The sequence below is a fragment of the Rufibacter sp. JT3400010 genome, from assembly GCF_054956755.1.
The window spans coordinates 57,672-104,660 of record NZ_JBUDXA010000022.1 but is presented as its reverse complement, the minus strand read 5'-3'; the positions used below and the strand labels follow the sequence as shown (position 1 = coordinate 104,660).

Annotated in this window: 39 protein-coding genes (1 of these 39 cut by a window edge); 24 read left to right on the top strand and 15 right to left on the bottom strand. The window is 50.3% G+C overall.

Features of this window, described 5'->3' with window-relative positions; all coding sequences use genetic code 11:
- Positions 1–15: 15 nt before the first annotated feature.
- The 4 genes from ACY0JR_RS17475 to ACY0JR_RS17460 all read right to left on the bottom strand — a co-directional run bounded on the left by ACY0JR_RS17475 (position 16) and on the right by ACY0JR_RS17460 (position 2,866).
- Positions 16–312, bottom strand: a complete 297-nt coding sequence (locus ACY0JR_RS17475) for a hypothetical protein (protein WP_462635435.1) — start codon at positions 310–312, stop codon at positions 16–18.
- A 190-nt stretch (positions 313–502) separates the two neighbouring features.
- Complete coding sequence (locus ACY0JR_RS17470; protein WP_462635434.1) at positions 503–901, bottom strand: hypothetical protein; 399 nt, start codon at positions 899–901, stop codon at positions 503–505.
- Positions 902–928: 27 nt separating this feature from the next.
- Positions 929–1,438: a GAF domain-containing protein gene (locus ACY0JR_RS17465; protein ID WP_462635433.1), complete on the bottom strand. Its 510-nt coding sequence runs from the start codon at positions 1,436–1,438 to the stop codon at positions 929–931.
- 384 nt (positions 1,439–1,822) lie between these two features.
- On the bottom strand, positions 1,823–2,866 hold the full coding sequence (locus tag ACY0JR_RS17460) for a chemotaxis protein CheB (RefSeq protein WP_462635432.1): 1,044 nt from the start codon (positions 2,864–2,866) through the stop codon (positions 1,823–1,825).
- A 322-nt stretch (positions 2,867–3,188) separates the two neighbouring features.
- Between ACY0JR_RS17460 and ACY0JR_RS17455 the strand changes: the two genes are divergently transcribed.
- Together ACY0JR_RS17455 and ACY0JR_RS17450 are read left to right on the top strand one after the other, a co-directional pair.
- Complete coding sequence (locus ACY0JR_RS17455; protein WP_462635431.1) at positions 3,189–6,176, top strand: CheR family methyltransferase; 2,988 nt, start codon at positions 3,189–3,191, stop codon at positions 6,174–6,176.
- Positions 6,177–6,220: 44 nt separating this feature from the next.
- Positions 6,221–9,307 carry a PAS domain-containing sensor histidine kinase gene (locus ACY0JR_RS17450; protein WP_462635430.1) on the top strand — a complete coding sequence of 1,029 codons (3,087 nt, stop codon included), beginning with the start codon at positions 6,221–6,223 and terminating at the stop codon, positions 9,305–9,307.
- A 950-nt stretch (positions 9,308–10,257) separates the two neighbouring features.
- Here ACY0JR_RS17450 and ACY0JR_RS17445 read toward each other — a convergent pair.
- Both ACY0JR_RS17445 and ACY0JR_RS17440 read right to left on the bottom strand, forming a co-directional pair.
- A complete protein-coding gene (locus tag ACY0JR_RS17445; protein WP_462635429.1) occupies positions 10,258–10,593 on the bottom strand; it encodes an STAS domain-containing protein in 336 nt (111 codons plus the stop codon).
- Positions 10,594–10,654: 61 nt separating this feature from the next.
- A complete protein-coding gene (locus ACY0JR_RS17440) occupies positions 10,655–11,005 on the bottom strand; it encodes an STAS domain-containing protein (RefSeq protein ID WP_462635428.1) in 351 nt (116 codons plus the stop codon).
- Positions 11,006–11,300: 295 nt separating this feature from the next.
- Between ACY0JR_RS17440 and ACY0JR_RS17435 the strand changes: the two genes are divergently transcribed.
- Positions 11,301–11,951, top strand: a complete 651-nt coding sequence (locus ACY0JR_RS17435) for a response regulator (RefSeq protein WP_462635427.1) — start codon at positions 11,301–11,303, stop codon at positions 11,949–11,951.
- Positions 11,952–13,345: 1,394 nt separating this feature from the next.
- Positions 13,346–14,341 (top strand): cation diffusion facilitator family transporter, encoded by a 996-nt coding sequence (locus ACY0JR_RS17430; protein ID WP_462635426.1) that lies wholly within the window; start codon positions 13,346–13,348, stop codon positions 14,339–14,341.
- A 465-nt stretch (positions 14,342–14,806) separates the two neighbouring features.
- Here the strand turns inward: ACY0JR_RS17430 and ACY0JR_RS17425 are convergent, their stop codons facing one another.
- Positions 14,807–15,901, bottom strand: coding sequence for an endonuclease/exonuclease/phosphatase family protein (locus tag ACY0JR_RS17425; RefSeq protein ID WP_462635425.1), 1,095 nt, complete (start codon positions 15,899–15,901; stop codon positions 14,807–14,809).
- Positions 15,902–16,557: 656 nt separating this feature from the next.
- On the bottom strand, positions 16,558–17,661 hold the full coding sequence (locus ACY0JR_RS17420) for a PA0069 family radical SAM protein (RefSeq protein WP_462635424.1): 1,104 nt from the start codon (positions 17,659–17,661) through the stop codon (positions 16,558–16,560).
- A 297-nt stretch (positions 17,662–17,958) separates the two neighbouring features.
- Here ACY0JR_RS17420 and ACY0JR_RS17415 point away from each other — a divergent pair, with 297 nt between their 5' ends.
- Positions 17,959–18,408, top strand: coding sequence for a hypothetical protein (locus ACY0JR_RS17415; RefSeq protein ID WP_462635423.1), 450 nt, complete (start codon positions 17,959–17,961; stop codon positions 18,406–18,408).
- Between the two features lie 109 nt (positions 18,409–18,517).
- Here the strand turns inward: ACY0JR_RS17415 and ACY0JR_RS17410 are convergent, their stop codons facing one another.
- The 6 genes from ACY0JR_RS17410 to ACY0JR_RS17385 all read right to left on the bottom strand — a co-directional run bounded on the left by ACY0JR_RS17410 (position 18,518) and on the right by ACY0JR_RS17385 (position 22,570).
- Positions 18,518–18,919: a c-type cytochrome gene (locus tag ACY0JR_RS17410; protein ID WP_462635422.1), complete on the bottom strand. Its 402-nt coding sequence runs from the start codon at positions 18,917–18,919 to the stop codon at positions 18,518–18,520.
- Positions 18,920–18,923: 4 nt separating this feature from the next.
- Positions 18,924–19,571 carry an SCO family protein gene (locus ACY0JR_RS17405; protein ID WP_462635421.1) on the bottom strand — a complete coding sequence of 216 codons (648 nt, stop codon included), beginning with the start codon at positions 19,569–19,571 and terminating at the stop codon, positions 18,924–18,926.
- A complete protein-coding gene (locus ACY0JR_RS17400) occupies positions 19,568–19,993 on the bottom strand; it encodes a hypothetical protein (protein WP_462635420.1) in 426 nt (141 codons plus the stop codon). Before ACY0JR_RS17400 ends, ACY0JR_RS17405 begins: the two co-directional genes overlap by 4 nt.
- A gap of 413 nt (positions 19,994–20,406) precedes the next feature.
- Positions 20,407–21,396, bottom strand: coding sequence for a hypothetical protein (locus tag ACY0JR_RS17395; protein WP_462635419.1), 990 nt, complete (start codon positions 21,394–21,396; stop codon positions 20,407–20,409).
- 114 nt (positions 21,397–21,510) lie between these two features.
- Positions 21,511–21,777 carry a hypothetical protein gene (locus ACY0JR_RS17390; protein ID WP_462635418.1) on the bottom strand — a complete coding sequence of 89 codons (267 nt, stop codon included), beginning with the start codon at positions 21,775–21,777 and terminating at the stop codon, positions 21,511–21,513.
- 160 nt (positions 21,778–21,937) lie between these two features.
- Positions 21,938–22,570 carry a hypothetical protein gene (locus ACY0JR_RS17385; protein ID WP_462635417.1) on the bottom strand — a complete coding sequence of 211 codons (633 nt, stop codon included), beginning with the start codon at positions 22,568–22,570 and terminating at the stop codon, positions 21,938–21,940.
- Between the two features lie 738 nt (positions 22,571–23,308).
- Here ACY0JR_RS17385 and ACY0JR_RS17380 point away from each other — a divergent pair.
- The 10 genes from ACY0JR_RS17380 (at position 23,309) to ACY0JR_RS17335 (ending at position 35,710) form a co-directional block, all read left to right on the top strand.
- Positions 23,309–23,458: a hypothetical protein gene (locus ACY0JR_RS17380; RefSeq protein WP_462635416.1), complete on the top strand. Its 150-nt coding sequence runs from the start codon at positions 23,309–23,311 to the stop codon at positions 23,456–23,458.
- A 95-nt stretch (positions 23,459–23,553) separates the two neighbouring features.
- Positions 23,554–28,734, top strand: coding sequence for an Ig-like domain-containing protein (locus tag ACY0JR_RS17375; protein ID WP_462635415.1), 5,181 nt, complete (start codon positions 23,554–23,556; stop codon positions 28,732–28,734).
- 6 nt (positions 28,735–28,740) lie between these two features.
- Positions 28,741–29,760 carry a PorP/SprF family type IX secretion system membrane protein gene (locus ACY0JR_RS17370; RefSeq protein WP_462635414.1) on the top strand — a complete coding sequence of 340 codons (1,020 nt, stop codon included), beginning with the start codon at positions 28,741–28,743 and terminating at the stop codon, positions 29,758–29,760.
- A gap of 506 nt (positions 29,761–30,266) precedes the next feature.
- Positions 30,267–30,665, top strand: a complete 399-nt coding sequence (locus ACY0JR_RS17365; protein WP_462635413.1) for a hypothetical protein — start codon at positions 30,267–30,269, stop codon at positions 30,663–30,665.
- A gap of 597 nt (positions 30,666–31,262) precedes the next feature.
- Positions 31,263–31,490, top strand: coding sequence for a hypothetical protein (locus tag ACY0JR_RS17360; protein ID WP_462635412.1), 228 nt, complete (start codon positions 31,263–31,265; stop codon positions 31,488–31,490).
- Positions 31,491–31,742: 252 nt separating this feature from the next.
- A complete protein-coding gene (locus tag ACY0JR_RS17355) occupies positions 31,743–32,306 on the top strand; it encodes an HD domain-containing protein (protein ID WP_462635411.1) in 564 nt (187 codons plus the stop codon).
- A gap of 80 nt (positions 32,307–32,386) precedes the next feature.
- Positions 32,387–32,968: a hypothetical protein gene (locus ACY0JR_RS17350; RefSeq protein WP_462635410.1), complete on the top strand. Its 582-nt coding sequence runs from the start codon at positions 32,387–32,389 to the stop codon at positions 32,966–32,968.
- Positions 32,969–33,065: 97 nt separating this feature from the next.
- Complete coding sequence (locus ACY0JR_RS17345) at positions 33,066–33,677, top strand: hypothetical protein (RefSeq protein ID WP_462635409.1); 612 nt, start codon at positions 33,066–33,068, stop codon at positions 33,675–33,677.
- A gap of 82 nt (positions 33,678–33,759) precedes the next feature.
- On the top strand, positions 33,760–34,386 hold the full coding sequence (locus ACY0JR_RS17340) for a class I SAM-dependent DNA methyltransferase (protein ID WP_462635408.1): 627 nt from the start codon (positions 33,760–33,762) through the stop codon (positions 34,384–34,386).
- A 340-nt stretch (positions 34,387–34,726) separates the two neighbouring features.
- Entirely contained in the window at positions 34,727–35,710 is a 984-nt protein-coding gene (locus ACY0JR_RS17335) for an ABC transporter ATP-binding protein (RefSeq protein ID WP_462635407.1), read from the top strand.
- A gap of 456 nt (positions 35,711–36,166) precedes the next feature.
- On the opposite strand, the gene ACY0JR_RS17330 is transcribed toward ACY0JR_RS17335, so the two are convergent.
- Positions 36,167–36,457 (bottom strand): YciI family protein, encoded by a 291-nt coding sequence (locus tag ACY0JR_RS17330; RefSeq protein ID WP_462635406.1) that lies wholly within the window; start codon positions 36,455–36,457, stop codon positions 36,167–36,169.
- Positions 36,458–36,704: 247 nt separating this feature from the next.
- On the opposite strand from ACY0JR_RS17330, the gene ACY0JR_RS17325 reads away from it, so the two are divergent.
- From ACY0JR_RS17325 to ACY0JR_RS17285, 9 genes are all read left to right on the top strand, one after another.
- The gene (locus ACY0JR_RS17325; RefSeq protein WP_462635405.1) at positions 36,705–38,555 is read left to right on the top strand and encodes an outer membrane protein assembly factor BamB family protein; all 1,851 of its coding nucleotides are present in this window, start codon (positions 36,705–36,707) and stop codon (positions 38,553–38,555) included.
- Positions 38,556–39,105: 550 nt separating this feature from the next.
- Complete coding sequence (locus ACY0JR_RS17320; protein ID WP_462635404.1) at positions 39,106–41,556, top strand: TonB-dependent receptor; 2,451 nt, start codon at positions 39,106–39,108, stop codon at positions 41,554–41,556.
- 343 nt (positions 41,557–41,899) lie between these two features.
- On the top strand, positions 41,900–42,187 hold the full coding sequence (locus tag ACY0JR_RS17315) for a DUF1456 family protein (RefSeq protein WP_462635403.1): 288 nt from the start codon (positions 41,900–41,902) through the stop codon (positions 42,185–42,187).
- A gap of 130 nt (positions 42,188–42,317) precedes the next feature.
- The gene (locus tag ACY0JR_RS17310; RefSeq protein ID WP_462635402.1) at positions 42,318–42,698 is read left to right on the top strand and encodes a VOC family protein; all 381 of its coding nucleotides are present in this window, start codon (positions 42,318–42,320) and stop codon (positions 42,696–42,698) included.
- 75 nt (positions 42,699–42,773) lie between these two features.
- Entirely contained in the window at positions 42,774–43,874 is a 1,101-nt protein-coding gene (lepB, locus tag ACY0JR_RS17305) for a signal peptidase I (RefSeq protein ID WP_462635401.1), read from the top strand.
- Between the two features lie 109 nt (positions 43,875–43,983).
- A complete protein-coding gene (locus ACY0JR_RS17300; RefSeq protein WP_462635400.1) occupies positions 43,984–44,712 on the top strand; it encodes a tetratricopeptide repeat protein in 729 nt (242 codons plus the stop codon).
- A gap of 220 nt (positions 44,713–44,932) precedes the next feature.
- A complete protein-coding gene (locus ACY0JR_RS17295; protein WP_462635399.1) occupies positions 44,933–45,313 on the top strand; it encodes a BlaI/MecI/CopY family transcriptional regulator in 381 nt (126 codons plus the stop codon).
- Complete coding sequence (locus ACY0JR_RS17290) at positions 45,303–46,664, top strand: M56 family metallopeptidase (RefSeq protein WP_462635398.1); 1,362 nt, start codon at positions 45,303–45,305, stop codon at positions 46,662–46,664. The genes ACY0JR_RS17295 and ACY0JR_RS17290 overlap by 11 nt, the downstream gene beginning before the upstream one ends.
- Before the next feature lie 186 nt (positions 46,665–46,850).
- Positions 46,851–46,989 carry the start of a nucleotidyltransferase domain-containing protein gene (locus ACY0JR_RS17285; RefSeq protein ID WP_462635397.1) on the top strand. The gene runs 644 nt beyond the window's last position, so the window shows 139 of its 783 coding nt (coding positions 1–139); its start codon is at positions 46,851–46,853; the stop codon falls past the right edge of the window.

Sequence of the window (46,989 nt, the reverse complement as noted above, 5' to 3'; positions counted from 1 at the left end):
GAATAATATATGTGTTTAAACTCTTCTTCTGGCCTGTGGTGCTGAGGACGAGGAATAAATGTAAAATGGTAACGTGGGGTTCAGAACTTGGTCAACGCCCATTTTGGTGATGTAGTAGATGGGTTCAGAAATGCCTTTGCTACTGATGAGGCAACCGTGGTTTTCCAGCACGTGGCAACACTTCTGCACCTTTTCTAACGGCAAATCGGCGACCTGGCTCATGACCACCGCAGACACCGGCAAATGAACCGGCGATGGGTCTCCTTTTACCAACCCGTACACAGCTTTCAGCACTTTTTCTTCCTCTACCATACCTTTCCCTGTTATGCTTTATGCGTCTATTAACGGGCATTCTTTCAGCAAGTTGTAGTAATACGCACTTTTTTATAGAGTAAATACGGTATTTTTCAGAAACCAGACAGACACCTGGTACTCCTAAGCACAAAACCAAAATCAAGGAAAATACAGCAGTTCAAGGGGGAAGTCTGAGAAATCGGGACTGTTACACTGCCAGAAGCCATTCCTGGGCGGCGGCTCTTCCTTGAAAGGTAGTGACCATGACTCCTTTCACCCCGAATTCTATGGCTTTGTCAACGGAGAGCTTGGCGTAGATGTCTGGGGAGTACACGTGGGCAATAAACCGGCACCCGGCCTGTACCATTCTGGGTACCCAGTCAAGGGCCACCCACTCGGCAGCGTCTGACCACATGCCGGTTACCAGGGTGTTGTCATTGAGTAATTTGGTGCAGCGGTACGCCGTCAGGAACTTCAGGACCTTTTCGCAGCCGTCCATCACGGTGGCCTCGGTCTGCTCCCCTACCCAGTCAGCAAGCAGAGTGTCATGCATTACGTCATACGTAATGGAGAGATGAGGGTCATTGACCAGTAGTTTCCCGTCCATGTGAAAAGGTGCCTTAGCGTGGTGTGTCTAGTTAGTACCTCGTTCTAGGTTCTCCATTACCACAGAGGCAAGGTTTTCCAGTATCTTCTGGTCAGACGCAGAAAACTCCCGGGGCTCGGTGTCTACAAGGCAGAGCGCGCCTACGTTGTAACCGTCTGTGGTAGTCAACGGTGCCGCCGCGTAAAAACGCAGCCCGAACTCGCCCGTTACCATGGGGTTGGCCAGTAAACAGGGTTCTTCCAGTGCATTCTGGAACACAGTAGCTCCTTCCCTGAGCACAGCCAGCGAGCAAAGGCTGGTGCCTCTGGGCACGGGTTGGGTAACGTCCAGGCCCGCGCTGCCTTTCGTGTGCACGTACGCACTGTCTACAAAGTTTACCAGCGCAATGGGCACGTGGAACATGCGGGCGGCCATGGCGGCAATGTGCTTAAAGGTGCCCTCCTCGCGGTGTGTGTCCAGAAGGTGCAGGCTGTAGAGTCTTTCCAGCCGCTCTTCCTCGTTGTCTGGGATGATAGGAATTCCAAAGGTGTTCTCCATGGTACTTGTATAGGGGGAAATAAAGAGAAGCCTTTTTCATGACCTGTCATTCAGGTGTACCGCTGGCGCTCTTCAAGGGTTACAGGCAGGCAAACAAAGGTAGACGAAGTTTTCGGGATGCGGGCCATAAAACGTCTTCGGCTTGCCGAAGCAGGAATATGCTACATAGTGGTTGCTTTTCATGCTGTCCTTTTGGGCAGGCCTTTCGGTCTGTCAGAGAAGAGACCGAGGAAACGGGGCTGTCAGGAGATAGACCGAAGGGAGAAGATAAGCTGAATCTTACAGGGAAGATTTGCTCAATCAGAACCAGCAGAGCCAGGGTAAGTAAAAAAAAACCTGTTTGAAGCCTGTTTTTGGAAAAACGGGCTTCAAACAGGTTCCCCATCAGCCTACTTCTTTCTCGTCCACGCCATCGTGGCGGTGGCGGGCGTTGGCGTTGGTCATGAGCAGGTGCCGGATGCGGGAAATATGCTGCTTGAGTTCGTTGGCGCGTTCTTCTTGGGCTTCTGACCAGTAGTTTTGGCCTTTGCGGCGGTCCTGGTCGGCCATGGCGCTGAGCATGGTGCGGCGCTCTTCCAGCATGCGCAGGGCAATCCATAGGGTTTCTTCAATAGACTCTACGTTGGCGTTCAGGTAGGCCTCTGGGGTGAAGGCGTGGCCCACGTGGCACCGGTAATGGGTCACGTTGCCTTTGTCCACCTCCCAAAGCGCCCCCCCGCACGAAGGACAAGAGAAATGGGACCGTGGGCCCAACAACTCGGTTTCTTCAATTTCCCCGGAGTCCAGCATGAGGCGCTCGGCAATGTTGGCTTCGTACACAATGTCCTCGGGGGCTTCGGCGTCTGGCGAGGAGGGCACAAACACCAGTTCCTCCAGCAGTTGCCCCATTTCGGCTACGTTGACCACGTAGTCTACTTCTATTTCATTGAGCACGCTCAGGGGCATGTCGGGGTATTCGGCTTCTTCGGGTTTCTGCACAATGGTAATACCGCCGCTGCGCTTGATCATCTCCATGCCCACGGTGCCGTCTTGCAGCATGCCGGTGAGGATAATCCCAATCACCCTTGGGCCATACGCCGCCGCGGCAGACCGGAACAAAGGGTCAATGGCGGGCCTGAACAGGTTCTCGCGCGGGCCTTTGGTCACCAGCATACGGCCTTTCTGCAGCAGCAAGTGGTGGTCCTGGGGCACAAAGTAGACGTTTCCGTTTTCAATGGTTTGTTCGTGCGTGGCTACCTGGCAGGTGAGGTTAGAGGTCTTGTTCAGGCGCTCTACCAGCACATCTGAGTTGGAGTTGCGGGCCAGGTGCTGCACAATGAAAATGGCGGCGGGCAAATCTGCGGGCAGTTGGTCCATTAATTCACAGAGAACGGTCATGCCGCCGGCCGAGGTACCAATCACTATAATGTCGTGATGCGGAAGTTTCATGTTGGTCTGTTTAGTCTGGTTAGGTGAGTATGCGCATACGGTTCATTGCTACTACGTGCAAAAGAGGGAAAACAACCAACCGCCCGCCGGTTTTGGCCTCACTTTGCAAAAAACAGTGCAGAAACGTAGCAGGCCGCACCGTATTAATGCGGTTTCTGCGCCAAACAAGTACGAGTGGTGGAAACGGAGCAAGGGAATTGTTGTACCTTAGAGGATTAAGGAAAGGCGGCAGCGGGTCTTCTGGCAGAGACCAGGGCAATGGCCATCTTCTGAAGCGCCTAACCCACAAGAGACCAGCCCCTTTCTTTTACGTACAACATTTATGGAGAGAACAGAAACAGAAAATCCTTCGCCCGCCCCGCGACCTTCTGATGCGCAGCACAACCGGCTGAAGGAATTTCACAAAGAGATAATTCCAATGGACACCCCTAACCACGATTTCCAGATTGTGGCCCTGGGCGGCTCTGCCGGATCATTGGAGGGGTTTGAGGCGTTCTTCCAGCATCTGCCCTCGGGCACGGGCATGGCCTACGTGGTGGTGCCCCACCTGGACCCCACCCAGAAAGGCATGATGACTGAAATTATTAAGCGGTATACGTCTTTGCCGGTGCTGGAGGTCACAGACGGCCTGAAGGTAGAGCCGGAACACGTGTACGTGGTGCCTTCGCACAAAGAAACCGCGCTGGAGAGAGGCCACTTCAGACTGATAGAGCCTGAGCAGCCCAACGGCCAGCGCATGCCCATTGACTACTTTTTCCAGAGCCTGGCCGTGAACCGCCGCGAGCACGCCATTGGGGCTATCCTCTCCGGCATGGGGGCAGACGGCACGCTGGGCGTGAAAATGATTATGGAGAACTTTGGCATGGTGATGGTGCAGGACCCCAACACCGCCCGCTTTGACGCCATGCCCCGTAACGCCATTAAGACCGAGTTCGTGGACTATGTGCTGCCCGTGGAGGAAATGCCCCAGAAATTGGTGGCCTACGCGCAGATGCCGCCTATCAAGACCAAGAACATGATAGAGGCGCACAAGTCTACCCAAATGCTGCAGAAGATCTTTGAGCTCATTCGTAGCAAAACCGGGCATGACTTTTCGCTGTACAAACGCAATACCATTTTTAGGCGCATTGAGCGGCGCATGAACAGCCACCAGCTCACCCAGTTCTCTGAGTACGTCCAGTTACTGCAGGAAAATCCGCTGGAAGTGGAAAATCTCTTCAAGGAGTTGCTCATTGGCGTAACCAAGTTCTTCAGAGACGCCGAGGCCTTTGCCCTGCTGCAAGACAAATACCTGCCCGAAATGCTGCGCCATAAACAGGACGGCGACAACGTGCGGGTATGGGTGGCGGGTTGCTCTACCGGCGAAGAGGCCTATTCCATTGCCATTCTGCTGCAGGAAGCCATTGAGAAACTGGGAAAGAACCTGACCATACAGGTATTCGCCTCAGACATTGACCCCGAAGCCATTGAACGCGCCCGCGCCGCCATTTACCAGGAAAACATCACCGGAGATGTGTCCCCGGAGCGTCTGTACCGGTTTTTCATTAAGATAGACAACCAGTACCACATCAGGAAAGAACTGCGCGAGAAGGTGGTGTTTGCGGTGCATAATATTAACCGTGACGCGCCGTTTACCAAACTAGACCTGCTCACCTGCCGCAACCTGCTCATCTATCTTTCCTCAGAACTGCAGAAGAAACTGTTTCCGGTTTTCCACTATGCCCTTAACCCCAACGGGTTGCTGTTTTTAGGTTCCTCAGAGACCCTTTCCGGCTTCCCAGACATGTTCACCACCCTTGACACCAAATGGAAAATCTCCCGCCGTGACGAAACCACCCTTCCGCTGGGGCGCCTGTCAGAGTTTCCGTTCACTTATAAATCCATTGAATCCGTGAAACCCAATCCAGAGCCGCAGGCCATTGTGAAGAGAGAATCCAGTTTAAGCCGGGTGGTGCAGCGCGTCATGCTGCAGCAGTTTGCGCCCCCTACCCTTATTGTGAATGCCAACGGAGATATTTTCTACGTGCATGGGCGCACGGGCAAGTACCTGGAGCCCGCCCAGGGCCAGGGCACGCTCAATGTGTTCAACATGGCCCGTGAAGGCCTCGCGTTTGAAATGAACAACCTGGTAAACCGGGCGGCTGTACTGGGGGAACAGGTCATGGCCGAAAACATAGCCGTGAAAACCGACCATGGTACCCAGCACGTGAAACTTACGGTTAGCCCTTTGCAGGAGCCAGACCCCATTAGAGGCATGCTCATGGTTACCTTGGAAGACATGCCCGCACCTAAAACCCGCAAAGGCCGCAAAGACAGCGTGGAAGAGGCTTCTCTGAAAGATGCCCGCATTGCCGAGCTGGAGAAAGAACTGCTCTACACCAAACAGCGCCTGCAGAACACCATTGAAGAAATGAACTCGTCACTGGAAGAACTAAAGTCTACCAATGAAGAACTGCAGTCTGCCAATGAGGAGCTGCAAAGCACCAATGAGGAGGCCATGACCAACAAAGAAGAGATGCAGTCTCTGAACGAGGAACTCATGACCATTAACCTCCAGTACCAGACCAAAACCGAGGAGCTGGTGAATTCCAACAATGACATGAAGAACCTGTTGGACAGCACCGAAGTGGCCACCATCTTCCTGGACAACAACCTCAACATCAAAAACTTCACGCCGCAGGCCACGCAGGTTTTCAACGTCATCCGGACGGATGTGGGGCGCTCCATCACGCATATTGCCTCTAACCTCAAGTACCAGAACATAGAAGAAGACATCAAAGAAGTGCTGGACCGGCTGCGCAGCAAAGAGGTGCATCTGCAAACCAAAGATGAGCAGCACTGGTATTCTATGCGGGTACTCCCCTACCGCACGGCAGACAATTTCATAGACGGCGCGGTGGTCACGTTCACCAACATCACCAACTTCAAAAACCTGGAAGCCAGCGTAGCCGCCACCAGCCTGTACGCCGCCAACATTGTAGACATTATTCAGCAGCCTTTGCTGGTACTGGACGGGCAACTACGGGTAGAATGCGCCAGCAACGCCTTTGCCCAAACGTTCCAGCTTATACCAGAGCAGTTAAAGGGCCAGTGGCTCTACCACTTAGGCAATGGCCAATGGGACATACCGGAGCTAAGAAAGCTTATGACCCAGCTCCTGACGAACGAAGCGGAAATAAGAAATGTAGTGCTGGAGCATGAGTTCCCGGTGATTGGGTACCGCCGAATGGTTTTAAACACCCGGCGGGTAGAGCAAACGGAGAACAAGCCGTTTAAGATCTTGTTGGCGATGGAGGTATTTGAAAAATAAGGGACCGTGCGTGCCTACAGCTTTGGTTTTGAACCTGTTTCTATATGAGTGACGAGAAGAATAGTCCGATTGAAATGGCCCATGATTTCTCTTTGCTGCGGCAACGGGCAGAGAAATTACAGAAGCCCGTGAGCGTCACAGACGTGCAGAACATGACGCCGCATGAGGTGCGCCAGGTTATACAGGAACTCCAGATTCACCAGACAGAGCTGGAGATGCAGAACCACCAGCTGCAACTGGCCACCTATGAACTGGAAATAGCCCGGGCCAAGTACCTTGACTTGTACCAGCACTCACCGTTTGGGTACGTGACCTTAGACGAACACGGGGTTATTGAAGAAGCCAACGCCAAAGGCGTGGAACTCCTGGCCGCTTCCAAAGAACTGCTGGTAGCCCGCCGCTTCAGCCAGTTTGTGCATACTGAGAGTCTGGACGCTTTTTACGGTTTCTTTAAACGGGTCCTACTCTCAGAGAAAATCCAGACGGTAGAGCTACAGGTAGTTTCCCACACGGGCACTATTTTCTACGCCCAGTTGGAAGGCATGCTGCTGCGCCGCGACAACGAAACCGACCAGTGCCGCATCGCCTTTGTAGACGTGACGGAACGCAAAACGGCGCATATTGAACTGGCCAACAAAGAGGCACTGCTTTCTACCATCATCAACTCTTCACTCAACGCTATTCAGGTGTTCAAAGCGGTGCGGGACAGCAACGGCACCCTCATTGATTTTGAATGGTTGCTGCTGAACAGAACCGCCGAGCTTTTCCTGGATCATACCCTGGAGCAACTGCGCCGCCACCGCCTCACCGAGCTGCTGCCCAGTTTCCTGACCGACGGCCACTTTTTCACGTTCATTCATGTGGTGGAAAATGGTCAGCCCGCCACGTTTACAGCCCATTTTAAAGAAAACAAGACCGAACGGTGGCTTAATTGCGTGGCCGTAAAACTGGAAGACGGCTTCGTGCTCACCTTTGAAGACGTCACGCAGCAGCGCATTGCCAATGAAAAACTACAGGAAAGCCAGCTCCTGATCAAGAAAACCGCGGAGGCCATGCCCGATTTCCTGTACGTGGAAGACGTGATCATGGGCCGCAACGTGTACAACAACCGTGACTTTCTCGCTTTTCTGGGCTACACCGCTGCTGACATTAAAGGCCACCCCCGCGAATTACTGGACACCCTCTACCACCCCGAAGATGCGCACCTGCTCCAGAACCGCGAAAGCCGGTTCAGCGAAGTGAAAGACGGCGAGTTCCTGAAATCGCTGGTACGCATCAAAGCCAAAGACGGTACCTGGCGCAACATCCTGTTCCGGGACACCGTGTTCAAACGGGGCAACTCGGGCAGGCCCATCCAGTTGGTAGGCGTGGCCATGGACTTAACGGAGAGCATGAAAAAAGACCGGGAACTGCACCAACTCCATGAAACCATTACCGCCATTCTGCAGAACCTGCCCGTTACGCTCTGGCGCATTGGCCAAGACGGCCACATTCTGGAGTCCAGAGGCGCCGGACTGAAAGCACTGGGTCTGCAGGAACACCAAATGATAGGCAACTCTTTCGCCCAGGTCCATCCTGAATTAGACCAGCAGATTAAACAGGTGCTGCTAGGGCACAAAGTAACTTCATTGGCAGAGTTTGACGTGAACGGGCAAAAAGTGTACAAGCAAGTGTACCTGTTCCATGACACCCAAACCAGCGAGGCCATTGGTTTCTGTTTAGATGTCACTGATCTGAAAAGGGCCGAGGAAGAAGTCCAGTACCGCAACATGCTCATGGAGCAGCTGCTCCAGAACCTGCCGCTGGTATTGGCCGTGGCAGACAAAAATGGTTATTACACCGAATTAAAAGGAAAAGGGCTCAGAAGCCTGGGGCTGGAAGACAATGCCCTGACCGGCCAAAACGTGTACGAAATCTTCCCGCATCTCAAAGAAAACCTAGATGATATTCTGAATGGGCAGGTAACCACCTTTATCTCCTCGTACATGCACCAAGGCAAGGAAGTCCATTTTCAGAACTACGGCTTCTTAGACAAAGAGAAACAGAGCGCCGTTGCCTTCGCCTTTGACATCTCTGAGTTAAAAGAGGTGCAAAACCAACTTCAAGCAGAGAAAGAGTTTTCTGAAAACCTGCTGGAAACGCACATTCACGGCATTATTGCCCTAGATCAACACCTGCAGATTACCGCCTGGAACCAGGCTATTGCGCAAATGACCTCCATTGACCGGCAGCAGGTCATAGGCTCGGCCGTTCCATCCCTTTTTCCGCCCCATTCCAGAACCAGGCTGAAAAAGAAACTGGAGAAGGTCTTGCAGGGCGAGCGGTTATCCCTTGCCCACCTGCCCTTTCTACCCGAAGACCGATCCTTTGAGATCAACCTCATTCCGCTGTACAATACCGCCCAGGTAGTAACCGGCATTTTAGGAGTGGTGCAGGACACCACGCACCAGAAACTGCGCCAGAAAGAAGAAACCCAGTACCGGTTGTCGCAGCAGAAGTTGGTCATGGATGCCATTCTCTCTACCCAGAACGAAGAACGCAAGCGTATTGCCGAGGCCCTGCACAACAGCCTGGCCCAGCTCCTGTACGCCGCCAAACTGAACCTGGAAGAGATTGAGAATGAGCAGCAGCGTACCAATGAACCCACCATGCCGCTCAAAAAGGTATCTGGTTTTCTGGAGGAAGCCATTAAAGAAACCCGTACGCTGGCCCATGAGCTCATACCCCGGGTATTGGTAGACTTCGGGCTGAAATCTGCTCTCAAAGACATGGCTACGCGCCTCTCCACCAATTCCTTTGCCGTCCGCTGCGTGATCACCGGCTTTGACCAACCCACCGATCCTGGCCTGGAAACCCACCTGTTCCGGTTTGTGCAGGAACTCCTCAACAACGTCATGAAACACGCCGAGGCCACCGAGGCCCTGGTACAGGTGGTAGACCGCGGCAAAGCCGTGCGCGTGCGCGTGCAGGACAACGGCAAAGGCATGCCCGAAGACTGCCTGGAGAAAGTCCCCAACCGCGGCATGGGCCTCACCACCATCCAAAACCGCGTCAAGCTCCTGCAAGGCACCATGACCATTGACTCATCACCCAGCGAAGGCGCTTGTATCACCATAGACATTCCCCACTAAGCCGCCAAGGGTAGTTGTTTCACCGCCGTTTTCCATAAAACAACGGTGAAACAACTACCCTTGGCCTCCGCTATTCTTTGCCTGTTCTCAAGAAATCATGCCTTTTTCAGGAACCTAGCGGTAGGTTCTATGCACGCATGGCCTGCTTTTCTCCATAAAGGTTCGTTCCTGGTTCTTTTGTGAAGGGATTTTGTTCCCTGCGGGAAGTGCCTTTAAAGTGAGGAATGCGTGTGATTTGCTGGTGTACACATCCCCCTTCGGCCCCTTCAAAGGGTAGGGCCGTTAAGTTCTAAGAATTGATATGGTTCAAGTTTTCAACTTGGACCTAAAATGAGCTGAAGTTTGCAAATCAGTAAGGCGTTAGCCTCAAATTCTGCAAGAAAGGCAATGGACTTTACCGCAGTTTAAGCCTCCAATGTAGAACTTAACGGCCCTACCCTTTGAAGGGGGGAGTATCTGCTACTCCCGCTACTTTCCCCTTTCCAGTCTTTCCCAAGCGCGCCTCGCTTTTGGCCCTGGAATGGCAAAACTAAGAGAGAAAGACAATACAGGCCGAAAGGGCAGTGCGGGAAGGGAAGACGGGGCCTCGCGGCCGTGAGCGCACGGAGGGGAAACCATGCAACAACCAAGCATAAGGGCACCGCATCCACCACCCGCCACGCCAGCAACAGGCAAACCGCCAGAAAAAGCCTAAACGCTTAACCAGCCTGCAATAAAGAAAACATCAAAAAGTAGAGGAGGAACTGGCAAGAAAACCAGGCTTGAAGGAAAGCAAGAAGTTGCTTCTGTGAGATAGATGAGCCTTTCTATATTACCAATGGAGAAGTACCCCCCCATGACCCGCAAGGAAACGCTCTAAAACAGTACGGAAAAGAAAATGACAAATAAAATTATTTATATCAACCTGTACCATTTACACCTTTGCCGCCAAAGCAAAAACAAAAAAGCGATTACTTTTCCTGCAAAAGAGCGTCCTTTTTGGTAGGGACAATGCACATGATCAAATGAAGGCCCAATAACTCAAACACGTTTTTCACCTGCTCGCTCATGCCGTACAGCACCAGCGGAATGCTTCTGGCTTCCAATGTTCCCATATGAGAGATGAGAACCCCTAATCCTGCCGAAGAAATGTACGAAAGCGCTTCGCAATCAATCCATAACTGCTCCAAAGGCTTGCACAAAGCTATCTCCATTTCCCTGTCCAGTTCCAGACAAGTAGAGGCATCCAGCTCTCCGCTCAGGCGTAAAATATACGCGTAAGCCTCTTCTTCTATGGCTATGTTCATGGCCTTTTTTATTTAAAGTACGCATTTAATTTTTAATTCGCACATTAATAAATTGTTAGTTCTACGCCGAGTTCTTCTTATTTACATACTTGATTGCAGTATCTAAAGAATCTACCACTTTCACCAAAGAGTCAAATCCTGAAGAATTTATAAGACCATGAATAGTGTCTTTCAGGTTAAAAAGAATAAGTTCTTTCTTGTGCTGCTGCACTTGCTGTACATACGGCAGCAAATTGCGCAATCCGGCGGGTGTCACTTCGGTCACGTTGGAGAAATCAAGGAGCAGGTACTTTCTATTAACTTGAAACACAGCCGTTAACTGCTCTTTCACCCTTTCCTCAGAGAGTCCGTCCAATGCACCTCTGAGCGTGACCAGCAAACCTGCATTTGTGAGTTGAGTGTAAATTTCCATTAACTTCTGAACCGTCCTTTCTACTTGCAAAATACAATAGCAGGCATATTTCCCTTCCAAAAGTAGGCATGTGCAATTCCTTAAAAAAGGTCATTAATACCCCATTTTATTAATAGTATAAGTACTATGTTTTGGGCATTAACAACAAATCTCCAGACGGGGCAGAGACTAATGTAAATTGATTACGTATTAATACTAGATATTGCCTCTTTTCAGGAAGGAAACCCGTAATTATTAGATATAATTAAAATTTCTTAATTTCTTTAACCTCTCAGTCTTATAACATAAACAGGTGATGATAAAAGTAATCTTAGTAGATGATCATACGTTGATCAGAGATGGGTTGAAGTCTTTACTTAAATCTGAAAGAACCATACAAATAGTAGGGGAAGCAGAAAATGGGCAGCAGCTGTTAAACCTTTTGGAAACCACCACCCCAGATGTAATCATGTTAGACTTGAACATGCCGGTAATGGATGGTTTTGAAACCCTGCAACATCTGCAGCAAAAGCACCCCAATATCAAAGTCCTGATCTTAACCATGCTGGACCAGGAAAGCTATGTGCACAAAGTAAGGTCTGCCGGAGCAATGGGTTATGTGCTGAAAACCGCCGGTAGAGACGAGCTGGTTCACGCCATTAAAACGGTGGCCAATGATAACTCCTTTATTTCTTCTGAGGTGGCGCTGAACCTCCTCAACAAAGCCAACCAGCCGGAAGGAGCCGCCCAAAGCACCAACTCCAAGAATAATCCTGACCTTTCTAAACGGGAGATGGAAGTATTGAAACTCATTGCCGAAGGATACACCAACGCTGAGATTGCCGACAAGCTCTTCGCCAGCAAACGGACCATTGAGTCTCACCGCCAGCACCTGATTGAGAAAACCAAGGCCCGTAACACGGCCACCTTAATCAAGTACGCCATTCAGGAAGGCCTCATAGACTAAGTTCACCGCCTTCACCCATCATAAACGGTTGTTCCGGTTTCAAGGCAGCTTTCCCAAAAGAAGCCATAAAACGGGAACAACCGTTTTTATGTACGCTGTTTACAGCATAGATTGCAAAGCCGAGCCTGTAAGATGATCTGATCTTTTAAAGGAGAAAGCAATGCGTGATCTGCGGGTGTAAACATCCCCTTCGTCCCTTCAAAGAGGGAGTTTCCGATTTAGAGGCAGGAGCCCATTGCTACTTTCCCCTTTCCAGTCTTTCCCGAGCGCGCCTCGCTTTTGGCCCTGGATTAGCAAAACTAAGAGCAAAAGACTTCTCAGGCCGAAAGGGCAGTGCGCGAGGGGAAGACGGGGCCTCGCGGCCGTGAGCGCACGGAGGGAAACCATGAAACAACCCAGCATAAGGCCGCCGCATCAACCACCCGCCACGCCAGCAACAGGCAAAAGGCATGCACCAGAGCTTCCTTCTAGAAGGGCAGCCACTCAGATTACTGGTGATAGCACCAACAACGGCGGAAACAACCCAGCAAAAGGGCATAACTGCTTGAATAAGCAGAAGAAAGTTTGAGGCTCTCGCCTCACGGAAGTTGCAAACTTCCAGCCATGATAGGTCCAAGTCACAGACTTGAACCATGTACTTTTTTCTACACCAAGCATCCTTTTCAACCAACATCCTTTTCAACCAACATCCAAACATCCCTAAAAAGGAACAGGCTTCGCCGATCTTCAGCAAAGCCTGTTTTATAGTAGAGGTCCAGAAAAGTATGACCTGCCTCCCAGAAAGAAGCCAGTTATTTTTTCAAAGAAGGCAACTTCAACACATTTTTCCCACACACTGGTGCCTGAATATACTTCTGCCGAAGATCCTGCAACCGGGAGAGAGATTCATTGATACTACCTGCGTCAACGGGCAGCAATAGACTGTTTTTCAATAGCTTTTCAATAGGTTTGCCTACCACAGCCTTCTTAACAGAGGAGTTCATAGAAGTTTTTTCAGATAAAATTTCTTGATTAATGTACCAACAGCGAAATTAGAGGAATGATTAGACCTCTACAATAGTACTTATATGAACCATCTAATGAATTTGTTGCATTAATTTAAAATATTTATATTTACTTATCTAAAGCCACTGCTTATGCATCCTGTATTAGGTTTCCTGTTTTTCTTTCTAGGTCTGCTTGCCTCTTTTATCTCCTGGCTGTTGTCCTTCGTTTTTAATTGGTTCTAAAACCATAGATGCTTTTCTGTTGTACCGCGCCTCTGTGATTGCTTTCAAAGGGGCCAAACATCTTCTTGCCTTATGCTGCGGGTGGGTTAAAAAAAGTCGTACTTTTGCACCCCCTTTCCAGACGCTGTTCGTTTGAAAGGTAAAAAGCGACTTTAACCCCCAACTATGCCCTCCATTTCATCGGGAGTAAAATCTATTCGCATCATGGCCCTCATGTTAGGGTTGGCCGTGGTGTTGCTCAGCGTTAAATTTGGCGCGTACTTCCTTACCAATTCCAACGCCATCCTCACAGATGCCCTGGAATCCATCATCAACTTTGTTTCGGGTGGAGTGGCCTTATACAGTGTGTATCTAGCGGCCAAACCCAAAGACAAAGACCATCCTTACGGGCACGGCAAAATAGAATTCATCTCCTCGGGCCTGGAAGGAACGCTTATTACGGTGGCGGGCATTGCCATTATCTTCAAGTCTGTTTTTAACCTGATGTATCCGCAGCCCATTCAGAAAATGGATGTGGGTATCTTGCTCACCTTAGTGGCCGGAGTTGTGAATTACGTGGCCGGAAAGTATCTGATCAGGCGAGGAACGAAACATCATTCGCTCACCATCATCGCCAACGGCAAGCACTTGCTGTCAGATGCGTATTCCAGCCTGGGGCTGGTGATTGGCCTGGGCTGCATCTATTTCACCCAGGTTCTCTGGATGGATTCTGTGGTGGCCATCATCTTCGGCTCCTTCATCACCTACACGGGGTATGGCATCGTGCGTAATTCTATTTCGGGGGTGATGGATGAGGCCGACAATGAACTGATGGAACGCATTGTCACTGTCCTGAACCAACAACGCCGCGAGAACTGGATTGACCTGCATAACATGCGCGTGATCAAGTACGGCAGCCAACTGCACATAGACAGCCACCTTACCCTGCCGTGGTATTTCAACCTAGTAGAAGCCCACAAAGAGGTAGAATTGCTCCAGGAGATCATTACCGAAGAAATGGGTGATGTGGTAGAACTCTTCGTGCACATTGATCCCTGCCTTCCGCCCATCAGTTGCCGCCTCTGCACCAAGTCTGACTGCCGCGTACGCGAACATGAATTTGTAGGCCGCGTGGAATGGAGTTTGGCCAACGTGAGCGAAGACAAAAAACACACCCTGTAAGAAGACCTATTTACAGGTTTCTATGCTACTATTGGCTCAACCTTTCATCTGCATTAGAATGTTGCCGGAAGTGTTGTTTTAAGCGTCTATTTAGAAGAATGGCTGCAAAACAGTAACTGACTTTGCGAAGGAGCCTCACTAAGCCTCTCTCCATAGGGCTGTAAACGGCATTGGCGCAGACGCTCACAAGTCTAAAAATTCTACGAGGTCTTTGGAGCGGGCGGTATTACGGAAGCAAGCTGTTAGAAAGTACTGGCGCGAGACTCCCGTCTCGTGACCGGGGATGAAGCGAGTCTCCAGACTCGCCGGGAACCACCAACAGGATTGCGAAACATCAAACCGTTAAAACAGTTGAATGCGGCCTCGGGAAAGGGCAACCACAAGGGATTGCCCCTACCCTTCTGCAACCCCAAACCAGGTTCAGTAAATGTAAGCTGAAGCTGAATTCAGTATCCTTGGAATATACTATTCCTTCGGCGCAGCTCCTGCTTTTTTCAGCCATAGATCAGTGACAATGGCGTAATGGTCTGACAGGTTCTTCTTGATGGTTTTGTAGTTGGTGCCCACCATGCGCGGGTCATGGAGCAGGTAGTCTATCCGGAGGACGGAGAAAAGGCCGTTGTAGGTATTTCCCAGGCCCCAGCCGCTCTCGGCGAACGCATCTTTCAGGCCTTTGCTAATTTTATTATACGTGAACGAGGCGGGCGGATCATTGAAATCACCGCAGACAATAACCGGATAAGGCGAGCTTTCAATGTGGTCCGCCACCACTTTTACCTGGCGCGCGCGCTTGGTAGCCCCCACCTGCAACCGCCGGATGATGTTTCGGGAGGCAATGATTTTCTCGTCGTTGGAAGGCTTGGCGTTGGGGTTGCCCAGGAATTCATAGTCTTCGCGCTTAAACCGGTTAGACTGAAAATGGACGTTGTACACCCGCACCGTGTCGGCTCCTATTTTAAGATCGGTGAAGATGCAGAGGTTGTTGGTTTGCTCATGGAAGAAGATGCTCCCTTTGTTTACCACCGGATAGGTGCTGAACGTGGCAATGCCCCAATGGTCGCTTTCGCGCAGGGTCTCTGTGTAGGCTACGTGGGAATTGGTGGCTTTCTGGAGCAGCAGCAGAGTGTCCAGGTTGTTCCGGTTCTTCCGGGAAGACGTGTAGAATTCCTGAAAGCAAAGGATATCTGGGCTCTCTTCCTGCACCATTTCAAAGATCTTGTCGCGGGTGCGGGGGTTACCGGTCCAGCCGTACAAATCAAATAAACGGGCGTTGAAACTAAGCACTCGCAGCTTCTGGGCTTGGGCGGGAACTTCGGTCTGGAAGAGGTTCAGTTGTACCTGGTTGTGCAGGTTGTCAAACCCAATAAGCACGGCAAAAAGCGAGATGAACAAAGCCCGGCTTTTGATCAGCAGCCAGTACAGCACGAAGAGCAGGTTCACCAACAACAACCCCGGGTACGCAAGCGCCACCAGGCTAGCCACCCAGATAATGCTGGGGCTAACGTAAGAGGCTATATGGGAGAGAACCAACAAGACCGCCGCACCTATGTTTAAAAACACTATGAGTTTAAACAAGAAGCTTCTTTTGATTTTCTTCCTTGCCACCGTACTTGCTTGAGTAAGGGTATTGCCCATGCCTAAAGATACAAAGAGCCCGCCTTTTTAGAAATAGTTATATTCAGAAAGAATCGCTACAGGCATTGCTTATAGCCAACTGCCCGCGCCACGAACCTAAGCGCCTGTCTACTTAGTAACGCACCAGAAACAGATTTCTTTCCTTCTGGTTTATTTTCTTTCTGGCACTATTCTCCTCGTCCGCTTCTACTATAAGTACAACTAGAGCTACGTAAAAGGCTGACTTTATAACGCGTATATCACCACATCCGTTTTTCACCATTAGCCGTGGAACCTGCCTTTATATGCAGCTACTTCTCTAAAATACTTTCTTACTACTGTTTCTATTGTTCAGGCTTTCTAAGGATTTATATTTTGAAAGCTTACCCTGTGCAACTCCTCTACTCCCTTTAACTGAAAAGCACCTGTTTTGACTAAAACGGCCTAAAAACGTCCCCTGACATGCTGTCAGAAGCAGAGCAACAGCCACTTTCAAATCAGCGTTTTACAACTTCTTTCGTGAAGAAATTCTTCAACATGACAACCTCCTTTTCTATGGTTTTTTCTGAAAACCTGCCCGAAACCTCTTTGCTGGCTTATGCTTAAAACATGGAAAGCTGTTTTCCTGATCTGGGGGTGAAGGCGGTGAAGTCATACGGCGGCATGCTTCGGCCTTTGAAGTGCTTGTGCAAGGACACTTTGAAGAGTGACCTGATGACCTCGGCCCATCTCCCCTCCCCTGCCATGCGTCTCCCGAATTGGCTGTCGTTGAGGGTTCCGCCGTGGCAGGCTTTGATCTGGTCCAGCACTTTGGCCGCCCGTTCTGGGTACGCTTTGTAAATCCAGTCTTCAAACGTCTCGCCAATGGCTCCGTTCAACCGCACAATGGTGTAGGCCGCCGACAAAGCCCCCGCCGCCGCAGAGGCTTCCAGAATAGCGGGCACTTCATGGTCGTTCAGTCCGGGAATAATGGGAGCCACCATCACGTTCACCGGGATACCAGCCTGGGCCAAGGTCTTTACTACCTGCAAGCGCTTGACACCCGTAGAAGTCCGTGGCTCCAGCTTTTGCCGGAGTGATTCGTCCAGTGTAGTGATAGAGATATTGACGTGTAACAACTGGTGGCGGTGCAGTTCCGAAAGCAAATCCAGGTCCCGCAGGACCAAAGCGTTTTTGGTGATGAGGCTGACCGGGTGCCGGTATTCCAGCAGCACTTCCAGCAAACGCCGGGTAATTCTCTTTTTGGCTTCAATGGGTTGGTAGCAGTCTGTATTACCCGCCAGCATGATGGGCTTCACTACCCATTTGGGGTGCTCCAGTTGCGCGCGCAGCACCTGTGGCGCATTCTCTTTTACAATGATCTTCTGCTCAAAATCTAACCCCGCCCCAAAGCCCCAATACGCATGGGTGTTGCGGGCGTAGCAGTAGATACAACCGTGCTCGCAGCCCTGGTACGGGTTCATGGAATAGCCCTGCCCCAGGTCTGGCGAGTCAATTTCATTCACAATGGTCTTAGGAAATTCCTGAAAGAACTGGGTCGTGGATTTCTGTTCCCATGGCTCATCTAATCCTTCCAGGTGCTCTATCACGTATTCGTTTTTCAGGAAAGGATTAGCGGGGTTGTACTGGGCACCTCGGCCTTTGGTGAGTTCCTTGTCCTGAAAGGGTCTGCTTACTTTTCCTTCTGAAAGAGATTTATTTTCCATAAACTAAAAATATTAGCTTTTTACACTACAAACAAATATTGCTACTGAATTTAGCATATATAAGTTTTATGTGATCTCCTCCTTCCGGTCAAACACCAGTTAACCCCATCTTTCCAGAAACGAGCATTTCTAGCTAGTATTAAATTTCTTATGGGTTTTCACGGAGTGCGACATACGTGTAAATACGTATTTTTCTGTACTTTATAAGATTATTTCCATAAGAGTCAGACTAAATAAATTGCAATCACGTACGAAGAGGCATATCATTACTATTCAAACTTAACCTTTCACTTAGCTATGAAAATTAACGGATTAAAATGGGGTGCTGCTTGCGCTCTTGTGGGCATGATGGCCTTCTCTTCATGTGGTGGCAGCAAAGAAGACCAGGCAAATGGTACCACCACTGACAACACCTCTGTTGACAGCGGCACCATGGATGATGGTACCAGCACCACTACAGACATGGGCTCAGACACCATGGGCACTGGCGGTGGCATGGGTACTACCGGCGGCTCAACCGGAACCACTGGTGGCTCAACTGGCGGTAGCACTACCGGAACAACCGGTACTACAGGCACCACTGGAACAACTGGTTCTACCGGCGGAACCACTGGCATGACTGGAGGCAGCACCACTGGTACTACCGGAACCACTGGTACTACTGGAACTACCGGCACAACTGGCGGAACCACTGGAACAACAGGCGGCACTACTGGTACTACCGGTGGCGGAACTACTGCCCGCTAATTGAACCCCTGAGACAGATTTTGTCTTGCTTATTCATGAAACTAAAAGGGCGGCTGGTTTTGCAACCAGCCGCCCTTTTAGTTTCATGAATATCTTAAAGTTAGTTACCTCAAGGGCAATTTTTCACCTGCTCCCTGATTTCCCCAATAGAGACCCGCTTGGCAGGAGACTTGAACTCCTTGTGCATGTAGTTGATGATATTGGTGAGATCTGCTTCCGTTAACCTGGAGTTGCCGGGCATGGCCTGGTTGTACTGCCGCCCATTCACCGTAATAGGCCCTTTGATTCCCTGCCTTATGAGGCACGCCAGAATATCGCGGTTCTTCTCTGTGTAATCTGAATTCGCCAACGGCGGAATAACTCCGCGCAGCCCCTCGCCGTTTTCCAGGTGGCAACTGGTGCAGTGCCGCCCGTAAAGCAGTTTCCCTTCATCGCCCCGTTCAGTAAAACAGCCGGTAAACGCAATACTCATCCAGAGGACAAACAGGAGCTTCTTGTTAGGGAACATCATCATCCTACTTTTTCTGCTCAGCTAGTAACACATCCATGTCCTGCAGAAGCTTGTCAATGTCTTTGGCGTCTGTGCCGTCATAGTGGCCGCGCAAGCGTCGCTGCTCGTCTACCAATAGAAAGGCGCCGCTGTGCTCAAACCCGCCCGGCATGGCGTTGTCTACCAAGGCACTGGTAAAGTAATGCTTCTGAGCCATGTCCAGGATGGTGTCACGGTTCCCGGTCAGGAAATGCCAGGTAGTACTTTTCACGCCCAACCTTTCGGCGTAATCGCGCAGCACGGCTACGGTGTCATGCGTGGGGTCAATGGAGTGCGACAGCAAGGCCACCCGGGGGTTGTCTTTGTATTTCTCGTACACCCGCAGCATCTGGCTCTTCATTTTAGGGCAGATAGAAGGGCAAGACGTGAAAAAGAAATCGGCGACGTAGATTTTATTGGCCACGGTCTGTTGAGTCACCATCTGGCTGTCCTGATCCAGAAACGCGAAATCTGGGATGGAATGATACACGGTGTCTACCGTCGGTTTCCCGTCTACTACCGTCACCTTCGGTTCTCTGGGGCCAAGGATAGGCAATTGTTTTTTCTCTGGAGACGAGGTGCAGGCTGCGGCCAACCCTGCGCCCAGGCAAAGGGCTAAAAAGGTATTTTTCATTTGGACGTGTTTCTGTAAAGGGAATTCAGGGAATCTGCCGACTTCAGACTCTGGGCAATTACCTGGCGCACTTCCTCTATTTTAGCTTTCTCACGCTGCAGATACGTCAAGGCCTCTGCCGCTGGTTTCCCTTCGGGGTTCCGGTAGGCCCGCATCCACTGCATCATCTGCTCATCAGCTTGCACCAACGCAGCAATGCCCTTGGTCAGACTCGTTTGGGCCGAGGTATCCTGCACCACCACAGAATCTCTCAGGTAGGTGAGTTCTTTGCGGTGCGTGTACAGCGTGCCCATGTTGGCCATGGCCGAATCATGGAGCGCTAGCACCTCTTGCTGCAACGTTTCCACCTTCTTCTCCGGCGAAGGCGAACAAGCCAGGCACCCCATCGTCATCAGAACAAGCAGGCGAGCGGAAGATTTCATATAGGAGTACATTTTCAACTGCAAAGGTAGATGCTACACCCATAGAACGCACTGCTTTCTGTTAGATTATCATGGTTTCTGATGAATGCTTTCTGCTATCGTAGGAAGACAGGTCGCGACCTGTCCGTACTTTCTGTGGGAGAAGCTGGGGAATGGAGAAGGGCAGCCATAAGGGAGTACCAATGAATATGCGCAGAAATTTTCTGTTTTGAGGCAGATTCTGGCGCAAGCGTCCGCTTGTGTCCGCACGCATAGCTGACTCTCCAAAACGGGGGCACAAGCGGATACTTGCGCCAGAAAGCTTTTGGGTGGAGGTAAATACGAGAGAGTTTTACAGAAAACGGCATCAAAACAGACAGGATAAAAAAACGGCTGCCTTGTGGGCAGCCGTTTTTTTATCCTAATATAGCTGATTACCAGCTAAAATCTTCGCGGGATGGTGGTTGTGAGCCTTGGCCTCTGACGTGGCCGCTCATGGGGTCAAATCTGCGGTCCTGGCCTTCTTCTGAGCGGTAGTCGCGGTCATTGCCCCAGCTGAGGGAACCGGCCATGTTGCCGTAGTTCTCGCTTCTGGCGCCTTCGCCCTGCTGGTTGTGAAACTCTCTGCGGCCATGGTTATAATCAAAGCTGGCTCCGCCTTCGGCGCGGGTTCTGCTGTCATAACCGCTGCTTAGGTTGCCCAACTGATGGCCACGCTCGTATTCACCCCGGTTGTAGTGCGATTGGGCATCGTCATAGATTTCATAACGGCTGTCATCGCCCCGGCGCGAAATGTCATTGGTGCCTATGTCGCGCACGCCACCTCTGGAACCGGCTCTGTCTGAGGGCTGCCAGCCTCTGGTGTTGTCTGCGCCCTGGGTTCCGTAGCGGCTGGTGCCGTCATATTGCTCACGTTCGCCGGGGGCGAAACTGTTGTGGTCACGGTACGCGCCGTAGAACTGGCGATTGGCCGGTTTGTGCTCGTCTCGGCCGTGGCCGCTGCTCCACTTGGAACCGTCGCCGGAACCCTGGCGGTGCGACCCGTTGCTAGAAGAACCCCAGCCCTGCGCGCCGCCGTAGCTGCCCATGTTGCCATAGTTGCGGGTAGAATGCTCCAGGCCGTTGTTGTCCTCGTGGGCACCCATGTTGTCAAAGCGTTCGCCGCGGCGGTTAGGATCCCGGCCGTAGTCGCGCGGCAATTCATGGTTTCTTTCCCGGCGGCGGTCTTCGTTGGAACCCTGGTACTGGCCGCTCCGGTAGTCACGGCTTATATCGCGGTCGTTGAAGTTCTGGCGGTTTAAGTTATCGTATTCCCGGCCCCGGTCATTGTCCTGACGGTAGGCGCCGCGGTATTGGTCTTCATCACGGCGTCCATTATCTGAACGGCGATGATCGTGGTCATCTGATCTATGATTTCTGTTCATGGTGTTAGACTTTTGGTGTAACAAACAGTTTCTCTTAACGGCAAGAAAGGCCTTCCGGTTTTGGGGCTCTTTTTGAAAAGCAGCCCCAAAACCGGAAGGCCTTTGGTCATTTTGCTATTTGGTGCGCAGGTTGTTGGCGTTGCTACCGTCCAAGCTAGAGGTGTCTTCCTCATCCTCGGCGGCCACGTTGCCTCCTGAGAAGCGGCCTTCCGGCTCCTGATCCAGGAAATCGGCTTCTATGGCTTGCAGGCGGCTGCCGCCCAGGTCTGGCTTGCCGGTCTCATCGTCCTCTGTGTGGGCACCTTTCACAGGATGCGGATTATCATCTGGCAAGCGTTTGCTCTCGTCAGAATTAGTGATGTTGTCGTTCTCTAAGGGCATGGCGTGAACTATTAATGAAAGCAGCCACTGTAGCCGCTTTCCTGTTTTTACGCACCGCAGGGAAAATGTTTGTTACCCTATCATGAAGAAATCCCGTTTAGGGGCTGTTTTCTGTTAAACAGTTCCTAAACGGGATTCCTGGAGATAGAGTCTTCGGCTCCTAGTTTTCGCTAAAGGGTTCCATCTTTATTTTCTCAATCATGAGGTATTTCTTGAACTCGTGCAGCATGCGGGCCATTTCCTGGTCCTGTTCTTCCATCTGCTTCTTCTCAGAATCTGCCAGTTGAATGGCAGACCGCAACTGCTCTAAACTAACGGCCATGTGGTCGCGCGCCTCCTGGGCCCGTTGCCGCAGCAGCTCCTCCATGTCTGGGGTGGCAATGTTGGTGTCCAGTTCCTGCAGGCAAACCTCCAGAAATGGAATCATGTCCCAGGGATTGTTGGGGCGGTTCCAGGTGAATTCAATGTTGCAACGGCGGCACTTGTAGCGGTTCATCTTCCAACCCAGTTCATTGGTGACTACCGCTTTCTTCTTGATGTGGTCAGATTTTTTGCAGGTAGGGCACTGGGCATGGTCTTCAATAATGGTCTTCAGGGTTTCGTGCTTGTCCAGCACCCGCTGCCTGAAATCGGCGTGGGTATAGATTTTCTGGGTGAGACGTTCACAGGCGGCATTCAACTCTTCGTGCTCCTGGGTCAGAGTGCCCTCTGCAGCCAACCGCTCGCCCCGCTTCCTGAAGAAGGTGATGAGCTTGATGACTTCTTTCTCATTCTCAGTGATGTGCTGCTTCATGTAATCTCTCCTGCTTCTTAATTAACCAAAGGTACAAAAAGCAGGATTACCGGTGAAAGGCATTTAGGCAGCCTTTCTGCAAAACGGGCCAAAAACAAAAATGCCTCTCCTTCCTTACGGAAGAAGAGGCTGGAAAAGTAGGAGCAGACAGCACAAATGTCATTAGCATCCGTAGCATATCCCCCAATAAGCACCAGAACTTTTGACGCTTCTGCAAGCAGAAGTGCACTGCCGCTCCTTTATGTCTTCTGTTTTGTTTACAACAAACTGTCTTTGTTGTTTTAACTGTGTCAAAGGTAATAGGTTAATTCTGTCCTACTAGTATTTTTCGGTGAGAACACCACTTTTCAAGTTGAACCTAACGCTTTGTAGGTTGAACAAGTCACTTCTTACGGTAAGTAGGACTTTGCAGTCCTTCTTTTGATTGAAAAATAGTGCTTTTCAGTTTTATCCCTTTAAAGCCCAAAATTAAAGCCCTGCGTGCTCTGCGTGTATCAAATATAATAAATTAAAAAATATCCTTAATACTATCCTACACTATTATTAGAATTATTACATTTTATTATAAATAATAAATAACTTATCTTTGACGTAAGTTTTGAACTAAAGGTTGCAAATAACATGTTAGCGGGCCTATAAGACAGAACATAACAGTACTTTTACCAAAAAAATGCTTTAGATCACATCATTCGGTTTTTAAAGCACACAACTTGTTAATACAATTTACTACAAACCCCTATGATACAATTATACTTTCCTGTACATTTTGGGCATACTACTGCTGCTGCTGCTGCTGCTGCTGACAAACAGGGCTGGAAAAAAGAAATTGGTTTGTCTGCATTTCAATCTCCGGTAGGCATCGGCCAAACATCCCCTTGGTCGCTGTAAAACACCGCGAAGCATTCTCAGTACCGGGCAGACCCTGTCCGGTACTCCCTTTGCTCTCTAAAAATTAGTGTAACCAATTATTTCCTTCTGGCTCCATGATGCCTTTTAAAAAGTTTTTCCATTCACTGGGCTTTCTGTTCCTGCTGAGCTTTGCCTCCTACGCGCAGACCTGCCCCGACAAACCTGTGGCTTCCCTGGCAGATGCCAACGAAGAGAACTTCACCAGGTGTAGTTCAGTAGGTGGGTCTTTGGATTACAACCTGGTTGTAGCCAATACCTCTACCACCAGTGCCACCAACCGGACCTACACCATTGAGTGGGGCGACGGCACTACGGACACTTACCTGGCTGGCTTTTCTTCGGCCAGACACACCTACAGAACCCAGGGCAGTTTCAACCTGAAACTGACGGTTACCAGCTTAAGCGGCTGTACCAGCAGTGTGGTGTACTCGGTGTTCAACGGTAGTACCCCGGGTATCGGGATTCAAAGCCCCACCAACACTTCAGACTGCGCCCCAGCCGCCTTTACGTTTGGCATCTCGGGAACAGATAACAATGCCCCCAACACTACCTATGCCATTTGGTTTGATGATGGCACAGACACCCTGCATTACACCCAGGCCACTTTGCCTAAAACCATTACCCACGCGTTCACCAAATCTTCTGAGGGTAAACCCAGAGGTTTCTCTATGTTCGCCGTGGCGAATGGCTGTATTCCCAAACAAGCCGAAGTTGGCGGTATCATTATCTCAGCCAAACCTATCCCGGCTTTCAGCATGACTCCGGAAAGCCCGTTTTGCGAGGGTCAGGTCGTAAAACTGAATGACGACACCAAAGGAGGTTTCAACGGAAACAACATAGGAGGAAACAGCAGCGGTTACCGCCGTCTGTGGACCATCTTACCAAATGTTGGCTGGGAATTCATCAACAACACCAACGCATCCTCTACTGCCCCTACCATCAGATTCAATGAGAGCGGTACCTACAAGATTACCTTAGCGGTTACGCCGTCAGGCTCCAGCACCACCTGTTTGGGTGACTCCATTGTTAAAAACGTAGTGGTACAGGAATTACCTGCTTCGGCCACTGCAGCACCGGTTTCTATCTGCGCCGGCACCACCGCCACCTTGAGAGCGGAAGGCAATGCCCCTGTCTATAGATGGTACGCCTCTGCTACGGCCACCTCACCCCTGGCTACCGGCGCCACCTTCACCACCCCCGTGCTTACGTCTACTACTACCTACTATATTGAGTCGGCGCTGAATGATATTTGTTCTAACCCATCCCGCACTCCAGTAACGGTAACCGTTAAACCACTACCAGCCCCTCCTACCCTTACAGGAGCCACCATCTGCGCCGGAAGCAGCACTACCTTGCAAGCCGCTGCCTCCGCCGGAACCGTTTACTGGTATGCTTCTGCCACCAGCACCGAGGTTCTAGCCACGGGTAACAGTTTTGCCACGCCTGCCTTAACCGAGACCACTACGTACTACGCCGCCACTTTATCGCCGGAGAACTGCTTCTCCTCTACCCGGAAAGCCGTGAAAGTAACGGTACAACCCATTCTAAACGGAAACACCATCACTGCCGCACAGACCCTGTGCGTGGGCGAAACGTCTGCTACACTTAAAGGAGCCCCTATGACCGGCGGTTCTGGCACTTATACCTATTACTGGGAAAGCAGTACTGACGGTTCAGAGTACGTAGCAGCAGCGGGAACCCACACTGAGGAAACCTATAGCCCGGGCATCCTTCCTTCCGGCACTACCTGGTTTAAGCGAACCGTAACTTCCGGTAGCTGCACCAGTGTTTCTGACCCAATTGCTATCCATGTGGTGCCGGTAGTGACGAACAACACGGTTGCTCCGGCTTTGCCTATCATTTGCTACGGCACGGCCACTACTATTTCAGGTTCTCTGCCGGAAGGCGGAAACGGCGGTACCCCGGTGTATCTCTGGGAAACCAGCACCACCAGCGCCACCGAAGGCTTTGCTTCTGCTGAAGGCATCAACTCAAACCAGAACTACACCTCAGGAGGACTTACCGTCAATACTTGGTTCAGGAGAAAAGTAACCATTGATGGTTGTACCCAGACTTCCCCAGCGGAACTGGTGACCATCAACAGCTTTTCCTTCCCTCCTACCATTGCTAATGCCACCATCTGCTACGGAGGCAAGGCAACCTTAACGGCCACGGCTCCCGGCGGACCTTATGAATGGTACACCAGCGCCACCGGCGGAACTCCTTTCTTCACCGGAGACGAGTATGTAACGCCTAACCTTTTTGCCAACGCTACTTACTTTGTGCAGAGCAAAGCCGAAGGAAACTGTTCAGAGGCCCGCACCGAAGTAAAAGTGACCGTACTACCGGTTATCGCGAACAACACCATTACCGGTGCCGAGGAAGTTTGCGAAGGCAGTGCCCCCACTACCCTGGAAGGTTCCAGACCTACCGGCGGAAATGATGTTCCCGTGTACTTGTGGTTTAGCAGCGTGAACGGAACCGACTTTACTCCCGCTACTGGCACCAACAATGAAAAGAACTACACACCGGGAGCTTTAACACAACCTACCTGGTTCCGCCGTCAGGTGACCATGGGTCCGTGCGCCGAAATCTCCAACGTTGTGAAGGTAGAGGTGACGCCCGCTCTGGTGGCCGTGCCAGTTCCTTCAGACATGGAAATCTGCGATAACTCTTCTGCTCCCATCATCCGGCTTGCCGCCTCTACCGGCGGAAACGGTGACTACATTTACATCTGGGAGAAAAGCATTGCCGGACCTACTGTTGGATTCGAAACCGCCCCTGGCACTTCCGGGAATCTGGCGTACGCTCCGGGTATTCTGCACACCACCACCTGGTTCCGCAGAATCACCAAATCTGGTAAATGCCAGATCATCAGCCCGGCCATCAAAATCACGGTGTTGCCTTTGCCAGCCCTCCCGATTGCCCATGATGCCGTTACCTGTGAGAACACAACTGCTACCTTAACCGCTACGCCTGCTGCTCCAAACCAGATCATCCAGTGGTTTGATGCCGCTACCGGCGGAAACCTGCTGGCCGAAGGAACTACCTTTACCACGCCTGTCTTGACCAGCACTACTTCCTTCTATGCGCAGGCGGTAACTGAAAACGGCTGTCTTGCCCCTGGCAGAGTAGAAGTAAAAGCAGTAGTTTCACCGCTACCTGCGGCTCCTGAAACCATTGCCGCCACGGTTTGCCATTCAGAAAAAGCAGTAGTACGGGTGAACAACCCTGGCTCTGACATCAGCTATGAGTGGTTCAGCGCCGCTACCGGTGGAACAGCTCTGTTCAGAGGTCCTTCTTACACTACTGCCAACCTTACCCAGACCACCACTTTCTATGTGCAAGCCACGGTAGCCGGTTGCGCCGGCCCAAGAGCAGCCGTAGTAGTAACGGTGCAGGACCCAATTGGCAACAACGTACTCAGCGGCACCCAGGAAGTATGCGCCGGTACCGGCACTACCACCCTTACCGGCAGCCAGCCTACCGGCGGAAACGGTTCTTATACCTTCCAGTGGGAAAGCAGCACTGACGGAGTTTCCTTCTACACCATCACAGACGGAGGCCAGGGCGAAAGCTACTCGCCAGGCAATATGCACCAGTCTACCTGGTACCGCCGGATTGTATCTTCCAGCACCTGTGTGCCCCACGTAAGTGCCTCTATCAAAGTGACCGTGAGTGAGTCCATCATCAACAACTTCATTCAGGACAACCAGGTCATCTTCATCAACACCAAACCAGCGGCCTTCACCGGCACCACTCCTACCGGCGGTACTAAGAAATACCGTTACCAGTGGCAGAGCAGCGAGGACGGCGTGAACTTCAAGGACATCACAGGAGCTACTGAGAAAACCTACGCTTCTGGTGCCTTGAGCAAAACGACCTGGTTCCAGCGGGTAGTGGAGTCTGGCGGTTGCCAGGTGACCTCTAACGTGGTGAAAGTGACCGTGAACTCTGAAATTGCGCAGAACGCCATCTTTGAGGACCAGAGCATTTGTACCGGCACCACGCCGTGGACCTTGTCTGGCACAGATCCAATAGGCGGCGACGGCAACATCAGCTATCTCTGGGAAATGAGCACTACCGGCCCTACTTCTGGTTTCGTGAACGTAACCGGTAATGCTACAGGCAAGAATTACTCGCCGCAGGCGTTGACCCAGACCACCTGGTTCCGCAGAAAAGTAAGCTCTGCCTCTACTACCAGCTATTCCAATGTGGTGAAGATCACGGTGTACTCAGCCATTACCAGAAACACCATCACCTCTGATCAGTCAGTATGTTTGGGCACGGCCCCGGCCCGTATTGTGGGTGCTGCGCCTATGGGCGGAAGCGGTACATACAACTATGTGTGGGAAAGCAGCACCAGCGGACCAACCTCCGGGTTCGGGACGGCTTTTGGCACCAACACGGAGCAGAACTACTCACCGGGTGCCTTGCAGCGCACTACCTGGTTCCGCCGGAAGGTGGTTTCTGGAAACTGCGCCGAAAGCGAAAGCAACGTGATTCAGATCACCGTAACGGCGGCTCAGCCTCCCATGGTGCAGGAAACCTCTATCTGTATTGGAACCACCGCTACTTTGAACGCTGTCATCCAAACGCCTGCTACCGTGGTAGAATGGTTTGACCAGCAGGAAGGCGGAAGACTGTTAGGTTCTGGCCTGTCTTTCACCACGCCTATTCTCAAAGAGACCACCACCTTCTATGTGCGGTCTGTGACCCAGAACTGCGCAAGTGTACGGATTCCAGTAACGGTGAATGTTCCTAAATCTACGGCCAAAGCCGGTCCAGACCAGACCATTGTTTTCGGGGAATATGCTGCTCTACAGGCAGACGGTGGCTTGACGTACAGCTGGTCGCCTGCTACAGGCCTGAGCAATTCCAGAATTGCCAACCCGGTGGCTAAACCACAAGTGACCACTACCTACACGGTGACAGTCACTACCCAGGATGGCTGTAGCTCTACAGACGAGGTAACCATTACCGTCTTGAATCCAATTCAGGTACCTAACGGCTTCACTCCTAACGGCGACGGCATCAATGACAACTGGGAACTTCCTAACCTGAAGAAATACCCTAAGAGCAACGTGCAGATCTTTAACCGCTGGGGTAACAAGGTGTTTGAATCTAATGGTTATGAAACCCCATGGGAAGGGCGCATGAACGGGCAACCGCTTCCAGCAGCTACTTATTATTACATCATCCGCCTGGATGAAAAAGAAACTCCACTCACCGGAAACGTTACTATTATTAAGTAAGCCTGTATGAAAAAGCTTGCCACCATCTTCTTGTTCTTCGTGCTTGTTTCTCCTGCCATGGCGCAGCAGAAAGCACAGTATAGCCAGTACCTGTTCAATAATTTTCTATTGAACCCTGCCGTGTCTGGGATTGAAAGCTACACCGATGTGCGCATGGGTACCCGCCGCCAGTGGGTGGGCATAGACGGGGCTCCAGTGACGTACTACATCAGTGGCCATACCTCCTTCGGGATGAGTGACCGTAACTCGCCTATGGGCCCGGGCGCGGGCAAAGGATTCATCTCCAAGCAGCCGTCTAAGAACCCGCGTTCTACCAAGTACCACAAGTCCCGGCCCCACCACGGGTTTGGGGCGGTGGCTCAGGTAGACGCGACTGGTCCGCTGAGCACGACCAACCTGAACCTGACCTATGCCTACCACCACCCGATTACGCGCAAAATCAACATGTCTGTGGGGGTGGCCGGCGGAATGGTGCAGACGCGCTTAGACGGGAATGCTCTAAATCTCATCAACAGCAATGACCCGTTGCTGCGCCCCGGCGCGATGAAGAGAACGAACTTTGACCTGGGGCTGGGCACCTGGATCTACTCAGATCAGTTTTACTTCGGGGCCTCGGCCGCGCAACTCCTGACCACCACCGTGTCTAATACCGAAGGAGGCCAAACCCCAGAGCAGAAGTTGCAGCCGCACTTCTTCATGACCGGCGGGTACCGCTTCAGAATCAGATATGACTTGACCATTGACCCTTCAGTAATGGTGAAGTTGGCCAGCCCAAGTCCTTTGTCGGTTGATTTCAACTTGAAGGCCACTTACGCTAACAGAGTTTGGGGCGGCGTTTCTTACCGCCACGGCGATGCGGTAGCGGCGCTCATGGGCTTGAACGTAAACCACGTGATTGACTTTGGTTACTCCTATGATTTGACTACCTCTGGCCTGAACAGCGCCAGCGCCGGAAGCCACGAACTGATTCTGGGCATCAAGCTCCGCAACAAAAGCCGGATGCTTTGCCCTGAGTGGCTCTGGTAAACCGGAAAACGTCATCTGGCAGACTGCCCGTTTTCGGCTCCTTTTTCAGAAAAGGGCTGAAAACGGGCAGTTCTCTTTTATAGTCCTGCTCGCGTGTGGGGCAGCGGTACCTCTAGGTATTTTCTTATAGCGTTCCCTGTGGAAAAACAAGATCCAAAGGAATTGTATCATTCTGGTTACCTCCGTAGAACCACGTCTTTCTTCGCTGCTTTAGACTTGGCTCTTCCCATTTCTCAAAGCTGTTTACAGTATAAGCAAGCACTCTCCCATTAAGTAAGCACCTACTAAGCTAACCTGCTGGTTACCAATAACTGCCCATTCACTTTTGTGTAGCGAAACGTTTTAACTTTAATCAGTCTCTTCTTGTAAATAATTTTATTCTGCAGGTTTTGGATAGAAAACTTCACGGCTGATTTTCCGTACAAACCACATAGATCCTTTACCATCATCTTAGGAATCGGCTTGGTTAAAAAATCACATCAGCAGTACTTCTAAATCCTGAATCCATGAAAACTTTTACTCTTTCCTTTTGCTTATTTTTCGCCTTTGCGTTCACGGCAATGGCCCAGGCTCCCAGCAATAATGATGCGGTGGAAAAAACCACGATTGCCATTAGCCGCATGATGGTGCAGGCCATGATGTTGAATGAGGTAGATTATATCCAGATCAAGAACCTGAACCAGGAACGGCTGCAAAGAGCCGCAGAGATCACCAGAAAGTTCGCAGATGACGCGCCTGCCCGCGAGGCTTCCTTGCGTGACATTGAGGAAGACTTTGAGAACAAGCTTTTCAGAATCTTAAACAACAGGCAGGTAGAAGCTTACGCCGAATTCAAGACCAAACCCGAAGCGAACTTTATGTCTTTGGTACAGCAGGTTTCGCCGGGCAGCAAGAAAAAAGACTAGTTCAGACCATGCGTTTAAAACAGGAAGAGGAGCCATAGCCATGGCTCCTCTTCCTGTTTATGGGCTGTTTCTACGGAATAACCATGTTCCTAACGCAACTCATGCAGTGTAGGAAGCAAATGCAAGCACCCAATTTAACTTCCATTTTGGGCTGGTTTTAAGAAAGTACGTCTACAAAGGGAAGTATCTTTTAGCAAAAAGTTACATGGCGGAAGAGTGAATTGCTAACTGGTTCAATTACTTTGATTAATTGTTCAATACAAGTACTGTGAAACCAATTAGTACACTCGCTCGCCTCTGGCGAGTGTGAGCTACCTGCGGCGTCCCGCCGCTTTTTGTGCGTTTATTCAAAAGGAGCCGAGAAGCGGCCAGAGGCCGCAGGTAGCTCACACTCGCCAGAGGCGAGCGAGGGAATACTTTCTTTTTAGGCTATATAAATAAATAGCTTCTCCAGAAACCATTTACTGCACTTGTCCTCTACCCTTTTTGAAGTGAAGTCCCATGAGTTGCCGCCAAAAGAGCTTTCTCTCGTATATAAACAATATCTTTAACCCCGCTTTCCTTCTTACAACCGGAGAGACGGTCAAAAAGTAGCTTATGGAATGGTTTAAAATCTATAATCCCAAAGCAATGAACTCCTTCCAGTTTGTTGCCCTCACCGGGATTATCATGTCGGCGCTGGCACACCTGTTGTTACACTTGTGGGGCAAAGAGGTGGATTCGTTTAATTACCTGTATCTCTGCTGGGGGGTACTTTTTATCTTCGGCTCTATCCAGAACCTGCGCCACAACCCCGAGGACGACGATCATCACCACCACCATTAATGAATGATTGAGAGATTGAGAGAATGAGTGATTGAATGAGGGAGTGAATTTGGGAGATTCTTTTAGAAGGGTTTCTATATCATAGTTTGTTCATATTGCTCACTTTCCTAAATAATTTGCGCACTTACTCTTAAGCGGCTTCTTTTTCAGAGGTATTTTCTGGAAAAGGAGTTTAAAACAGAAGCCGCAGAGCAAATCTTTTTTGTGTGTCTGCGGTGCCTCGGCTATCTTATGGTTTCAAACCCCACTCCCATGACCAGAGAAGAAGCCTCCCAGATTTTACACCAATACACCAAAAGTGAAAGCCTTTTACGCCATGCCCGCACCGTTGAGTTGGTCATGCGCGCCTACGCCCAGAAACTGAATCAAGACCCCGAACTCTGGGGCAACACCGGCCTCTTGCATGATGCCGACTACGAAGCGTACCCCGACCGTCACCCGCACGTAGTTGTGGAACTGCTGCGCGAACGTGGTGAAGCCGCAATGGCCCATGCCATCTCAGGACACTACAGCCATTGGGGCGTCCCCCATGAAAGCCTCTTAGACAAAGCCTTGTTGGGTTGCGATGAAATTACCGGCTTTGTGGTAGCCTGCGCCCAGGTGCGCCCGCAACGCTTGTCTGGTCTGGAAGCCAAATCTGTCCTGAAGAAACTGAAACAAGCCAGCTTTGCCGCCTCCGTAGACCGCCACGAAGTCCGTTTAGGGGCCGAATTACTGGAAGTAGACTTAGCCGCCCACATTGACTTCATCATCCAAACCTTGCAACCCCACGCAAACGAACTACAACTGACTCCTGTTTCTTCGGAGGCTTCTTGAGGAAGGTGGGACACCTACGCATATAGTATTGATAAGCGTAGGTGGTATGTTTATATGATAATTAGGCTTAAATTATAATTGTGAATAATACTAAGCCAGTACTTCTCGTCTTACTTCTGTTGTATGCAATTGCCTCAAATGGGCAAACAGCAGTCGATAAAGATTTAGCGGTTTACATAAATGGCTTGAAAAAAGAAAAGGTCACTACTTTGATTGTGGTGGAGCAGGGATGTATTGGATGTGAAGTTGTGAGAAATGACAAAGCAATTTCTGATAACAAAACGTATTATGTCATTTCAAAGGATAAATGCGATTACCGCCTTCATAGAATTAACGGCTTTGGCAAATACTCACCAATTAAAATTGATACTACTTCTGTCTTTTCACTTCTTGAAAAGAGCACCAATGCTTTCAAAAAGAAAAATGAATATCTATTAGAAACAGCTAAAGCATCAAAAACTCTAAAATTTGTGCCCCCAAGGCCAATCCATTACTCATACACTCACCTTTCAGTCACTTCACCTGACTTAAAAAGCGATTTAAAAATAATAGATGATGAATTTGATAACAGAGGATATATTATATCAAACAAAGAATGGTTTGCCCCAATTTCTCAAATAGTTGATTATGTGATAAGCGTTGTGTCAGCGCAAGTAAAATGAAAAATCTAAGCCTAACATCGTGCATAAGCCCTGCTACGGCCGATGGCCTTGCACGCCTCATGCACGATGCCGTTGGCGATAATTCTAAAAATATAAAATGGGATATTATATCAGAATATTTGGGAAGAATGACCCTGATATACATTTAGATAAAATTTTGGAAAGTCTCTCAGAAGAAGGATTGGAAGCCAAATTGCTCTTGCCAGAAGGGGAAAACGCTACAACCTGGACCTTGCTTTATGTAAATAATAAAGAAGGTGTGCCGCTGATTCAAGTTGAAAGGAATCCTGTTGTTGAGGGTGAACTTGGCAAAGAGGAACTTGAGGAATTCAGAGAATACATTAAAGAATATAAACCGACCTCAGCGGTTAAATGGCTTGATAAGTATTTCGACAAGGTAAAGGTAATTTACGCTTTTCAAATCCTAAATGCGGCTTTCGACGCCGAGAACTCTCCAATTCTTGAGTCAATCAAGACAACGGTTTGGAGACAGACAGGAGGAATTTTTCAAGCTGACCAAGAAGGATTCTCCAACGAAGACGGTTATCATATCCTTTGGCAGTTTTCAGATGATGTAACTGGTGATTGGTCTATGGCTGTAAAGAACTTGTTTGGTCTGTGGGTGAACTTTAGGATGGATTTGGGCGACAGAAAACAGCGTGAGGAGTTTTGGAATGGCAAAGTACCAAAGGGTGCTGTGAAAATATAATAAAGAACTTCCGCCAACATTGTGCATGAGGCGTTAGTGGAAAGCAAACACAACAGACACTAATTAGTCCAACTTCAAAACTATGGATGTAAAGCAAGCATATAACATCTGGGCAGCACAGTATGACACAAATAAAAACAATACGAGGGACCTTGAAGCTGTGTCGTTGAGAGAGACCTTGGCGAAGATAGATTTCAAAAGCTGTCTGGAAATAGGCTGCGGAACAGGCAAGAACACTCAATTTTTGCTGACCAAAGCGGAGCGCGTTACCTCGGTTGACCTTTCGGAGGAAATGCTCAATAGAGCCAAGGAAAAAATAGTATCAGACAAGGTGCGGTTTCAACAGGCCGACATTACCAACCCTTGGAGCTTCGTACAGGAAAAGTATGACCTACTAACGTTCAGCCTTGTCTTGGAACACATAAAAGATCTGAATGACATTTTCCGAAAAGCCTCCGATTCAATAGCACCAGACGGCTACGTGTATATAGGGGAACTGCATCCATTTAAACAGTACGCAGGAACCAAGGCAAGATTCAATACTGAGAACGGGCTACAGGAGGTAACGTGTTTTACCCACAACATCTCAGACTTTACCCAAGCGGCAGACCATAATGGATTTAAGATTGAAGCGGTCAACGAGTACTTTGACAACGGTGACAGGACTACCATCCCTAGAATTCTGACATTACTTCTTAGGAAAGCTTGACAGTACAGACCCAAATACAGAATGCCTACAACGTCAAGCTTCAGCCATCAGCCATGCACATCATTTATTCAGAATCTATAGAAAAGGAATTCGGTGACTATGGCTTGATGAAAGCAAAAGAGATAGATGAACCCGCCAAGAACACCGGAAACAGAGCCTCCCAGAAGTTTTGGCAAATAATATGTAGAAAGAAGTAGAAGGAAACAAAAGCCTATACTAACCTACCTGTACCAGCCGAACCTGAATAATTGCCTATTTTCGTGGCGGGGGTTGCCGAAGGGGGAATGTAGAACCATTCTCCCGTTAAAATACAGGAAGGCAGACCTCCCTACCAGAATCTATGACGTTTTTACAAGTAACCGGCATTTACAAGCAGGGCGAAAAAGAGGCTGTTCTCCAGAATATCAGCTTTCGCCAAAAAGAGTTCCAGAAGGTAGCTATTGCCGGGGAAACAGGTTCGGGGAAGAGCACGCTGCTCAAAATCATTGCGGGGTTGATTCAGCCAGATGCGGGCACTATCAGCTTTGAAAACGAACGGGTAAAGGGTCCCGCCGAGAAGTTGGTGGCGGGCCATCCGGGCATTGCGTACCTCTCGCAACAGTATGAATTACCGGAGTTCTTGCGGGTAGAGCAGGTGCTACGCTACGCCAACTCCCTCTCCCAGGAAGACGCCGATGCCTTGTATGACGTGTGCAAGATCAGCCACCTCCTGCCCCGCCGTACCGACCAACTCTCGGGTGGAGAGCGTCAGCGGATTGCCTTGGCCCGGCTGCTTCTCACGTCACCCAAATTGCTTTTACTGGACGAGCCCTTCTCTAACCTGGACACTGGCCACAAAAGTCTCCTGAAAACCATCATTCAGGACATCAGCGAAAATCTGGACATTACGTGCCTCCTGATCTCGCATGACCCGCTGGACAGCCTTTCCTGGGCAGATGAGATTCTGGTCATGCAAGCTGGCGCCATTCTGCAGAAAGGCACCCCACAAGAGATTTACCAGAAGCCCGTCAATGAATATGTGGCCGGGCTGTTCGGGAAATACAACTTGCTTTCCCCGGCCCAAGCCAGCATATTTCCCAACGTGTCGGAAGCAAATCAAGACCACAAAACGGCCCTCATCCGTCCGGAAAGCTTCCAGGTAGGAATCAATGGCAGTGATGCGCAGGCAGGAAAAGTAAAACGGGTCACGTTCTTCGGCAGCCATTATGAAGTGGAGGTAATGCTACTAGGAGTAACAGTTACGGTAAGAACAGGACTAGCGCATTTCAAGAAAGACGATTTTATTTCTGTTTCCCTCCCCCCTGAAAAGGTGTGGTTTCTTTGAGCAGGATTTGCGTCCCTGATTTTGGTGAGTTTTAAGAAAGTTTACTCTGTTCCAGCAGCTACAAATCCACTTTTAACGCATCCTCTCCATGGAGGCAGATACGCATTCCGTCCCCCTTTTAAGGGGGTAGGGGGATGGCAAGACAGTTGAAGATCCGAAGGAAGCAGCTATGAAAAGTCTTCTATGGCGCGGAAGTTACTTCCGTGACTTGCGGAGATTAAGTAAGGCGATACGGTTCTAGGAACTCGTCATCATCTGCACGAGCAATCATCCCCTACCCCCTTCAAAGGGGGACGGAATGCCTGAAAATTGGTGTAGTGAAGGGCTCAACTTCCTGCTTCTGATTGATTCTGAGGGATCAACAGTTTTCATTATACATAAAAAAGGCGTTCTGCGCCTGTTTTAGAGAAAACAGGCGCAGAACGCCTTCGCTTTATAAAGGCAACCTTGCATTTTCTAGACAACAGCAACCTTAAAAGGGGTGATCTCTACTTTCTCCCATACTTTCTGAAGCAGGTATGGTTCCTGGGCAAACCATTGTTGTATAGCTTCTTCGTTTTCAAACTCCACCACCATGGTGGAACCTATCATTTTCTCCTCGGGGCTGAGCATGGCACCACCCAGAATGAAATTTCCGGAGGCTTTTAATTTTTTCACCATTTCTAAATGGTGGGGCCGGGCGGCCATGCGGCGCTCCAGGGCTTGGGCATCGGTATAATCCAGGGCAGTGATCAAAAATTGTGGCACAATCAGTAGTGTTTAGTTTGAAGTTGAAGGTACAGAAATTAGCTGACCTCTGTTTCATTATGACTAAAAGTGATGATAAACTCACCCTTTTACTTATCTCTTGTTTTGGCCTTGTTTACCTAAACAGCCCCATAAACAAGCCTTCTTAATTTACTTATTAAATAAAATTAAAATATAAATAAGAAGTTTCGGTTATCTATGGTCTTTTGCAGATATTGGCCGCCGTTACCCTCACTCCTTCTGAATCATGAAAAGAACCTCCCCTCTTCTCCTGCTGCTTTGCCTGTGGCTCTGCGTGGGTCAAACGTCAACAGCCCAGTCCTTTAAGTTCGCTTTTGTCACGGACACGCACATTGGGTCTGCCAACGGCGGGGCCGAAGAAGACCTGGAACGCACCATTGCCGACATTAACAGCCAGCAGGGTATTGACTTCGTGCTGCTCACCGGAGACATCACGGAGATGGGCACCAATGCCGAGCTGAAAAAAGCCAAGGAAATCATCAGCAAGCTGAAGGTGCCTTACTACATTGTACCGGGCAACCATGACACGGGCTGGTCAGAATCAGGAGGGGTTAGTTTTATCAGGGAGTTTGGGTCAGACAAGTTTGTGTTTGAGCACAAGGGATTGAAGTTTATCGGCTGCGCCTCGGGTCCGTACGTGCGCATGTCAGACGGGCATATTCCCCGCGATGCCACAGTTTGGTTAGACAGCGTTTTGGCTAAAACACCCAAGAATCAGCCTATCGTGTTTGTGAACCATTATCCGCTGGACAATGGTCTGGACAACTGGTATGATGCCATTGACCGGCTGAAGCAGTACAACACGCAATTCTCTATCTGCGGGCACGGTCACAACAACCGCGTGGCAGACTCTGAAGGGCTGTTAGGTACCATGGGACGTTCTAACCTGCGCGCCAAAGAGGCCGTGGGCGGCTACAACCTGGTGGAGATGCGGCAAGACTCGGCACTGTTTTCAGAGCGAAATCCGGGAATCGGCACGAAACCCGTTTGGCGCAGAATCGCGCTGGGCACCCGTTCTTACGCAAGTGGCAAAACGTACCCAAGACCTTCCTTTGCGGTGAATGACCAATACGCTTCCACCAAGAAAGCCTGGAGCTACCACTCAGATGCCAACGTGATCTCTACGCCCGTGAGCAGCAAAGGACTGGTGATTTTCGGGAACAGCGTGGGCGAGGTGGAAGCTTTGCGAGAGAAAGACGGGAAGAAAGCCTGGTCGTACCAGACGGGTGGCGGCGTGTTTTCTTCGCCCGCAGTATACAAAGACCACATTATCTTCGGCTCCGGCGATGGGCACATTTACGCGTTAAATGCCAAAACCGGAAAACTAGCCTGGAAAACCAAAACCGGGGCCTCGGTGCTGGGTTCGCCATTGATAGTGAATGGCGTGGTGTACATTGGTGGCAGCGATGGGAAGTTCAGAGCCCTGGAAGCGGCCACCGGCAAACAGGTGTGGGAATTTGCCGGGCTAGACGGTGCTATGGTTAGCACGCCCCTGGCCTATGAAGGAAAAATCATCTTCGGGACGTGGGACCGGCACTTGTACGCCCTGAACCAGCAAGACGGCTCCCTGGCCTGGAAATGGAACAATGGCTCGGCTAACCGCATGTTCTCCCCTGCCATGGTCATTCCGGTGGCGCATGACGGGGTGGTGTACATTGTGGCCCCAGACCGCTTCATCACCGCCCTGGACTGCAACACCGGCCAAGCCTTGTGGCGCAGCAAGGAAGCCACCGTGCGCGAATCCATTGGCATGTCTGAAGACAAGAAACTGGTCTACGGCAAAACCATGCAGGACGAAGTAGTGGCCTTTGAAACCAATAAAACGGCTCCTAAACTGGCCTGGCGGCTGAATGCTGGCTTCGGGTATGAACACGTACCGTCTATGCTCATTGAAAAAGACGGCGCGGTTTTCTTCGGGACCAAAAGCGGCGTGGTCTACAGCATTAATCCGCAGACACAAAAGGTGAACTGGGCCCACAAGATTGACAACTCCATGGTGAACACCGTGAACGTGCTGCCCAAACGCAGATTGGTGGCCGCCACCATGGACGGTAAAGTGGAAATGCTGACGTACTAAACCACCCCCAGCCCCTCCTGAATTAGGAGGGGAGTATCAGCTAGTTTCACTCGCTCGCCTCTGGCGAGTGTGAGCTACGTGCGGCCTCTGGCCGCTTCTAGAGATGTTATGATGCATATAAAGCGGCGGGACGCCGCAGGTAGCTCACACTCGCCAGAGGCGAGCGAGTGAAAGCCGCAACAGCGTTAACTCAAAAGACCTCGTAGTGAATGGAAGACCTGCGAGCGTCTATGCCAATGGCGGCAGTATTCGTAAATCACGTGTGTAAACATCTCCCTTCGCCTCCTTCAAAAGGGGAATCTTTGCTTTAGGCGCTCAAGTACCACTTTCACCCAAGGCAACTTTATCCTTTTAGTCGTTAAACCATCCCGCCCAAGACTTGTCAAAGAAATTCCGCCAGCCAGAGAAGAGAGAGAGGGAAGAATAGGCATCTCTGGCGAAGGAGCTCCCAGTTTGCGTTACGTATCTCATTGCCGGTCTTGTCTGTATGGCTAGAATAAAACAGTTTTCCCTCCCCCGTATAGCAGGAGTTTTCCTTCTCTCCGCTGCTATGGCGTTTACAGGTACTCCCTCGGAGGCGGCCCTCACCGCTTCCGCTTTCTTTTGGCAAACCGGCGGCATTTCTGTTTCCGGGATGGTGGTGGATGCGGTCTCCAAAGCGCCGGTAGATTTTGCCACGGTGGCCTTGCAAGACAAAAGCGGGAAACTCATTACGGGGGTGCCCTGTGATGCTAACGGCAAGTTCACGTTCCCTTCTGTTGCGCCGGGCGCGTATGATCTGGCCATCAGCTTCATCGGGTACAAAACCAAACTGCATCCTATCACTATTTCGGCGGGGGCGGCACCGTTGCAATTGGGCCAGATTATGCTGGACTCTGATAGCAAGGCTTTGGAAGAGGTAGTAGTAACTGGCGAGAAAGACCTGATTCAGCAAACCGATGACGGCATGGTGTACAACGCCGAAAACGACATCACCAACATTGGCGGTACCGCCGCCGATGTGCTTAAGAAAGTGCCTTCGCTGGCGGTAGACATAGACGGAAACGTGGAGATGCGCGGTAGCACTAAAATCAAGATCCTGATCAACGGCAAGCCGTCTACCATGCTCGCCGACAACCTGGCCGAAGCCCTGCAACAAATCCCCGCTGACATGATTAAATCAGTGGAGGTGATTACAAGCCCCTCGGCTAAATATGACGCCGAAGGAACAGCCGGGGTCATCAACATCATTACCAAGCAAAGCTCCATTGAAGGCATGACGGGACAGATAACGGCCACGGCCGGAAACCGCAGCAACAACCTGAACACCAACCTGAACCTGCGTAAAAAGAAGTTCGGACTGCGGGCCAGCGTGGGCGGCAACTTCAATGACCGCATCGGCGATTCAGAATCTGACCAGGTGTATTTCAGGGAAGAGAACTTCATCCAGACGCCCACCAAACTCATTCAGCAGAGCAGCAATTATGAGAACAACGGGCGTTCGCTGTTCACGCAGCTAGGCGGCGACTATGATTTCAACGAGAAGAATACCCTCAGCGCCAGCGTACGCATTAACCGTTCCCGTAACCTTAGTGACCGCAGCCTCTCTACATCCCAGTTCACGCCCTCGGGCGAAGAACAGACAGCGAATTACCGCTTCCGGGACATTGACAACCTGAACCGCAACAACGGGTTTGAAACCAATCTCCACTACATCAAGCGTTTTCAGAAAAAAGGCCAGGAACTGAACATCATCTCCAGCTTCAACACCAACGGAAGCGACAGTGATTATACGCTGACCGAAGAAAACAAAACCGACGTGATTACCCGCCTGGAGCAAAGCAACAACCACAGCACCAACCGTGAACTCACGTTTCAAGCAGATTATTCGCATCCATTTGAGAAATTGGGTAACCTGGAAGCCGGGGTTCGGGCGGTATTACGCAACTCGGGCAGCGACTATGATTTCCGGTACTCCCGGTCGGCCTCGGCCCCTTTGGTGGAAGATCCGGCCCGTTCCAACCTGTTCAACTATGACCAGGATGTCTATTCGTCCTACTTGTCTTACACCTACCGTTGGCAGAAAACCTACACCCTGCGGGTAGGCGCGCGCTATGAATACACCGCCGTTTCCGGCGACTTTGTCACCAATAACGTGGAAACCAACCTAGAGAAACCGTTCCACAACTTCATGCCCAATGTCATGCTCATGAAGCGCTTCAACAACGACCAACGGTTGCGCCTGAGCTACTCCACGCGTATTCAGCGGCCGGGCATTAACCAACTGAACCCGTACCGCAACGAGAGCAACCAATTGAACATCCGCTACGGAAACCCCAATCTGGACGCCGAAATCACGCACAACACCGAGGTTCAGTACAGTTGGCTCCTGAAAACCACCAGTTTCAACGCCTCTCTGTACTGGCGTCAAACCAACAATGACATCAACCAATACCAGTTTCCCATCAGGGAAAACAATGATACCCTCAACACCACTTTCGCTAACCTGGGTAAAAATGCCACGTACGGCACCAGCCTCTCCGCCACTACCCGTTTCCACCAGAAAGGGCAGATTGGGGTAAACGTGAACGTGTTCTACAACGACCTCACCAGTTTCATAGGTCGTACCATGATTACCCGGGCGGGGTTCATGTACAACCTGAGCGGAAACGCCTCTTACCGGTTCGCGAATGACGTGAGTGTGCAGACTGCCGGTTCCTTTAATTCGCCGCGGCTTTCTTTGCAGAGCCGAAGCACCTACAACTACTCCTACAGCTTGGGCCTCCGCAAAGAATTCTGGAAACGGAAAGGCGGCGTTAGCCTGAACGTAGAGAACTTCCTGTTCAGCAACAATTCCATCAGAACCACGGTCACTAACACCAACTCTTACAACCATAACCGCAATAACAATTACAACCGCATCGTGCGCGTGAGCTTTAACTTCCGTTTCGGAAAAATGGAGTTTAAACGCGACAAAGCCTTGGAGAAGTTGACCGGCGAAGGCGGGAAAAAGAAAAACTAAGGGCACAGACGCTCGCAGGTCTGAAAGACACTGCGAGGTCTTTTGAGCAGGCGGTATTGCGGCTTTCCCTACATTCCTTCATTCTTTCCTCTCGCTCGCCTCTGGCGAGTGTGGGCTACCTACGGCGTCCCGCCGCGTTGTTCACCTTGCAGAAAGCATTGGATTGCAGTCCACCAAAACTTAGAACGCGGCCAGAGGCCGCAGGTAGCCCACACTCGCCAGAGGCGAGCGAGATAGAAAATAGCAGTAGCTGGGGGTGGTGTAGGTAAATTTTGCCTCACCCATGCATGCTTGCTTTTCTGTTGCGTATACGTACTTTCGCGGACCATTAAAAAAGCAAGGCATGACCAACAACGATATCATGAAGAAACTGCGCGTAGCGCTTCAGCTCCGGGACGATGACATCATCGATATCCTGAAGCTGGTGGATTTCAACGTAACCAAGAGCGAATTGGGAGCTATTTTCCGGAAAGAAGACCACCCCAACTACAAGCCCTGCGGCGACCAATTACTGCGCAACTTCCTGAACGGTCTGGTTATTCACCTGCGGGGCACGCCCGAGGAAAAGAAACCGGCGGCTACTCCTTCCCCGGCCAGAAAGCCCATGTCTTACCCTCCCCGCAAGAAATAAGTATAGCTACTTTTCTTGAAGCCGTTTCAGGTCTGTTTTTCAGAAAGCAGGCCTGAAACGGCTTCTCAGTTTTCAACTTCGGCTGCGCCGAAAACCAATATTTTCCATATCTTGAATCAAAACTAGACCTATGGAAAAAGTATCTGTCCCTGAAGGTTACCAAACGGTGATGCCGTACCTCATTGTGCCGAATGCTGTGCAGTTTATGGACTTTCTACGGAAGGTATTCCAGGCCGAGGAGAAATACAGAACTGACCGCGAAGATGGCCAAATCATGCACGCGGAGATGGTGATTGGCGGCAGTACCCTCATGCTGGCCGAGGCTACGGATGAATGGTCGACCCAACCGGCCGGGCTTTACATTCACGTAGCCAATGCAGACGAGACCTATCACCAAGCCTTAACCGAAGGAGCCACCTCGGTGATGGAACCAGCAGACCAACCCTACGGCCGTAGCGGCGGCGTGAAAGACCCGCACGGGAATACCTGGTGGGTCACTTCGGCCTTGTAAGGAGGGGAAAGCAATAAATCAGGGTAAATATAGTTTTATTATATATTCTGATGGTTGCACAAACTCCTTACGCCCATGGCCTTACACTTCTGGAAAAGAAACAGGAAAGAAAACGCTCCCAAACCAAAGAAAAGTGCCCTCCGGGAATGGGGAGACGCGGTGATGTTTGCCGTGGTGTGCGCCACCATTATTAGATGGCTCACGTTTGAAGCCTTTGCCATTCCTAGTTCCTCCATGGAGAAGTCGCTGCTCACCGGCGATTATCTTTTTGTGAGCAAGCTGCATTACGGTTCACGCACGCCCATTACTCCGGTGCAGGTTCCGTTAACTCACCAAACTATTTGGGGAACCAACCTGCCCTCCTATTCAGACATTCTGCAACTTCCGTCTTACCGGCTGCCCGGCTTCACTACCATTAAACACAACGACCCTGTGGTGTTCAACCATCCCGGCGAAGCCGAGCGCCCCGTTGACCTGAAAACGTACCTGATTAAGCGCTGCATTGCCGTGGCTGGCGATACCCTCCAAATAAAACAAGGCCAGATTTACCTGAACGGGAAACTCACGGAAACCCCAAGCAAGCGCCAGACCAGTTACTTCATCCAAACCGATGGGCCGGTGCAGGACAAGTTTTTCCGGAAGCATGACATCACAGATGTGGTAGAGGTACAAGGCGGCTATTATCTGCACACCCAACCCCAAACGGCCGCCTTGCTCCGCTCCTTTGACTTCATCAAAGCCGTGACTGCCTTAGAGGAAAAACCCGGCGAGGCTGACCCGGCGGTTTTTCCGCACGCCCCGGCGCTGTACCCCTGGAACCAGGACAACCTGGGTCCGCTGTACATTCCCAAAGCGGGTGAGACTATTTCTGTCACGCCCCAAAACCTGCCGCTGTATGAGAAGGTGATTCTTCAATATGAGCACAACCCCCACCTGGAAGTAAGACAGGGAAAGTTGTATCAGAAGGATAAAGAAGTGACCAGCTACACGTTCAAACAGAACTACTACTTTATGATGGGGGACAACCGCCACAACTCGCTGGACTCCCGCTTCTGGGGCTTCGTCCCCGAAGAATACGTGGTAGGCAAAGCCGTACTGGTGTGGATGTCTTCTGATTCATCGGCCACCGGCCTGGATAAAATAAGGTGGCGAAGATTGTTCAGCACAATCCAATAACTTGCCTATAGAATCACCCCAGCACATCCACAAGCCCCCCTTGTGGATGTGCTGTTTTTAGGCTATTTTCAGGAAAACAAGCCTATATCTTCCTCCAAAATTCTATTCCATGAAACTACCTTTACTTTTAGTAGCCTTCCTGGCGATATCCTTTTCCGGCCTCTGCCAAATAAAGTTGTTAACTCCAGACACTCCCGTTGCGTCTAAAATCAACACCCTTGTCTTCCTGCATACCCAGCAGGGCATGCCGTTGCAGAACGGACAGACCGTAGATGCAGGAGACCCCGTTGCCAGGATTGCGCCTCATCCCACCAAACGTTCCGCTAAATTTGAAAAGCAATTAGAGCAGTCCATCCTGCTCTACAGCAAAGGTTCCTTTGCCCAAGCGGCAGCGGTCCTCCAAAAGGCAGTGACCCAGGAACCAGAAAACCCGTTCCTGATGGAAGCCTACGCCCGTGCCCTGTACCAGGTAGATGACCGGAAACCAGACAGCTATAAGGTTTACAAAAAATTGATATCGCAGTTAGATGCCCAAAGTACGGCTCCCACAGAATTGGCGCTGGACACCTGGTTTATGGAAGCCTACTGGAAATTAGGCACCTTGCACATGGACAACGCCAATTGGAAAGCCGCCATGCTGGAGATTGGAAAATTCCTGCTCATAGCCAATAACATGAAAGACCACCCGGTCTACGAACAAGCACTTTCTTATCTCACAGAGTGTGCCTTTGAGATGAAAGACAAAACGCTCTGTGAGCATTTCGGGAAAAGAACGCTGGCCCTGAACCCTCAAAACGACTACGTGCTGGATTACCTCGCCAACCTGGATAGCTTGTAAGCATCTTTTTTTTACCTCCTTTTCGCTCAAAGCCTCAGCTCAATACTGGGGCTTTGTTTTTAGGCAAATTTCTGGAAAGACTCCCAAAATACCTACTGTACTTTCCTCTCTGCTCTCCTTCTGAACAAGGCAGAAACATACCTTATAAAAATAACTTAAAATTAAGTTGTATAACTTAATTTTAAGTTATACGTTTCATAAAGAAATCAACAGCCACTTTATGAAAGAGTTAACCAAAGCCGAAGAGCAGGTCATGCAGATTCTGTGGAGCTTGGGCAAGGGTTTTGTGAAAGATGTGATTGAGCAGTTTCCAGAGCCTAAACCCATCTACAACTCCGTTTCCACCATCATCAGGATTCTGGAGAAGAAAGGCTTTGTGGGTTACACGGCCTACGGGAAAACGCACGAGTACTATCCGCTTATCCAAAAGAGCGAGTACCAGCGGTTCTTCCTGAAAAACTTTGTCAGCGGCTACTTTGGAGGCTCTTTCAAGCGCATGGTCTCCTTCTTCGCGAAAGAGGAAGAACTGGACGTGAAAGAACTGGAAGAACTGGTAAACTATGTAAAAACCCAAACCCAAAAAGACGACCATGCATCATAGCTTTGTTACTTACCTGCTGGAGTCATCGGTTTGCCTGCTGGCGTTCTACGTGCTGTACCTGCATTTGCTGCGCAATGAATCGTGCTTCCGCTACAACCGCTTCTATTTACTGGGGGCTACTGTGGTGTCATTTCTGCTTCCTTTACTGGAATTGCCTTCTTTTCAGGAGGTAGCTTCCATCCCGGCTTTTGTACCTTCGTTTACACCTTATGTGGTAAACGAGGCGGTTGAAGGAGAACCGGCATCAGGCAATCTTAATTTAGATTGGGGTACTGTTCTTCTGCTTCTGTATGGAATTGGGATTACTGTATTCGCCTTTCGCTTTCTTAGGCAGCTGCTTCACCTGTACAAGTTTATCCAGAAACATAAAGGACAGACTGAGGAGATACAGGGCTTCACCGTAATTCCCACCCAGGGAGAATGGCCCACCTTTTCATTCTTCGGGTACATTTTCTGGGACAATTCTCAACCCCTAACCCAAGAGGAACAAGAGCGCATTTTGCAGCATGAGCGGGTGCACGTACAACAGGGCCACAGTTATGACCTGATGTATCTGGAAGTATTGACCGTAGTTTTCTGGTTTAATCCCCTCCTCTACCTCTACCGGAAAGCGCTCACGGCCACCCATGAATTCTTGGCCGATGCGCACGTCATCCAAACCCAGGATAAAACTGCCTATGGTTTACTTTTAGCCAAACAGGTTTTACAGAAGAACAACTTTGCTTTAGGTCATTACTTCAATAAATCTCTCACTCTAAAACGCCTCAAAATGATTCACCAACCCAAAAAGAGCACCTCCAACGTGAAACAAGTTTTGGCTTTCCCGCTGTTGGGTCTGCTGGCTCTTTCGCTCTCTTCCAATCAACTGCCCTTAACAGAATTGAACAAGGCACCATCTTCTGCCTCAAATGCACAAAGCCAAGCAGTAACACAAACCCACTCAGAACCACATTTTCCGGGAGGCAAAAGAGAACTGTTAAAGTTCATAGGCCAGACCTTCCGAATTCCCCTGGAAGCTTCAAAAAATAATTACTACGGCGGAGTCTTTGTGCAGGCTACCATTGGGAAGGACGGAACTCCCGGTGACTTCAAGGTTCTTCAGGGAAGCCATCCATTACTGGATCAGGAAGCGTTAAGAGTGATTCAGAAAATGCCGAAGTGGGAAGCAAGCGGCGCCTCTGCCACCTTTATATTTCCAATCTCGGTGGTGATAGATGGCTTCAAGAATGACAAGAAAGTCATCAACCAGAAGTTTGAGCAGGCACTTGCGCAGATTTCTTCCCAAGCCCCTGCCAACTCCATTAGAGTGGCTGATCCTGTGGTAGTGGTAGGCTATGGCCCAGTAGAGTAAATTAAACCGAACGGGATTTACCCCCTGTTGCCAGGAGCAAATTTTAGGAAAGGCGCCGGACTCATCTCTGGCGCTTTTTCTTATTCCAAGGCTAGATCATGAGACAACCCGACTTTTATTCACTTATTCTAACTACTACCTTAGTAGGTAGCAACTTAAAAGTGTAAAACAGAATTTGATAAGACCATGGTGCAAGTTGAATTTGCGGAAAGAGCAAGAAAGCTTCTTGAAAAAGACAAGGACGTTATCGGGTTGGCGGTGGGGGGTTCCTGGCTCACAAACGAGATAGATGAATTCTCTGATTTAGACCTTATTCTTGTCACCA

Bases quoted from the DNA above. Each gene is read 5' to 3' on its own strand.
- ACY0JR_RS17475 (WP_462635435.1), bottom strand. From the start codon at position 312: ATGGTAGAGGAAGAAAAAGTGCTGAAAGCTGTGTACGGGTTGGTAAAA.
- ACY0JR_RS17470 (WP_462635434.1), bottom strand. From the start codon at position 901: ATGGACGGGAAACTACTGGTCAATGACCCTCATCTCTCCATTACGTAT.
- ACY0JR_RS17465 (WP_462635433.1), bottom strand. From the start codon at position 1,438: ATGGAGAACACCTTTGGAATTCCTATCATCCCAGACAACGAGGAAGAG.
- ACY0JR_RS17460 (WP_462635432.1), bottom strand. From the start codon at position 2,866: ATGAAACTTCCGCATCACGACATTATAGTGATTGGTACCTCGGCCGGC.
- ACY0JR_RS17455 (WP_462635431.1), top strand. From the start codon at position 3,189: ATGGAGAGAACAGAAACAGAAAATCCTTCGCCCGCCCCGCGACCTTCT.
- ACY0JR_RS17450 (WP_462635430.1), top strand. From the start codon at position 6,221: ATGAGTGACGAGAAGAATAGTCCGATTGAAATGGCCCATGATTTCTCT.
- ACY0JR_RS17445 (WP_462635429.1), bottom strand. From the start codon at position 10,593: ATGAACATAGCCATAGAAGAAGAGGCTTACGCGTATATTTTACGCCTG.
- ACY0JR_RS17440 (WP_462635428.1), bottom strand. From the start codon at position 11,005: ATGGAAATTTACACTCAACTCACAAATGCAGGTTTGCTGGTCACGCTC.
- ACY0JR_RS17435 (WP_462635427.1), top strand. From the start codon at position 11,301: ATGATAAAAGTAATCTTAGTAGATGATCATACGTTGATCAGAGATGGG.
- ACY0JR_RS17430 (WP_462635426.1), top strand. From the start codon at position 13,346: ATGCCCTCCATTTCATCGGGAGTAAAATCTATTCGCATCATGGCCCTC.
- ACY0JR_RS17420 (WP_462635424.1), bottom strand. From the start codon at position 17,661: ATGGAAAATAAATCTCTTTCAGAAGGAAAAGTAAGCAGACCCTTTCAG.
- ACY0JR_RS17415 (WP_462635423.1), top strand. From the start codon at position 17,959: ATGAAAATTAACGGATTAAAATGGGGTGCTGCTTGCGCTCTTGTGGGC.
- ACY0JR_RS17410 (WP_462635422.1), bottom strand. From the start codon at position 18,919: ATGATGTTCCCTAACAAGAAGCTCCTGTTTGTCCTCTGGATGAGTATT.
- ACY0JR_RS17405 (WP_462635421.1), bottom strand. From the start codon at position 19,571: ATGAAAAATACCTTTTTAGCCCTTTGCCTGGGCGCAGGGTTGGCCGCA.
- ACY0JR_RS17400 (WP_462635420.1), bottom strand. From the start codon at position 19,993: ATGAAATCTTCCGCTCGCCTGCTTGTTCTGATGACGATGGGGTGCCTG.
- ACY0JR_RS17395 (WP_462635419.1), bottom strand. From the start codon at position 21,396: ATGAACAGAAATCATAGATCAGATGACCACGATCATCGCCGTTCAGAT.
- ACY0JR_RS17390 (WP_462635418.1), bottom strand. From the start codon at position 21,777: ATGCCCTTAGAGAACGACAACATCACTAATTCTGACGAGAGCAAACGC.
- ACY0JR_RS17385 (WP_462635417.1), bottom strand. From the start codon at position 22,570: ATGAAGCAGCACATCACTGAGAATGAGAAAGAAGTCATCAAGCTCATC.
- ACY0JR_RS17380 (WP_462635416.1), top strand. From the start codon at position 23,309: ATGATACAATTATACTTTCCTGTACATTTTGGGCATACTACTGCTGCT.
- ACY0JR_RS17375 (WP_462635415.1), top strand. From the start codon at position 23,554: ATGATGCCTTTTAAAAAGTTTTTCCATTCACTGGGCTTTCTGTTCCTG.
- ACY0JR_RS17370 (WP_462635414.1), top strand. From the start codon at position 28,741: ATGAAAAAGCTTGCCACCATCTTCTTGTTCTTCGTGCTTGTTTCTCCT.
- ACY0JR_RS17365 (WP_462635413.1), top strand. From the start codon at position 30,267: ATGAAAACTTTTACTCTTTCCTTTTGCTTATTTTTCGCCTTTGCGTTC.
- ACY0JR_RS17360 (WP_462635412.1), top strand. From the start codon at position 31,263: ATGGAATGGTTTAAAATCTATAATCCCAAAGCAATGAACTCCTTCCAG.
- ACY0JR_RS17355 (WP_462635411.1), top strand. From the start codon at position 31,743: ATGACCAGAGAAGAAGCCTCCCAGATTTTACACCAATACACCAAAAGT.
- ACY0JR_RS17345 (WP_462635409.1), top strand. From the start codon at position 33,066: ATGGGATATTATATCAGAATATTTGGGAAGAATGACCCTGATATACAT.
- ACY0JR_RS17340 (WP_462635408.1), top strand. From the start codon at position 33,760: ATGGATGTAAAGCAAGCATATAACATCTGGGCAGCACAGTATGACACA.
- ACY0JR_RS17335 (WP_462635407.1), top strand. From the start codon at position 34,727: ATGACGTTTTTACAAGTAACCGGCATTTACAAGCAGGGCGAAAAAGAG.
- ACY0JR_RS17325 (WP_462635405.1), top strand. From the start codon at position 36,705: ATGAAAAGAACCTCCCCTCTTCTCCTGCTGCTTTGCCTGTGGCTCTGC.
- ACY0JR_RS17320 (WP_462635404.1), top strand. From the start codon at position 39,106: ATGGCGTTTACAGGTACTCCCTCGGAGGCGGCCCTCACCGCTTCCGCT.
- ACY0JR_RS17315 (WP_462635403.1), top strand. From the start codon at position 41,900: ATGACCAACAACGATATCATGAAGAAACTGCGCGTAGCGCTTCAGCTC.
- ACY0JR_RS17310 (WP_462635402.1), top strand. From the start codon at position 42,318: ATGGAAAAAGTATCTGTCCCTGAAGGTTACCAAACGGTGATGCCGTAC.
- lepB (WP_462635401.1), top strand. From the start codon at position 42,774: ATGGCCTTACACTTCTGGAAAAGAAACAGGAAAGAAAACGCTCCCAAA.
- ACY0JR_RS17300 (WP_462635400.1), top strand. From the start codon at position 43,984: ATGAAACTACCTTTACTTTTAGTAGCCTTCCTGGCGATATCCTTTTCC.
- ACY0JR_RS17295 (WP_462635399.1), top strand. From the start codon at position 44,933: ATGAAAGAGTTAACCAAAGCCGAAGAGCAGGTCATGCAGATTCTGTGG.
- ACY0JR_RS17290 (WP_462635398.1), top strand. From the start codon at position 45,303: ATGCATCATAGCTTTGTTACTTACCTGCTGGAGTCATCGGTTTGCCTG.